The organism is Streptomyces sp. NPDC014882, assembly GCF_043081325.1.
Lineage (GTDB): Bacteria > Actinomycetota > Actinomycetes > Streptomycetales > Streptomycetaceae > Streptomyces.
Window position 1 is genome coordinate 1 of the sequence record NZ_JBIBWL010000006.1, and the last position, 57,671, is coordinate 57,671.

The 57,671-nt window shown below is 73.2% G+C and carries 41 protein-coding genes and 2 pseudogenes (1 of these 43 running past the window's edge); 13 read left to right on the forward strand and 30 right to left on the reverse strand.

What is annotated here, in order from left to right; all coding sequences use genetic code 11:
- The 4 genes from ACF09K_RS15995 to ACF09K_RS16010 all read right to left on the reverse strand — a co-directional run.
- A partial coding sequence (locus tag ACF09K_RS15995; RefSeq protein WP_392243959.1) for a condensation domain-containing protein occupies nucleotides 1-2,393 on the reverse strand: 2,393 nt, incomplete at its 3' end.
- A gap of 48 nt (nucleotides 2,394-2,441) precedes the next feature.
- The gene (locus tag ACF09K_RS16000) at nucleotides 2,442-9,218 is read right to left on the reverse strand and encodes an amino acid adenylation domain-containing protein (protein ID WP_392243961.1); all 6,777 of its coding nucleotides are present in this window, start codon (nucleotides 9,216-9,218) and stop codon (nucleotides 2,442-2,444) included.
- A 317-nt stretch (nucleotides 9,219-9,535) separates the two neighbouring features.
- Nucleotides 9,536-10,936 carry an MFS transporter gene (locus ACF09K_RS16005; RefSeq protein ID WP_392243963.1) on the reverse strand — a complete coding sequence of 467 codons (1,401 nt, stop codon included), beginning with the start codon at nucleotides 10,934-10,936 and terminating at the stop codon, nucleotides 9,536-9,538.
- A 5-nt stretch (nucleotides 10,937-10,941) separates the two neighbouring features.
- Entirely contained in the window at nucleotides 10,942-11,556 is a 615-nt protein-coding gene (locus ACF09K_RS16010) for a helix-turn-helix domain-containing protein (RefSeq protein ID WP_392243965.1), read from the reverse strand.
- Nucleotides 11,557-11,995: 439 nt separating this feature from the next.
- Between ACF09K_RS16010 and ACF09K_RS16015 the strand changes: the two genes are divergently transcribed.
- Nucleotides 11,996-13,801 (forward strand): B12-binding domain-containing radical SAM protein, encoded by a 1,806-nt coding sequence (locus tag ACF09K_RS16015; RefSeq protein ID WP_392243967.1) that lies wholly within the window; start codon nucleotides 11,996-11,998, stop codon nucleotides 13,799-13,801.
- Between the two features lie 28 nt (nucleotides 13,802-13,829).
- Here ACF09K_RS16015 and ACF09K_RS16020 read toward each other — a convergent pair whose 3' ends face one another.
- The 5 genes from ACF09K_RS16020 to ACF09K_RS16040 form a co-directional block, all read right to left on the reverse strand.
- Complete coding sequence (locus ACF09K_RS16020; protein ID WP_392243969.1) at nucleotides 13,830-14,774, reverse strand: DMT family transporter; 945 nt, start codon at nucleotides 14,772-14,774, stop codon at nucleotides 13,830-13,832.
- A 439-nt stretch (nucleotides 14,775-15,213) separates the two neighbouring features.
- Nucleotides 15,214-15,771 carry a telomere-protecting terminal protein Tpg gene (tpg, locus tag ACF09K_RS16025; protein WP_392243971.1) on the reverse strand — a complete coding sequence of 186 codons (558 nt, stop codon included), beginning with the start codon at nucleotides 15,769-15,771 and terminating at the stop codon, nucleotides 15,214-15,216.
- Between the two features lie 12 nt (nucleotides 15,772-15,783).
- Nucleotides 15,784-18,090, reverse strand: coding sequence for a telomere-associated protein Tap (gene tap / locus ACF09K_RS16030; protein ID WP_392243972.1), 2,307 nt, complete (start codon nucleotides 18,088-18,090; stop codon nucleotides 15,784-15,786).
- 296 nt (nucleotides 18,091-18,386) lie between these two features.
- Nucleotides 18,387-19,532, reverse strand: a complete 1,146-nt coding sequence (locus tag ACF09K_RS16035; RefSeq protein WP_392243974.1) for an RNA polymerase sigma factor — start codon at nucleotides 19,530-19,532, stop codon at nucleotides 18,387-18,389.
- A gap of 8 nt (nucleotides 19,533-19,540) precedes the next feature.
- A complete protein-coding gene (locus ACF09K_RS16040; RefSeq protein ID WP_392243976.1) occupies nucleotides 19,541-19,948 on the reverse strand; it encodes a YciI family protein in 408 nt (135 codons plus the stop codon).
- A gap of 254 nt (nucleotides 19,949-20,202) precedes the next feature.
- On the opposite strand from ACF09K_RS16040, the gene ACF09K_RS16045 reads away from it, so the two are divergent.
- The gene (locus ACF09K_RS16045; RefSeq protein WP_392243978.1) at nucleotides 20,203-20,880 is read left to right on the forward strand and encodes a hypothetical protein; all 678 of its coding nucleotides are present in this window, start codon (nucleotides 20,203-20,205) and stop codon (nucleotides 20,878-20,880) included.
- Nucleotides 20,881-20,926: 46 nt separating this feature from the next.
- Here ACF09K_RS16045 and ACF09K_RS16050 read toward each other — a convergent pair whose 3' ends face one another.
- Entirely contained in the window at nucleotides 20,927-22,654 is a 1,728-nt protein-coding gene (locus ACF09K_RS16050; protein ID WP_392243980.1) for a protein kinase, read from the reverse strand.
- Nucleotides 22,655-22,959: 305 nt separating this feature from the next.
- Between ACF09K_RS16050 and ACF09K_RS16055 the strand changes: the two are divergent.
- Nucleotides 22,960-23,061 (forward strand): annotated as a pseudogene (locus tag ACF09K_RS16055) (deaminase); the annotation flags it as partial.
- Here the strand turns inward: ACF09K_RS16055 and ACF09K_RS16060 are convergent.
- From ACF09K_RS16060 to ACF09K_RS16100, 9 genes and pseudogenes are all read right to left on the reverse strand, one after another.
- Nucleotides 23,019-23,138 (reverse strand): annotated as a pseudogene (locus ACF09K_RS16060) (IS481 family transposase); the annotation flags it as partial. The pseudogenes ACF09K_RS16055 and ACF09K_RS16060 sit on opposite strands and share 43 nt — an antisense overlap.
- 124 nt (nucleotides 23,139-23,262) lie before the next feature.
- Nucleotides 23,263-24,474 carry a globin domain-containing protein gene (locus ACF09K_RS16065; protein ID WP_392243982.1) on the reverse strand — a complete coding sequence of 404 codons (1,212 nt, stop codon included), beginning with the start codon at nucleotides 24,472-24,474 and terminating at the stop codon, nucleotides 23,263-23,265.
- A gap of 437 nt (nucleotides 24,475-24,911) precedes the next feature.
- Nucleotides 24,912-25,682 carry a phosphatase PAP2 family protein gene (locus ACF09K_RS16070; RefSeq protein ID WP_392243984.1) on the reverse strand — a complete coding sequence of 257 codons (771 nt, stop codon included), beginning with the start codon at nucleotides 25,680-25,682 and terminating at the stop codon, nucleotides 24,912-24,914.
- Nucleotides 25,683-25,684: 2 nt separating this feature from the next.
- Entirely contained in the window at nucleotides 25,685-26,638 is a 954-nt protein-coding gene (locus ACF09K_RS16075) for a YihY/virulence factor BrkB family protein (RefSeq protein WP_392243986.1), read from the reverse strand.
- Nucleotide 26,639: 1 nt separating this feature from the next.
- Nucleotides 26,640-28,394: a diacylglycerol kinase family protein gene (locus tag ACF09K_RS16080; protein WP_392244525.1), complete on the reverse strand. Its 1,755-nt coding sequence runs from the start codon at nucleotides 28,392-28,394 to the stop codon at nucleotides 26,640-26,642.
- Nucleotides 28,395-29,180: 786 nt separating this feature from the next.
- Entirely contained in the window at nucleotides 29,181-29,555 is a 375-nt protein-coding gene (locus ACF09K_RS16085) for an STAS domain-containing protein (RefSeq protein WP_392243987.1), read from the reverse strand.
- Nucleotides 29,556-29,971: 416 nt separating this feature from the next.
- Entirely contained in the window at nucleotides 29,972-30,910 is a 939-nt protein-coding gene (locus ACF09K_RS16090) for a MerR family transcriptional regulator (RefSeq protein WP_392243989.1), read from the reverse strand.
- Nucleotides 30,911-31,170: 260 nt separating this feature from the next.
- On the reverse strand, nucleotides 31,171-32,319 hold the full coding sequence (locus tag ACF09K_RS16095; protein WP_392243991.1) for a serine hydrolase domain-containing protein: 1,149 nt from the start codon (nucleotides 32,317-32,319) through the stop codon (nucleotides 31,171-31,173).
- Between the two features lie 81 nt (nucleotides 32,320-32,400).
- The gene (locus tag ACF09K_RS16100) at nucleotides 32,401-32,721 is read right to left on the reverse strand and encodes an SCO4225 family membrane protein (RefSeq protein WP_392243993.1); all 321 of its coding nucleotides are present in this window, start codon (nucleotides 32,719-32,721) and stop codon (nucleotides 32,401-32,403) included.
- Nucleotides 32,722-33,578: 857 nt separating this feature from the next.
- Here ACF09K_RS16100 and ACF09K_RS16105 point away from each other — a divergent pair.
- The gene (locus ACF09K_RS16105; protein WP_392243995.1) at nucleotides 33,579-36,878 is read left to right on the forward strand and encodes a BTAD domain-containing putative transcriptional regulator; all 3,300 of its coding nucleotides are present in this window, start codon (nucleotides 33,579-33,581) and stop codon (nucleotides 36,876-36,878) included.
- 196 nt (nucleotides 36,879-37,074) lie between these two features.
- Here the strand turns inward: ACF09K_RS16105 and ACF09K_RS16110 are convergent, their stop codons facing one another.
- The 3 genes from ACF09K_RS16110 to ACF09K_RS16120 all read right to left on the reverse strand — a co-directional run bounded on the left by ACF09K_RS16110 (nucleotide 37,075) and on the right by ACF09K_RS16120 (nucleotide 39,318).
- Nucleotides 37,075-37,908 (reverse strand): alpha/beta fold hydrolase, encoded by an 834-nt coding sequence (locus ACF09K_RS16110; RefSeq protein WP_392243997.1) that lies wholly within the window; start codon nucleotides 37,906-37,908, stop codon nucleotides 37,075-37,077.
- 66 nt (nucleotides 37,909-37,974) lie between these two features.
- Nucleotides 37,975-38,814: an alpha/beta fold hydrolase gene (locus ACF09K_RS16115; protein WP_392243999.1), complete on the reverse strand. Its 840-nt coding sequence runs from the start codon at nucleotides 38,812-38,814 to the stop codon at nucleotides 37,975-37,977.
- A 177-nt stretch (nucleotides 38,815-38,991) separates the two neighbouring features.
- Nucleotides 38,992-39,318, reverse strand: coding sequence for a beta/gamma crystallin domain-containing protein (locus ACF09K_RS16120; protein ID WP_392244001.1), 327 nt, complete (start codon nucleotides 39,316-39,318; stop codon nucleotides 38,992-38,994).
- Nucleotides 39,319-39,957: 639 nt separating this feature from the next.
- Here ACF09K_RS16120 and ACF09K_RS16125 point away from each other — a divergent pair.
- Nucleotides 39,958-40,539: a sigma-70 family RNA polymerase sigma factor gene (locus tag ACF09K_RS16125; RefSeq protein WP_392244002.1), complete on the forward strand. Its 582-nt coding sequence runs from the start codon at nucleotides 39,958-39,960 to the stop codon at nucleotides 40,537-40,539.
- Nucleotides 40,540-40,777: 238 nt separating this feature from the next.
- On the opposite strand, the gene ACF09K_RS16130 is transcribed toward ACF09K_RS16125, so the two are convergent.
- Nucleotides 40,778-41,230, reverse strand: coding sequence for a carboxymuconolactone decarboxylase family protein (locus tag ACF09K_RS16130; protein WP_392244004.1), 453 nt, complete (start codon nucleotides 41,228-41,230; stop codon nucleotides 40,778-40,780).
- Nucleotides 41,231-41,901: 671 nt separating this feature from the next.
- Here ACF09K_RS16130 and ACF09K_RS16135 point away from each other — a divergent pair.
- Nucleotides 41,902-42,771, forward strand: a complete 870-nt coding sequence (locus ACF09K_RS16135; RefSeq protein WP_392244006.1) for a sigma-70 family RNA polymerase sigma factor — start codon at nucleotides 41,902-41,904, stop codon at nucleotides 42,769-42,771.
- Between the two features lie 492 nt (nucleotides 42,772-43,263).
- Here the strand turns inward: ACF09K_RS16135 and ACF09K_RS16140 are convergent, their stop codons facing one another.
- Both ACF09K_RS16140 and ACF09K_RS16145 read right to left on the reverse strand, forming a co-directional pair.
- On the reverse strand, nucleotides 43,264-43,833 hold the full coding sequence (locus tag ACF09K_RS16140; RefSeq protein WP_392244008.1) for a hypothetical protein: 570 nt from the start codon (nucleotides 43,831-43,833) through the stop codon (nucleotides 43,264-43,266).
- Nucleotides 43,834-44,101: 268 nt separating this feature from the next.
- On the reverse strand, nucleotides 44,102-44,527 hold the full coding sequence (locus ACF09K_RS16145; RefSeq protein WP_392244010.1) for a MarR family winged helix-turn-helix transcriptional regulator: 426 nt from the start codon (nucleotides 44,525-44,527) through the stop codon (nucleotides 44,102-44,104).
- Nucleotides 44,528-44,747: 220 nt separating this feature from the next.
- On the opposite strand from ACF09K_RS16145, the gene ACF09K_RS16150 reads away from it, so the two are divergent.
- Both ACF09K_RS16150 and ACF09K_RS16155 read left to right on the forward strand, forming a co-directional pair.
- The gene (locus ACF09K_RS16150) at nucleotides 44,748-45,392 is read left to right on the forward strand and encodes an MBL fold metallo-hydrolase (protein ID WP_392244012.1); all 645 of its coding nucleotides are present in this window, start codon (nucleotides 44,748-44,750) and stop codon (nucleotides 45,390-45,392) included.
- 891 nt (nucleotides 45,393-46,283) lie between these two features.
- Entirely contained in the window at nucleotides 46,284-46,817 is a 534-nt protein-coding gene (locus tag ACF09K_RS16155) for a 2'-5' RNA ligase family protein (RefSeq protein ID WP_392244014.1), read from the forward strand.
- A gap of 405 nt (nucleotides 46,818-47,222) precedes the next feature.
- On the opposite strand, the gene ACF09K_RS16160 is transcribed toward ACF09K_RS16155, so the two are convergent.
- Nucleotides 47,223-48,194 (reverse strand): LysR family transcriptional regulator, encoded by a 972-nt coding sequence (locus ACF09K_RS16160; protein WP_392244016.1) that lies wholly within the window; start codon nucleotides 48,192-48,194, stop codon nucleotides 47,223-47,225.
- Between the two features lie 184 nt (nucleotides 48,195-48,378).
- On the opposite strand from ACF09K_RS16160, the gene snpA reads away from it, so the two are divergent.
- The gene (snpA, locus tag ACF09K_RS16165; protein ID WP_392244018.1) at nucleotides 48,379-49,086 is read left to right on the forward strand and encodes a snapalysin; all 708 of its coding nucleotides are present in this window, start codon (nucleotides 48,379-48,381) and stop codon (nucleotides 49,084-49,086) included.
- A gap of 153 nt (nucleotides 49,087-49,239) precedes the next feature.
- Here the strand turns inward: snpA and ACF09K_RS16170 are convergent, their stop codons facing one another.
- The gene (locus ACF09K_RS16170) at nucleotides 49,240-49,719 is read right to left on the reverse strand and encodes a hypothetical protein (RefSeq protein ID WP_392244019.1); all 480 of its coding nucleotides are present in this window, start codon (nucleotides 49,717-49,719) and stop codon (nucleotides 49,240-49,242) included.
- 197 nt (nucleotides 49,720-49,916) lie between these two features.
- Here ACF09K_RS16170 and ACF09K_RS16175 point away from each other — a divergent pair, with 197 nt between their 5' ends.
- Together ACF09K_RS16175 and ACF09K_RS16180 are read left to right on the forward strand one after the other, a co-directional pair.
- The gene (locus ACF09K_RS16175; protein ID WP_392244021.1) at nucleotides 49,917-50,195 is read left to right on the forward strand and encodes a GlsB/YeaQ/YmgE family stress response membrane protein; all 279 of its coding nucleotides are present in this window, start codon (nucleotides 49,917-49,919) and stop codon (nucleotides 50,193-50,195) included.
- Between the two features lie 373 nt (nucleotides 50,196-50,568).
- Nucleotides 50,569-51,750 carry an alpha/beta hydrolase family protein gene (locus ACF09K_RS16180; protein WP_392244022.1) on the forward strand — a complete coding sequence of 394 codons (1,182 nt, stop codon included), beginning with the start codon at nucleotides 50,569-50,571 and terminating at the stop codon, nucleotides 51,748-51,750.
- 718 nt (nucleotides 51,751-52,468) lie between these two features.
- On the opposite strand, the gene ACF09K_RS16185 is transcribed toward ACF09K_RS16180, so the two are convergent.
- On the reverse strand, nucleotides 52,469-53,068 hold the full coding sequence (locus ACF09K_RS16185) for a DUF6058 family natural product biosynthesis protein (RefSeq protein WP_392244024.1): 600 nt from the start codon (nucleotides 53,066-53,068) through the stop codon (nucleotides 52,469-52,471).
- Between the two features lie 418 nt (nucleotides 53,069-53,486).
- On the opposite strand from ACF09K_RS16185, the gene ACF09K_RS16190 reads away from it, so the two are divergent.
- A complete protein-coding gene (locus ACF09K_RS16190; protein WP_392244026.1) occupies nucleotides 53,487-54,722 on the forward strand; it encodes an MFS transporter in 1,236 nt (411 codons plus the stop codon).
- A gap of 242 nt (nucleotides 54,723-54,964) precedes the next feature.
- Here the strand turns inward: ACF09K_RS16190 and ACF09K_RS16195 are convergent, their stop codons facing one another.
- Entirely contained in the window at nucleotides 54,965-55,288 is a 324-nt protein-coding gene (locus tag ACF09K_RS16195) for a hypothetical protein (protein WP_392244028.1), read from the reverse strand.
- Nucleotides 55,289-55,570: 282 nt separating this feature from the next.
- Nucleotides 55,571-57,022 (reverse strand): WGR domain-containing protein, encoded by a 1,452-nt coding sequence (locus ACF09K_RS16200; RefSeq protein ID WP_392244029.1) that lies wholly within the window; start codon nucleotides 57,020-57,022, stop codon nucleotides 55,571-55,573.
- 192 nt (nucleotides 57,023-57,214) lie between these two features.
- On the opposite strand from ACF09K_RS16200, the gene ACF09K_RS16205 reads away from it, so the two are divergent.
- Nucleotides 57,215-57,671, forward strand: partial view of a cytochrome P450 gene (locus ACF09K_RS16205; protein ID WP_392244526.1) — the 5' portion only. It continues 740 nt past the right edge of the window; 457 of the gene's 1,197 nt are visible here — the first part of the coding sequence; its start codon is at nucleotides 57,215-57,217; its stop codon lies off the right edge, out of view.

The window sequence follows — 57,671 nt, forward strand, 5'->3', positions numbered from 1 at the left end:
AGGCTCATCACGTTGGCCACCGAGCCCTCGGTCGCCCCGTACTCGTTGCTGATCGTGGTCCGCGTGCTGCTCGCCTCCAGCAGCCGGGCGACGAGTTGCGGGGTGAGGTTCTCACCCCCGGCCACGATGGTGGTGATGTGGTGACGCGCCCCGCGCGCCTCCAGGTGCGCGGCCAGGACCTCCAGATGCGACGGGGTCGCCTTGAGGAAACTGATCGGGGTGGTGGTGCAGATCAGGTCGATCGCCGCGTCGAACGCCGTCTGCTCCGGCCCCACCACCGGGACCACCAGCTGCTGGCCCTGGATCAACGGCAGGAACAACGCCGTGATCGTCAGATCGAACGTCACCGACGAATACAGGACCGACCCGACCCCGCCGGGAATCCGGGCGGGATAGTTGCGGTCGCACCAGTGCAGGTAATTCACCACCCCCCGATGCTCCAGCGCCACCCCCTTCGGCCGGCCCGTCGAACCCGACGTGTAGATCACATACGCCAGATCGTCCGGCGACGCCACCGGCACCGGGTCGTCCTCCGGACCCGCCGGCCACTGCGTATCCACCAGCAGACGCGGAAGCCCCTGCGGAAGGCGCTCGTCGAGAGCGGTGCTGGTGACGACCAGCGGAGCGTTCGCGTCCTCGACCATGTAGGCGATCCGGTCGACGGGATACTCCGGATCCAGAGGAACGAACGCCGCCCCCGCCTTCAGGATGCCCAGCAGCGTCGCGATCAGCTCCGGCGACCGCTCCAGGCAGACCGCCACCAGCATGTCCGGCCCGATCCCGGTGTCACGAAGGTGATGCGCCAGCCGGTTCGCCCGCGCGTTGATCTCCCCGAAGGTCCACTGACGCCCGCCATGCGTGACGGCCACCGCGTCCGGATCGGCAGCCACCCGCTCCTCGATCAGCCGATGGATCGTCGCCGTGTCCGGATACGGACCCGACACCCCGTTCCACTCGACCAGGACCTCCCGCCGCTCCCCCACCGTCAGCATGTTCAGCTCGGACAGACGAGCCCCCGGCGCGGCCGCCACCGACGCGGCCAGCGTCGCGATGTGGCCCGCCAACCGCTCGACCGTCGCCCGCTCGAACAGGTCCGTCCGGAACTCCAGGGCCGCGCGCAGGCCGTCCGGCGCCTCGACCGCCGTGAGCGTCAGGTCGAACTTGGCGACACCCCGCTCGATCTCGACCGGCTCGGTCCGCGTGCCCGCCAGCTCCCATGTCCGGCCCTCCGCGCTGCCGGGCGCCTGGAGGACGAGCATCGTCTGGAAGAGCGGGTTGCGGGACGGGTCGCGGTCGGGGGCGAGTTCCTCCACGAGGCGTTCGAAGGGCAGGTCCTGGTGGTCGTAGGCACCCAGGGCGGTGTCCTTGACCCGGGCCAGCAGCTCGGTGAACGCCGGGTCGCCGGACAGGTCGGTGCGCAGGACGAGGGTGTTGACGAAGAAGCCGATCAGGTCCTCGGTCTCGGCCCGGTTGCGGCCCGCGATCGGGGTGCCGACCGCGATGTCGTCCTGCCGGCAGTAGCGGGCCAGGACGATCTGGAACACCGCCAGCAGCGCCATGAACAGACTCGCGCCCTGCCCGCTCGCCGCCGTCCGCAGCCCCTCCGTCACCTCCGACGGCACCGAGAAGGTGACCACGTCACCGCCGCCGCTCGGCAGCGCCGGACGCTGGTGGTCGGTGGGAAGCTCGAGCGGCGTGACCCCGGCGAGGCGCTCGCGCCAGTACGCCGACTGCCCCTCCAGGGACTCGCCGCTGAGCTGCTCCCGCTGCCAGACGGCGAAGTCCACGTACTGCAGGGGAAGTTCGGGCAGCGACGCCTCGCGTCCGGCGACGGCGGCCGCGTACAGCTCACGCAGCTCGCGCGCCAGGATCCCGGACGACCAGCCGTCCGACACGATGTGGTGCAACGTGATCAGCAGATACTGGTCGTCGTCGGCGACACGCACCACGTCCACCCGCAGGAGCCGGCCGCCGTCCAGCGCGAACGGCCGTGTGGCCTCGGCGCGCAGCACCTCGCCCGCGCGGGCCTCCGCGTCCGCTTCGGTCCGCAGGTCGTGGACGGTGACGTCCACCGGCCAGGGTGCGGTGATCACCTGCTGCGGTGTGCCGTTGTCGTCCGCCGGGAACGCCGTCCGCAGCACCTCGTGCCGGGCCACCAGACCCGACAGTGCCGTGCCCAGGGCGGCGACGTCCAACGCGCCGCGCACCCGCAGCGCCGTCGGCACCAGGTAGTCCGCGCTGTCCGGTGTCAACCGGTCCAGGAACCACAGCCGCTGCTGCGCGAACGACAGCGGCAGTGGTCCCGCCTTACGGTCGGCCCGTATGATGCGGGTCGCTTCCGCGCGCCGCCGCATGCGGGACAGCAGCCGTGCCTCGACCGAGTTCTCGCCCATGATGTTCCGTCCTCTTCCGTCTTGTCGCGTGGGCAGGGGGCCGCTGGTTCAGGAATCCTGTTCCTGCGCGTCGAACAGTTCGATGAGCTGTTGCTTGATACCGATGACGGTGGGTGACTGGAAAAGGCGTCGCAGGCCGATGCGCACCCCGGTCGCCGACTCCACCTGGTTGACGAGCTGGATGGCGAGCAGGGAGTGACCGCCGGCGTCGAAGAACCCCTCGTGGACTCCCACGCGTTCGACGCCGAGCACGGCGGCCATGATCGCGGCGATCTCCGCCTCGATCTCGTCCCTCGGCGCGACGTATCCGGCCGTGCTGTCGCCGTCGCTGCCGAGGGCCGGCAGGGCCGCGTGGTCGACCTTGCCGTTCCGGTTGAGGGGCAGGTGCGGGAGGACGGCGAACGCGGACGGCATCATGGCGCGCGGCAGACGTCCGGCGGCCCACTCGCGCAGTGCGCCGGCGTCCACCGTGCCGCCGGGCACGGGCACGCAGTAGGCGGCGAGCCGCTTGTCACCGGACGTGTCCTCCCGGACCACCACCGCGCAGACACCGACCGCGTCGTGGGTGAGCAGTGTCGCCTCGATCTCGCCGAGCTCGACCCGGACACCGCGCAGCTTCACCTGCCGGTCGATGCGTCCCAGCAGGTCCAGTTCGCCGTCCGCGGTGAACCGGCCGAGGTCGCCCGTGCGGTACATGCGGCCGCCGCGGAACGGGTCGGCGACGAAACGCTCGGCCGTCAGCTCGGGCCGCCGGTGGTAACCGCGTCCGACGCTGTCGCCACCGAGGTACACCTCGCCCAGCACGCCCGCGGGTACGGGACGGCGGTCCGGATCCAGGACGTACACGCTCTGATTGACCATGGGCCGGCCCGCGCGGACCGGTCCGGCCGGGTCCGTACGCGAGGCCCGCCAGTACGTCGTGTCCACCGAGACCTCGGTGGCGCCGTACAGGTTGACGAGGTCACCGGGGAAGCGTTCGGTGAACCGGCTCACCAGCGTCGGCTGGAGCGGCTCGCCGCTGGCGAAGGCGTACCGCAGGTGCGTGCAGTCCCCGGGCCGGACCTGGGAGACGAACAGGTCCAGCAGGCTCGGCACGAAGTGGAGGCCGACCACGCGGTGGGCGCGCATCAGGCGGGACACCTCGGCCATGTCGAGCCGGTCGGAACCGGGCACCAGGACGACCGTGGCGCCCTGCCACAGGGGCCAGAAGATCTCGTACGCCGAGACGTCGAAGGACAGCGGCGTGGCCTGGAGGAATCCCTCGCCCTCGGCGAGCGGGAACGCGTGCTGCATGCCGGCCAGGTAGTTGACCACTCCGCGGTGTTCGATGCGGACGCCCTTGGGGCGGCCCGTGGAGCCACTGGTGTAGATCAGGTAGCAGAGGTCTCCGGGTTCCGCGACGGGTTCCGGCGCCTTCGTGGGGAGGGTGTCCGGCAGATCGGCGGGCCGGTCCACGGCCAGCAGGTCCGAGTCCCCGGGCAGCAGGGCGGCATGCGCCGTGTCCGTGATGATCAGCGGTGCGCCGGAGTCCGCCACCAGGTACGCCAGCCGCTCCGCCGGGTGCTCCGGGTCGAGCGGCACGTACGCGGCGCCGGCCTTGAGGATGCCGAGCAGCGTCCACACCATGGCGAGCGAGCGTTCCAGGCAGACGCCCACGGGTACGTCCGGGCCGATGCCCGGCACGGCGCGCAGCCGGTGGGCGAGGCGGTTGGCCCGCTCGTCGAGCTGGCGGTACGTCAGGGATTCGGTGCCGCAGACGACGGCCACCGCGTCCGGGGTCTGGGCCGCCCGCTGCTCGAACAGTGCGTGCAGGGTGGTCGTCGGGACGGGCGCGGCGGTGTCGTTCCCCTCGGTGAGGATGCGGTGCCGCTCACTCGCGTCCAGCATCTCCACCTCGGACAGCGCGCTGTGCGGGCGGGCCGTGGCCGCGGCCAGCAGGTTGGTGAAGTGGCCGACCATGCGGCGCGCGGTGTCCTCGGTGAACAGGTCGTCGGCGTAGACGACGGCGCCGTCCAGCGTGCCGTCCGCCGCCTCCGCGAGGTACATCGACAGGTCGAACTTGGCGTCCCGTACCGGGGTCTCGACGGGTTCCGCCGACAGGTCCGGCAGGTTCCAGGCGTCCGCGCCCGGTGCGTTCTGCAACGCGAACATCGTCTGGAACAGGGGGTTGCGGGACAGGTCCCGCTCGGGGGCGAGTTCCTCCACGAGGCGTTCGAAGGGCAGGTCCTGGTGGTCGTAGGCACCCAGGGCGGTGTCCTTGACCCGGGCCAGCAGCTCGGTGAACGCCGGGTCGCCGGACAGGTCGGTGCGCAGGACGAGGGTGTTGACGAAGAAGCCGATCAGGTCCTCGGTCTCGGCCCGGTTGCGGCCCGCGATCGGGGTGCCGACCGCGATGTCCCGTTGCCCGCTGTAGCGGGCCAGCAGCAGCTGGAAGACCGCCAGCAGCGTCATGAACAGGCTCGTGCCGCTCTCGGCGGACACCGCGCGGGCACGGGCGGCGACCTCGGCGGGCACCGAGAACCGGACCGCTTCGCCGCGTCCGCCGCGCTCCGCCGGCCGAGCGTGGTCGGTCGGCAGCTCCAGCGGCTCCAGTCCGTCCAAGCGGTCGGTCCAGTAGGTGAGTTGGCGCTCCAGTGTCGCGTCGGACAACCAGGCGCGCTGCCAGACCGCGTAGTCGGCGTACTGCACCCGCAGCGGTCCGGGCCCGGACGCGCCGGACGTGTCGGACGCGCCGGACGCGCCGGACCGGTCCGAGACGGCTTCCGCGTACCGGGCGGACAGTTCGCGCACCAGCACGCCCACCGACCAGCCGTCGAAGGCGATGTGGTGCACGGTGACCGCCAGGACGCACTCGTCGTCGGCCAGCCGCACCAGCAGCGCGCGCAGCATCGGTCCGGTGCCGAGGTCGACCGGCCGCAGTCCGTCCTCGCGCAGCACCTCCGCCAGGGCGTCCTCGCGGGTGGTGGCGTCACCCGTCCCGCGCAGGTCCCGTACCAGCATCCGCACCGGCCCCGCCCGGTCGATCAGCTGCACCGGCGAGCCCGCCGCGTCCGTGCCGAACCGGGTGCGCAGGATCTCGTGGCGCGCCACCACCGCGGTGAACGCGGCGTTCATGGCGTCCACGTCCAGTGGGCCGCGGAGGCGGAAGGCGAAGGGCAGCAGGTACTCGGCCCGGCCCGGATCCAACTGGTCCAGGAACCACAGTCGTTGCTGCGCGAAGCTGAGCGGCGGCGGACCGCTGTCGCGTGGCGCCGACGGGATGGGCTCCGCGCCGGTGCCGTCCAGTTCCGTCACGGCCTCGGCCAGCAGCGCCGGGGTCGGCGCGCTGAACAGCGTGCGCACCGGGACGTCGGCACCGAGCCGCCGGCGCAGCCGCGACACGACCCGGGTGGCCAGCAGCGAATGCCCGCCCAGCGCGAAGAAGTCGTCGTGCACGCCGATCCGGTCGACGCCCAGCACCTCGGACCACACCTCGGCCACCGTGCGTTCGGCGTCCGTGCGCGGCGCGGTGTACACGGCGTCCAGTCCGGACCGGTCGGAGGCGGGGGCGGGGAGCGCCCGGCGGTCCGTCTTGCCGTTCGGGGTGAGGGGTATGCGCTCCAGCGGCACGAAGGCCGCGGGCACCATGTAGTCCGGCAGGTCGCGCCGGAGGTGGGCGCGCAGCGCACTCGCGTCGAGGGATCCCGCGCACACCACGTACGCCACCAGTCTCTGCAGTCCGGGAACGTCCTCGCGGAGCACGACGGTGGCGCCGGTGACCGCGGGGTGGGTGAGCAACGCCGTCTCGATCTCGCCCAGTTCGACGCGGTAGCCGCGCAGCTTGACCTGGTTGTCCGCACGGCCCACGAATTCCAGCCGCCCGTCCGGCAGCCATCGCGCGTGGTCCCCGGTGCGGTAGACGCGTCGCGGTGCGCCGTCCACGTCCACGACGGTGAACTTCTCGTCGGTCAGACCGGGCCGGTCGAGGTAGCCGCGGGCCAGTCCGGGGCAGCTGATCCACATCTCGCCCGGCACTCCCACCGGTACCGGCCGGCCGTGGCGGTCGACCACGAAGACCTTCGCGTTGGCGACCGGCCGGCCGATCGGCACCCGGTCGACGGGCCCGGTGATCCTGGCGGTCGTCGCCTCCTGCGCGGCCTCCGTGGGCCCGTAACCGTTGACCAGGGGCACCGCGCAGTGCCGGAACCACTCCCGGACCTGCTCCCGCTGGAGCGCCTCGCCGCCGAGCCGGACCAGTCGCAGGTCCGGGCCCAGCGCGTCCGGCCCGTCCAGGTCGGCGGCCAGTGCCCCGAACGCCGACGGGGTCAGCCACGCCACCGTGACCCGGTGCTCGCGCAGCGCCGCCGCCAGCCGGCCCGGGTCCCAGGCGTCGTCGCGCAGCACCAGAGCGGCTCCGGAGACGAGCGGGGCGAAGATCTGTCCCACCGACGAGTCGAACGCGATCGACGCGAACTGCAGGACCCGGTCCTCGGGCGTGAGTTCCAGCTCGCGGCACGTCTCGCGCATCCGTGCCCGCAGCGCGCCGTGGGTGATCTGCACGCCCTTGGGACGACCGGTGGAACCACTGGTGTAGATCACGTAGGCCACGTCGTCCGGACCGGTCCGCGCCACCGGACCGGCGGGGGCGGTGTGCGACCGCTCCGCCCAGGACCCGTCCAGCAGCAGCGTCGGCGTGGGGGCGGGCAGGCGGCCGGTGTGCGTGGACCGGGTGACGATCAGCGGGGCGCCGCTGTCCTCGACCATGTGGGCGAGCCGGTCCGTGGGGTACGCGGGATCCAGCGGCACGTACGCCGCGCCCGACTTGTGGATGCCGAGCAGCGCGCACACCATGTCCACGCCGCGGTCCAGGCAGACCGCCACCAGGGTCCCCGGCCCCGCACCGCGCTCGCGCAGCCGGCCGGCGATCCACTCCGCCCGCTCGTCGAGCTGCCGGTAGGTCAGCCGCTCGGTGCCGCACGTCACGGCCGGCGCGTCCGGGTGGCGAGCGGCCCGCTCCTCGATCAGCCGGGTCACGGTCAGCGTGTCCGGGGCGTCGGTGTCGGAGCCGTTCCAGTCGCGCAGGATCGTCCGGCGCTCGGCGGCGGTCAGCATCTCCAGCTCGGACAGCCGGGCCTGCGGGGTGGCGCAGGCGGCGGCCAGCAGCGTCTCGAAGTGCCCGGCGAGCCGTGCCATCGTGGCTTCGTCGAACAGGTCGGTGGAGTACACGACGGTGCCGTCCAGGGCGCCGTCGGCGGCCTCGGTGGCGTAGAAGGTGAAGTCGAACTTGGAGTCCTGGGCGGTGACGTCGAGCTGCCGCACGGTCAGGCCGGGCAGTTCCCACGACCGGCTGTCGGGGGTGTTCTGAAGGACGAACATGGTCTGGAACAGCGGATTGCGGGACAGGTCCCGCTGCGGCGCCAGCTCCTCCACCACCCGCTCGAAGGGCAGGTCCTGGTGGTCGTAGGCGCCCAGCGCGGTGTCCTTGACCCGGGCCAGCAGTTCGGTGAACGCCGGGTCGCCGGACAGGTCGGTGCGCAGGACCAGCGTGTTGACGAAGAAGCCGATCATGTTCTCGATCTCGGCCCGGTTGCGGCCCGCGATCGGGGTGCCGACCGCGATGTCCTCCTGGCCGCTGTAGCGCGACAGCACCACCTGGAAGACCGCCAGCAGGGTCATGAACAGGCTCGCGCCGGTCTCCTCGGAGAGCCTGCGGGCGCCGTCGGCCGTCTCCGCGGGCACGCGGAAGGTGAGCATGGCGCCCTTGCCGCTGTGCCGTGCCGGACGCCGGCGGTCGGTGGGCAGTTCCAGCGGTTCGACGCCGGTCAGCCGGCCGCGCCAGTAGTCCAGCTGATCCGCCAGCACGTCACCGGTGAACCACTGGCGCTGCCAGACCGCGAAGTCGGCGTACTGGAGCGGAGGTTCGGGCAGGTCGGCAGCCCTGCCCGCGACCCGCGCGCCGTACAGCTCGGTCAGCTCCCGCGACAGGACCCCCGCCGACCAGCCGTCGAAAGCGATGTGATGCACCGTCAGGGACAGGAGGTGCTCCTCGTCGGCCAGCCGGATCAGCAGCGCGCGCACCATCGGTCCGGTGCCGAGGTCCATCGGGCGGAAGCCCTCGGTGTCCACGAGCGCGGTGGCCGCCTCCTCGCGCGCGTGGTCCCCGGCGACGGATCGCAGGTCGTGGACGGCGAGGGGAAGCGGCCGGGGAGGGTCGACGACCTGGCCGGGGCTGCCGTCCGTGTCGCTGACGAAGCGGGTGCGCAGCACCTCGTGCCGGGCCACCAGGTCCGACAGCGACGCACGCAGCGCCGGGACGACCAGCGGGCCGCGGATGCGCAGTCCCATGGGAATCAGGTATTCGGCCCGGCCGGGCTCCAGCTGGTCCAGGAACCACAGTCGGCGCTGCGCGAACGACAGCGGCAGCGGGCGCCCGTCCCGGGGCGCGCGGGACATGACCGGAGTGTCGTCCGGAGCCCCGGCCGCCATCAGAGCGCCCATGACGTCCGCCGCCTCCTCGGCAGGGGAGTCGGAGTCGGGCGACTCGAACAGCCGGCGGGCCCTCAGCAGGGCCTCCTCCGCGAGGAAGGACGCCACCGCTCGCACCGTCAACGGCTCGGGCAACGGTTCCGCGCCGAATTCCGAACCGAATTCCTCCGCGATCCGGCGGGCCATTTCCGTCACCTGCGAGCGGGTTCCGCCCAGCTGGAAGAATTCGTCCTCGGCCGAAGTCACCTGGATGCCGGTCACCGCATTCCACACGGTGGCGATGCGGGCCTCGGCCGGGGAGAGAACGCCCTGCTCGGCCACCTGTCCGGGGGCCGCGGCCATCGTCGGATTCATCGTCATGTGTTCACCAGTTCCTCGTCGTCGACCGTTCGTGAAAGCCCCTCGGAAACTCAGCCGAATCCGATGCTCGCAGAGCGGTCTTGAGGAGATAACTGGTTACTTCTGCCCGCCGGACGTGGACACTTCTGCCCTTCGGCCGTGGGCACTTCTGCCCTTCGGCCGTGGGTGCTTCCGTCCTTCGGCCGTGGGTGCTTCCGTCGTTCGGCCGTGGGTGCTCGGGCGTTCATCAGCCGGGCGGAGTCCCGCGCGCCTCGTGGAAGCGGGCAGCCGGCCGGGGCGGTGGACCGCCCCGGCCGGCGCCGGTCGCGTTTCGCGGCTCAGGCGGCTGCCCTGGTGACCTCCGCCGCCCCGGGTTCGGAAGCCGTACCGGCCGTGCTCCGCTTCTCGTGCGCGGCGCTGACGGGGTTCACGTCGGACACCGTCCGCTTGCGCATGTCCGTCCACCCCGGGTTCAGGGCCGGCACGCCGATGGCGACGAGGTAGAGCCCGCCCACGATCCACAGGGCGCCCGAGGTGCCCGCCACCGTCACCAGTCCCGCGCCCAGCAGCCCACCGAACGGGATGCCCGCCCAGGTGACGGCCTGGGCCAGCGTCTTGACCCGGCCCAGCAGCGGGGTGGGAATCAACTCGTACGTCACGGCCCCGACGATCGGATTGACGAAGCCGGACCCCAGGCCGCCCAGCGCCAGCACCGCGAGCACCAGCCACAGGGGCGCGCCCGTGGCCATGGCCACGAAGCGCGGGACGCCGCCCAGGGTGAAGCCGATCAGGTAGACGGTGCGCCGCGGCAGCCGCTCGCCCACTCCCGCGGCCACGAGCGCGGCGACGATCGACGTCGCGGCGAAAACGCTGACCACCAGGCCCACGGCCCCCGCGCCGTTGCCCGTCTCCTTCGCCCAGACCGGCAGCAGCACGGACATGAAGGCCTGATCGAGCATGTTGGTGACGGCGAGCATGCACACGATGGACCGCAGCAGTTTGGCATCGCGCAGGAACACGGCGCCCTGGCGCAGCCGCGAGAGGTAGCCCTCGGCCTCCTCGACCGGCGTCTCGTGCGGCTCGGGCGCCGGGTCAGTGAGGGTGGTGGAGACCACCAGCGCCGACACGCCGAACAGGCAAGCGGTGATCCACAGGGCGTAGAGACTGCCGAAGGAGGCGACGACCACGCCGGCGATGGCCGGCCCGATGGTCGTCGCGGTCCGCTCGACCGCCGCTGACAGTCCGGTCCCCCGTTCCAGCGGCACTCGGGCCGCGCGGGTCGCCGCCGGCACGAAGAGCCCCTTGGCCCCGTTGGCCGGGCCGTCCGCCGCACCGACCACGGCCAGTAACCCCAGCAGCAGGCCGAAGGACAGGTTTCCCGTGAGGTAGAGCAACGGGGCGGCGGCCGTCGCGACGGTGGAGGCCACGTCGCCGGCGACGCTGATGCGTTTGGGGCCGATCCGGTCGATGATCGGTCCGGCCAGCGCCTGGGCCATCACGTACGGCACGATCTGGCAGAAGGCGACCAGACCGGTCTTGCCGACGCTGCCGGTCGTCGTCAGGACGAACCAGGGCAGGGCGATGGAGAGCACCCGGTTGGCCGACAGGGCCGCGGCGTTGGCCGACAGCATGCCGACCAGTCCGCGAAGGACCCGGGGCCCTTCGGTCGGAGCGTCCGGGGAGGGCGTGCGCGTACCGCTGTCCGCCGCCTGCTGGGCGGCTGTGTGCCGAGAGGTCATCTTTCTCACTCCGGGTCTGAGGGGTGGGAGATGGGCCGGTCCACACCGGTGGGGAACAACTGGAACTGGAAGGCGACCCTCGCCGCGCCCTCGGGAAGCGGCGAACCCGCCGGTTGCGGGGAGGAGTTGCGCCGGCGGAGCAGTCGGTGGAGGTCCGCCGACAGTTCCTTGGCCTCGGCGGGGGTCAGGGTGAGCACGTAGTCGCCGAAGTCCTGGGCTTCGCGCCATTCCGGTGACAGCGAGGCGGTCTCCTCGATGGCGGTGGTCATCGCGTCGGACCAGACCCTGCCGAGGGCCTGCAGGTAGGCCACGCCGAGGCCCTCTCCGCCCGCCAGCACCGAGTCGTCCGGTACGACCGTGTTGACGTGCGCGGCCTGCCACCAGCGCTCACGGCGGCCTCCCCGGGACGGCGCCTCGACGATGAAGCCGTACTCGGCGAGCTGGCGCAGGTGATAGCTGGTCGCGCCGGTGTTCTGGTCCAACCGCCGGGCAAGCGTGGTGGCCGTGGCCGGCCCCTCCGTGCGCAGGACCGTCAGTATCCGCACGCGTAGCGGATGGGCGACGCCCCGCAGGTTGCGGGCGTTCAGCTGGACCTGGGAGGGCTGCTCGGGATGTTCCATGCGCCCCAGGCTAGTTGACACACATTTCTTTGCATAGACTTCTGTGCACAGACTTCTGTGCGTTTGACGGACGGTCGGATTCCGTCGGTCCGCGGGTCCGTCGGCGCCAGGGCCGGCGCGTACGTGCGGGCACGGGTGAGCAGTTCGCCGGCCGGCGACCGGGTCGGGTCCGCCGCGTGCCGGGAGCCGGCGGGCCCTGTCGTCGGGCTCGCGCCCGGGTGAGGAACCGCGCTGCCGGGCGGCGGGCGAGGTCCGTGCCGTCGCCTCGGATCCGACAGGTCCCGGTGCCACCCCGGTCCGCGGGGGTGCCGTCCGGCCCGGGGGCCCGGTTCACGCCATTTCCGGGGAACGCCTCTCGCGGCGGTGTGAGGCACACCACGATGGTGAGCGAACTCCCGTTCGCATCGGTCAGTTGGTCAACCGGTCAGAAGGAGCGCTCGTGACTCACGCCGTACCCCCCTTGCCCGTGGTCGTGGAGAATCCGGTCGTCAAGTTCTCCAGCGCCCCCCAGCGCCCGCCCCTGCGGCATCTGGGCAGGCCCTCCCTGCGCACCTCGGTCTCCGGCACCCGGCGGCGCGCCCGCGGCGAGGCGCCCCGCGTCCTGCTCGTCGTGCCCTCGTACACGCGGGTGGTGGAGCCCTCCCCCGAACGCAGCAGCTTCCGGGCGCTCGGCCTGGACACCTTCGAGGTCATGAAGCGGGCCGGCACCCCGATCGGACTCCTGCGCATCGCGGCCAACGCCCGCCTCGCCGGCTTCGACGTCCGCATCGTCGACTCGCCCTTCGCCGGCTGGGAGCAGGAACACCGGCTCGTCGACCTCGGCGGCGGCAGCAGCCTGGTCCGCTACGGTCTCGACGACTCCCGACTGCGCTCGGTGATCGAGGAGTTCGAGCCGGACGTCGTGGGCGTCCAGTGCATCTACACGGTCCAGTGGGGCAACGCGCGCGCCCTGGCCGACCTGGTCAAGGACGTCGACCCGGCGATCGTGACGGTGACGGGCGGCGCCCATCCCAGCGGCGACTGGCAGTACGCCGTACCGGACTCCCCCTTCGACCACGTCGTCATCAACGAGGCCGACCAGACCTTCACCGCGCTGCTGCGGGCGCTGACCGAGGAGGGCGGCGACATCGACGCGGTGCCCGGCGTCGCCTACCGGCGGGCCGACCTCGCCGTGGTGCGGACCACCGCCAAGTCGCCGTACATGCGCATCCTGCCGAAGCGGCAAGGGCTGGACCAGCGGCTCGGCATGATGCCGCTGCCCGACTTCGGGATGCTGGACATGCGCCAGTACGAGCAGGCGTACCACTCGTCGGGGAAGCGGGTGCGCGACCACGGCTCGTGGGCGCAGATCTTCTCGACCATCGGCTGCAACGTGGGCTGCGACTTCTGCTACATCCCGATGGTGAACGGCCCTTGGCGGGCGCTCGGCATCGACTGGTTCGACCTGCACCTCGCAGAGATCACCCGGCAGGGTGTGACCGAGGTGCTCCTCGAGGACGACCATCTGCTGCACGACCCGCTGTACGCGATGCGCGTCTTCGAGCTGCTGCGCAAGCACGACCTGCCGTGGGTGGAGGAGGGCGGCCTGAGCCTGTTCAACCTCGTCCTGCTGCACCTGGGCGAGAAGTTCGCGGACGGCATGGACGACGCCGAGCGGCGCAACCCCAACTTCCGCAACATCCTGTCCGCGATGCGTTCCGGACTGACCTGCCGCGACCTGATCAGGGCGATGGCCGACGGCGGCTGCTACAGCGTCTACCTCGCGGTGGAGAGCGCCAACGAGGACAGCCTCGAACAGTCCGGCAAGCCCCGTCTCAACGCCTTCCAGAAGGCCACCGGCGAGATCGTGGAGATGTTCACGGAGTACGGCATCCAGGTCACCGGCGGTTTCATGCTCGGCTTCGTCAACCCGCCCGAGCGGCCCGGGGGCGAACCGTACGTCGAGTCGCTGGAGCAGATCGAGAAGACCATCGACTACGCGGTCACGCTCATGGGCCACGGGATGGCGTACGCCAACCCCTTCATCGTCACCCCGCTGCCGGGCACCAGGATGTGGGACTTCCAGAAGGACTACGTCGTACGCCACTACGACAACGGCTGGTCGCACGAGAAGGCGACCATGGCGACGGAGAAGTGGAGCGCCGAGGACATCGAACGCATGCGGCTGGAACTGCTGGTGCGCGCCAACGGCGCCGACAGGGTCACCGAAATGGTCCGCCGCGGGACCTGGCCCGTGGACGCCTGACGGGTCCGCGACGCGGGTGGCGGCCTGCTCAGCCCCGGCGGCGCGCCGCACGCAGCGCGTCCGCCGAGGCGAGCAGGGCGCCACCGGTGATCAGCGCGCAGGCGGCGGCGACGGGCCAGCTCGCGTCGGCCCGTCCCGTCGCGATCAGCAGGGCGGTGGACAGCAGCGGGGCGAAGTACGACAGGGTGCCCAGGAGGCGGATGTCGCCGTGCTTGGTGGCGTGGTCCCAGACGTAGAACGCGCCGCCGACCGGCCCGAGGCCCAGCGCGAACACCGCGAGCCACTGGCCGCCGTCGGGCCGGACCGTGTCCTCGAACAGCAGATGGCAGACGGCCGCGAGCACCGCGGTGCCCAGGCAGAAGAACGCCACCATGTCCGTCGGGACCTGCGGATACCGCCGGTTGGCCACCGAGTACGCCGACCACACCAGCGCGCAGACGGCGGCTGCCGCGTACCCGGGCAGGTACTCCCCGCGGAACTGGACCCCCTGCCCGCCCGTGACCAGCAGGAAAGTGCCGCCGAGGCCGAGCACCGCGCCCGCCGCGTGCCACCAGCGCAGCCGTTCACCCGGCAGCAGTGCGGAGAACACGACGATCAGCAGCGGCCACAGGTAGGCGATGAGGCCGGCGTCGACCGCGGGGGCCTCACGCAGGGCCACGAAGTAGAAGAAGTGGTAGCCGAACAGGCCGCCGACGCCGAGCGCCCAGGCCCCGCGGGGCACCGCGCGGACGAGCGTCCCGCCGCCGCGCAGCGCCCGGGGCAGTCCGAGGGCCCCGCTCACCGCGAACGCCATCGCGGTGAGCTGGAACGGCGGAATCCGCCCGGTCAGCGTGGTGAACAGGGCCAGCGACGCCCACAGCAGCACGGCCCCGGCGCCGATCGCGGTGGCCCTGAGCCGGTGCGCCGGACGCGCCGCGGCGTCGTGCTCCTGCCCCGGCGCCGCGGCGCCGGCTCGACTGTCCCGAGCGTCCACGTGCTCTCCCACCCGCCGTCGGCGTATGACGGCCCCTCGACGTACGACCACCCGGGGCATCGTAGGGAGGCGCCTCGCGTGGACCCGCGCTTTCCGGTCAGCGGACAGGACCAGCCGGGGAGGACCAGCCGGGCAGGACCGGCCAAGGGGGTACGGCGTCGCCCCGGACCTCGGTCTTCACCGAGGTCGGACGGGGGACTGCCGGAGCGGCCGTGGGCCACGCACGCGTGGGGTTCCCGGCCTCGGGGCGAGTGCCGTGGTTCCCGGCACGGGCGGCTGTCCGGCGGGGTGCCACCGCGTGGGCCCGCCCGCCGCGCCCGCGCCGATCGGGGGCCCGCGCGCTTCACCGTCGTCGGACGGGGCGGCGCGTTCGTGAGCGTCCGGCGTCCGGCGTCCGGCGGACACGATGCGGGCTCGCGGGCCGTTCGGGCGAGGGCCCCTACAGGTCGAACTCCAGGTGCTCGATGTCCGTGAACCGGACCTCCTCCAGTTGGCCGGCGCGGCGGCCGCCGTCCTGGAAGTAGACCTCCTTGAGCGCTTCGGCGGTGATCTGCCGGAGTTGCTGGTCGTCGGCGCCGGCTTCCTTGGCGTCGAAGAGGCGGGCGGCGTGGTGGGGCGGGAGGGCGACGGTCAGGTGGCGGATGCGGTCCTGGTCCGTCGATCCGATCGGTGCGGTGTAGCCGAGGCGGGCGCGGGTGTCGACGACGATGCCGCCGGTGGTGGCCGCCTTCTGCCGGACCCTGGCGCGGACCTGCGGCTGCCACCGGGCCTTCACCTCGCGCTCCAGGCGGGCGGCGAGGTGGGGGCGGGGCTTCTTGATCTGGCCCTTCACGTACCGCTCGACGGTGCGCTGGGAGACGCGCAGCATCTGGGCGACGGCCCTGGTGCTCTTGAGCTGCTTGACCAGGTACCGCATCTGCGCACCCGCGCTCTTGGGCGCCGGGCGGGTGAACGCCTTGTGCACCGCGGCGTCCAGGCCGTCCCCGAACAGGGTCATCGTCGCCTTCTCCTACTCTCCGTCGTCGACGTCGGTGACGGCGCCGTCCTTGATGTACCGGGCGAGGTTGAGCTCCGGGGCGTCGAACCTCTCGCGGACCTCCTCGCCCCACAGGACGCTCTGGGTGCCCTCGTGCTTGACCAGGCCCGGGTTGATGCCGAGCTTGAAGCCGCCGGGCAGCGGCTTGCCGTCCCGGTAGGGCAGGAAGTCGAGCGGACCGGGGCCTTCGGCCGCGTAGACGACGCAGTCGGACAGGATCGCGACCGGGTACCGGCCGGTGAACGCCGCGTGCTTGACGATCTTGCGGTGGAGGTTGACGCGGGTGCGGGAGATGACGGCCGCGCGGATGTCGGGCCGCCAGGTGGGGCGGGCCAGGGCGCGCCACGGCCGGCCGGGCCGCCAGCCCTCGCCCCGGGGGCGCTCGCGCAGCTTGCCCAGGCCGCCCTTCACGGTCGCCTTGACCGCGTCCACGACCATCGCCAGCTCCGGGTCACGCCCGCGCCAGCCGTCCATCGCGGCGAGGAATTCGGCCGGCGCCATGTCCGCGCGCACACCGAGGTCGGCCATCGTGGCGAGGAAGGCGTCCCGGAGCCGCTGGTACCAGGCGTCCAGGTAGCGGCCGTTCTCGTACCGGACGTACGCCTCGGTCGGCGCGACGTCGTAGCCGAGTTCCACCGCGTAGGCGACGGTGGGGGTGGCGTACCAGGCCGGGCCCTCGGGGCGGTCGCCCTTCGGTGTGAACGGGGAGGGCAGCAGCGTGCCGTCCAGCTCCACCCGCTCCTTGCCGACCCTCACGCGGGACAGGTCGACGTGGGAGAGGTCGACCAGCCAGGAGCCGGGCAGCTTCGGGTCGAAGACCGGATGCGTGACGTGCGTCGGTGCGCCGAGGCCGACGACCAGGCCGTTGGCCCCGGCGGCGAAGGCCATGTTCACGTCGATGCCGACCAGGTGGCGCAGGGTGCACTCGGCGTCGGTCATGGGCCGGGCCCAGTCGTACGCCTCCTCGAACAGCTTCTCCCCCGGGCCGCGCACGTGGAAGCGCGGCAGGTCCGCCAGGAGGGGGTGTCCGTCGGGGGCCTCGCACGGCGCGCAGTCGACCGGGTCCTTGCCCAATGAGCCGGGGTTGTGCTCGGAGTGCCGCTTCCCCACCGCGTCGGGCCCGGAGGCGCGGGTCGGCGGGTGCAGCGCGGTCATCAGCTCCAGGCCGGTCACGGCGGTCGAGCCGCGCGGTGTCATCACGCGGGACGCGTACACGCCCAGCACGCGGGCGAGTCCGTCCGGTGGGAGCTGCGCGGCCTCGCCCCAGTGCCGGGTGTCCAGGGCGTGCCAGGACGGGATGCACAGCTGCACGCAGGCCCGCTCCGAACCGGTCGCGGGGCGGTAGATCCGCGCCCACGGCCCGAACCCGCGCTTCGTCAGCTTCCAGTCGGCGCGCGCCAGCTGCTTGACGACCTTGTGGCCCTCCGGGATCCGCCCGGCCAGCCGCTCCTCGTCCGTGAGGGCGACGGGGAGGCCGTAGCGCCGCAGCGCGGCCTCGGTGAGCACGAGCAGCGGATCCGAGTCCTTGCCCGGGCCGGACAGCTTCGGCTGCCCGAGCTTCGCCTCCTTGAGCGTCCAGTCCACCAGGGACGGCAGGGACCTGGCGGGCACGTCCAGGACCAGGCCGCCGGTGCAGTACGCCAGCACCTGCCCGTCGGCGTCGATGTCCACGACCGCCAGCGGCCCGTTCTCGAACCGCGGGTCGGTGCCGCCGGCCGGGGTGCCCGCCGGAGTGCCCGGACGGCGCGACGTCGGCGTCTGCGTCGGCGTCTGCGTCTGCGTCTGCGTCTGCGTCTGCGTCTGCGTCTGCGTCGATCCGACGGTGTGCGCCGGACGCGGCGCGGCCGCCGGAGCTGCGGCAGGACCGGTCGGGGAGTTCTCGGGGACAGTCGTCGCTGCGGTCTCGGGTGCAGTCGTCGCTGCGGCCTCGGGTGCCTGTCCCGGGGACTCGGTACGTGCTTCAGCCGGGCCGGGCGCGGCGGTGAGGGGGGTGGTCGGTGCCGCCGGGGCGGTCGGGTCTTCCGTGACCGGGCGAGAGGGGTAGAGCTCTGCGAGCTTGTCCAGCAGTCGCGCGTACGCCTCGCGTTCCGGGCCGCGCGGCTCGGTCGGTTTCCTGGACGACTCCCAGCCGGACACCGTGGCGCGGCGCACCCTCAGCGCGGCGGCGACTTCGTCCAGCGTCAGGCCGTGCGCGACCCGCAGCCGCTTGCGCTCCTCCGCCGACGGCAGGGGGGAGCGGGACGCGACCAGCGCGTCGACCGCGTCGAACAACTCGGACATGGGCACCTCCTGACCGCACCCTATCCCGCCAAACGTACGCAGGGCGTAATTTCACCGTACGGATGGCGTACGGATCAGGTTCGCGGTCGGTCCGGCGTCGTTCCCGCTCCGGAGCGCAGCACGTCGAGGGCGGACGTCGGCATCTCGGTCCGCCGGTGCGGCAGCTTCGCTCCGAAGCGGACGCGGGTTCCTCCGACACGACCACGACCGTCACGAAAAGCTCGGTGCCCTGCCGCACCGCGCCGGAGGTCCGAGCCGCGGGCGCGCCCGGTGCCGCGGGAGCCGGGCGTGAGCCGTCAGCGGGGGCGGCGGGCGTTGAGGCGGGCGGCCTGGCGTATCAGGTGGTCGCGTTCGGCGAGGTGGGGTGCCTTGTGGGCGGCCTCGGCGTACAGCCGTGCCGCCGTCGCCAGGTCGCCGTCGCGCTCGTGGAGGTAGGCCGCCACCGCGGTGTGGCGGGGCAGCGAGGCGTCCAGTTCGGCGAGGGCCGCCAGGCCGGCGCGTGGCCCGTCGGCCTCGCCGACGGCGACCGCGCGGTTGAGCCGGACGACGGGGCTGTCGGTCAGGCGCGTGAGTTCGTCGTACCACTCGACGATCTGCACCCAGTCGGTCTCCTCGGCGGTGGGCGCGTCGGCGTGGAGGGCCGCGATGGCGGCCTGGGCCTGGAACTCGCCGAGCCGGTCGCGGGCGAGGGCCGCCTGCAGGATCGCGACGCCCTCCGCGATCGACGCGGTGTCCCACCGGCTGCGGTCCTGCTCGGCGAGCGGCACCAGGCTGCCGTCGGGCGCGGTCCGGGCGGCGCGCCGGGCGTGGTGGAGCAGCATGAGGGCGAGCAGCCCGGCCGCCTCGGGGTGGTCGACGCGGGCCGCGAGCTGCCGGGTGAGGCGGATGGCCTCGGCGGCGAGGTCGACGTCACCGGAGTAGCCCTCGTTGAAGACCAGGTAGAGGACGCGCAGGACGGTGGCGACGTCGCCGGGCCGGTCGAAGCGCACACCGGCCACGGTGCGCTTGGCCCGGCTGATGCGCTGGGCCATGGTCGCCTCGGGCACCAGGTAGGCCTGGGCGATCTGGCGGGTGGTGAGCCCGCCGACGGCGCGCAGGGTGAGCGCGACCGCCGAGGCCGGGGTCAGCGAGGGGTGGGCGCACAGGAAGTAGAGCTGGAGCGTGTCGTCCGCCGCGGGCGCCGGGCCGGGTGCCGGTTCCTCCTCGACGCGGTCCTCGCGCCGGCGGCGGGCGGTGTCGGCGCGCGCCTGGTCGAGGAATTTGCGCCAGGCCACGGTCACCAGCCAGCCCTTGGCGTCCCGGGGCGGGTCGGCGGGCCAGACGCGGAGGGCCTCGACGAGGGCGTCCTGCACGGCGTCCTCGGCCGCCGCGAAGTCGGCTCCGCGGCGGACGAGGACGGTGAGCACGCCCGGTGTGAGGCTGCGCAGCAGGGCTGTGTCCATGGACGGGGTCACTCCGTGATGGTGGGCGGCGCGGTCAGGAACGGGCGCACCTCGAGCCACTCGTGGATCGGCCTGCCGCCCGCGCCGGGAGCGGCCGACAGCTCCCCGGCCAGCTCGACGGCGCGTTCGTGGCTGTCGACGTCGATGACCATCCAGCCGGCGATGAGGTCCTTGGTCTCGGCGAAGGGCCCGTCGGTGACCGGCGGCCGCCCCTCACCGTCGTAGCGGACCCAGGTTCCCTCGGGGGCGAGCGCCTGGCCGTCGACGAACTCGCCGGTCTTCTCCAGCCGGGCCGCGAAGTCGTTCATGTACCGCATGTGCGCCGAGACCTCCTCCGGCGTCCACCGGTCCATCGGTACGTCGTTGACCGCCGCCGGGGCGCCGCGGTAGTGCTTCAGCAACAGGTACTTGGCCATCGTGGTTCTCCTCGGTACTCGTGCGACCCATGGTGGCCGCCTTCACCCCGGGGACGGAGCCGGACACGGGTTCTCGACATCGCCGGAGGACCGGCGGGGAAAAATCTCGGGACCATCGGGGTCGGTCACCGAGCGGTCACCGATTCGCAACAGACCGCCCGGAAAGGGAGCGGCGGAACCGGAGTGTGGCTGATTGTGGTCCCTCAGGTTGACACGGTCGCACGGGCGGCCGCCGCCACGACGGGGGACTTCTCATGACGACCACACGCCACTGCGGACCGGTCGCGTTGCGGACACTCGCCCTGGGCGCGTGTGTCGCCGGTGTCCTGGCGCTCACCGGCTGCTCCCCCGCCTCCCCGGACGCGGGCGGCGCGGCGGCACCGGCCGCCACCCCCTCGCGGACCGGGGACGGGCAGGGTGCCGGAGGGACCGCGTCCCCCGCCGCGGTGCCCGCCGGGAAGACCTCGCCGCCGGCGGCCGGCAAGGCCGTCCCTCCCCCGGCCTCCGCGGCCTCCGCGGGTTCGCCGGCGGCGTCGGCCGCCGGCGCGCCGGCTTCCGCGGGAGCCGGCGGCGAGGACGACGGCTGCGACCACAGGATGCCGATCTCGCCGGACGAGATCGCCGTCTACCGCTACACCCCCGAGGGCGGGTCCCTGAGCCTGATCGTCCGGTACGGCAACTGGGGCTGCGGCACTCCGGACTCCGACGGCGCGCCGTTCGAGACGGTCGGCAAGGAGACGTACCTGCCCATGAACCAGGCCGCGTACGTCACCGTCACCAACCCCGTCGTGGCGAGCACCGAGAACCAGCCGATCGGTGTCCAGGAATTCCTGGACTGGCTGGAAGCACACCCCGACAGCGGTCTGGTCTTCCGCTACCGGCTCGGCGCGGACGGAGCCGTCGACCGTCTCGAGCAGGTCTTCACCCCCTGAGGCGGAGAGCGGAGGGGGGGGCCGGGGAGCACGGGCGGGAACGGCCTCAGTGCTGCGTGCCCGAGGCCCAGAGCACGGTCTCCCCATCGAGGATGACGATGTTGCCGTCGGCCTGGAGCTTCAGCACCGCGGACTCGTGCCCATTCGTCCGGCTCGCCCACACGGCCTGGTTCTGCGTGTCGTACACGACGAGATTGCCGTCGGTCTGGAAGTCCGCGCGCGCGCCGGTGCCGAGAGTACTGGTCGCCCAACGCGCCTGGCCGGTCTCGTCGTAGGCGACGAGGTTGCCGTCGGGCTGCAGGACGAGCCGGATCCGTGCCGCGGCGACCTCCTCGCCCGGCCCCAGAGTCATCGGGGCGCCGATCACCTTCTCCGCGGGAACGCCCTGGGCCTCGCCTTCCCCCTCGCCGCCGCCCGCCGCCGCGCCGGGATCGGCGCTCTCCTGCGGCGACGCCGTCGCATCCGGCTTCACGTCCGCGTTGCCGTCCGCGGCCTGGTCCTTGTCGGTGGTCCTGTCCTTGTCCGTGGCCTCGCCCGTGGCCGTGGCGCTCGCCGCGGTGCCGGTCCGTGCGCGGGCCGGTTCCTTCTCGCCCTGCCAAGGCTGAAGCACCAGCAGGGCGGCGGCCAGGACGCCCGCGCCCGCGACCGCCGTGACGGTCAGGACGGTTGCGCGCCGGGGGCCACTCCGGTCCGCTCCGGAGGCGGCCGGCAGGCCGGATGCCGTGTCGGCCGGCCGCCGCGGACCGGGGTGCCCGCCCGAAGGGTCGGAGGCCGGGGAGACGTCGGTCGGCCACGCCTGGGTCGGGGCCGGGGGCAGCACGGCCAGGACGGTCGGGGCCTCGTGGGGCCGGGCGGCCGGAGCCGTCCCGGAGGCGTCCGGTTGCGTGGGCACGAGGGCGGGGGCCCCGGCCGCGGCGCCCGGCGTCGTGGCGGGGGCGGTGATGCGCTGGTAGGCGGGGTCGCCGGCCAGGGAGGTGTGCGACTGGCACAGCTCCACGATCCGCCCGGGCGCCGGCCGCCGGGCCGGGTCGCGGTCGGTGCAGGCGGTGATGATCGCGGCGAGTCCCGGCTCGACCCCTTCGACATCGATGTCGCCGTGGACGGTGCGGTAGGCGACGGCGGGGAAGGCGCCGTCGCCGAACGGTGGCCGGCCGGTCGCCGCGAAGGCCAGTGTGGCGCCCAGTGCGAACACGTCGGCGGCGAAGCCGACTTCCTCTCCGTCGAAGGCCTCGGGAGCGGTGAAGCCCGGTGTGCCCGCGGTGAGACCGGCCTGGGTCAGCGCGGTCTGCCCGCTCTCCCGGGCGATCCCGAAGTCGATGAGCTGGGGGCCGACCGGGGACAGGATGATGTTCTGCGGTTTGACGTCACGGTGCAGCACTCCGTGGACGTGGATGTCCGAGAGCCCTTCGGCCAGCGCCGCGAGCAGGCTGCGGCAGAGCGACGCCGGCAGAGCGCCCGACGCGGACACCGCGGAGTGCAGGGTCGGGCCGGGCACGTACTCGGTGGCGAACCAGTACGGCGGAGTGTCCAGACCGCAGTCGATGACCGAGGCGGTGTAGGCGCTCCGCACGGTGTGCAGGGTGTCCACCTCACGACGGAACCGTTCCAGGGCCCTTTCCTCGTGGGCGAGTTGACCGCCGATGACCTTGATCGCGACAGGGCGGCCGCCGGGGGTGCTGCCGAGGTAGACGGTGCCCATGCCGCCCGCCCCGAGGCGGCCGGTGAGACGGTAGCGGCCGATCCGGTCCGGATCGGCGTCGGTGAGCGGGTGCATGCGCGGGATTCCTCCTGGAACGATCTGTCCGGCCGCACGACCGCCGCGCGCTTGCCCACCGTGGACCGAGGGCTCGCGGTGGTACGCGCCGCCCGCGCTTCGCCGTAGGTGGCTGGTGCGCCGTCTCACCGCGGAAGATCCGGTGACCGGATCATACTCCAGCTCCCGTACGGCAGTTCGACGGTCGGACGGCCCGACAGCCCTGCGCACAGGGGTACCTGGACGGCACCTTCACGGCCGGGGACGCCGGCAGGCGCCGGCACGGCCGCACCGCAGACGGGGCCGTTTCCCGACCGCGCCGTGGAAACGAGCGTCCGTCGTCCACGCTGTCCGACACCACGTTCCCCTCCGTCGGCGGCGGCCCCGTCACGGTCCTCGAACGGGCGCGGGAGGCGGCCCGGGGCAAGGGCCGGCCGTCCTCGACGACGCAGCGGGCCAGGCGCAGACGGCCGGTCTCGGTCAGGGGTGCATCACGGTGGGGCAGGAGGGCCTTCCCGGTGCTCGGTGGAGATGTCGCCATCCACACCGAAGCCGGAAGGCCCTCGCCCGTTCGAGATCCCTCAGCCGAGACCTGGCTCACCCGTCCACGGCCTCCCGGGACAGAACACCTAGTCCAGGTCCGCCTGCCACAGGTCGGGGCCGAACACCTCGTACTGGATGTCCTTGGGTGCGACGCCCCGCTCGAGCAGTTTGCCGCGCACCGCCTGCATGAACGGCAGCGGACCGCACAGGTAGTACAGGGCGTTGTCGGGCAGGTCGACGGCCGTGGGGTCCATCAGCCCCTGGAAGACCCCGTTGAGCGGTTCCATGCTCTGCGTGCTTTTTTCGTACCAGGCGTAGACCGCCGCCCGGCGCAGTTCCAGGACGTCGCTGACGACCTGGCGGCGCAGGGGGAAGGAGGGCTCGTCGAGATCGGCGTGGAGGACCGTGATGTCCAGTGCGGACCCCGCCTTGGCGAGGTGCGAGAGCATCCCGGCCACCGGGGCGATCCCGATGCCGGCGGTGGCGAACACCACCGGCCGTCCCGAGTCGTCGAGGACGACGTCGCCGTAGGGCACGGACAGGGTCAGGACGTCGCCCACGCCCACCGAGTCGTGCAGGAGTGCCGACATCTCCCCGTCGGGGTCGTCGCCGTCGCCGTGGACCCGCTTGACCGAGAACTGGCGGTGTTCGCCGTCGTCGGCCCGGGTCAGGCTGTACTGGCGCGGCTGGAGCACCCCGTCCGGCATCGTCATCCGCACCGTCACGTACTGGCCGGGCAGTGAGGTCTTCACCAGGCGGTCGTCGGTCCGCTTGACCACGAAGGTCACCACGTCGCGGGTCTCGCGGATCTTCTTCTCGACCTTCCACTGCCGCCACACCGTCTCCGGCCTGACTCCGCGCGCGCTGTAGAGGCCGCGTTCCTGGTTGATCAGGGCGTTGGCCATCAGCCAGTAGACCTCGTCCCAGGCGGCGGCGACCTCGGGGGTGACCGCGTCGCCCAGGACGTCGGCGATCGCCCACATCAGGTTGTCGTGGACGATCTGGTACTGGTCGGGGCGGATACCGAGGGAGGCGTGCTTGTGGGCGATCCGCGACAGGAGGTGCTCGGGGACGTGCTCGGGTGACTCCACCAGTCCGCTCGCGAACGCCGCCACTGATCCGGCCAGTGCCTTCTGCTGGTCTCCGTGCGCCTGGTTGCCTCGGTTGAAGACGCCGTTCAGGAGTTCGGGGTGCGCGGCGAACATGTGCCCGTAGAAGCGTTGCGCGATGTCGCCGATGTGGTCGGCGACGACCGGCAGCGTGGCCGTGACGACGGGCCGGGCGGTGTCCGAGAGCATGGGAGGTCCTTCCGGGGGAGGACGGGGGGCGAGGCCGGGTACCCCGCGGCGCAGGGGGTACGCCCGGGCGTCGGGGGGCCCAGGACTGCGGGGCCGGGCGGGGGAAGGGGCCGTTGCGGGCGGGGTCTGGGATTGTCACCCCAGGCTATGTCGCGCTCCAGGGCCGGGCCAGTCGGCCCGGGGGCCCCGTTCGCCGGGCGAGGGGCGGGCCGTTCGCCGGGCGAGGGGCGGCCGGGGCGGGCCGTTCGATCAGCCCGGGCAGCGGGCCGTTCGGTCGGCCCGGGGGCAAAGCGTTCGCCGGGCGGCTGGGTGCCGTGCCCGGGCTGGCCGCCTCCCCTGCCCCCTGCCCTCCCCTACCCCCCTCTCCTCTGTCATGGTCCGTGCAGGGGTGGGGACGGGGTGTGCGGCGAAGGGACCGGCGGGTTGCCCGGCGCCGGTCAGGGCTCGGGGTGGGCGTCGACGAGTTCGGGCTCCAGTCCGTCGCTCACCTCGGCGCGGGCCCGGCCGGCCTCGGCGCGCCAGGCCTCGAAGGCCCAGGCGGTGAGGGTGACGACGGCCAGGCCGAGCAGCCAGCCGCCCACCACGTCGCTGAACCAGTGCACGCCGAGCGCGACCCGGGTGAAACCGACCCCGATCACCGAGACCACCGCGACGCACCAGCACAGGGGGCGCCAGGCGCGCGGTACCAGGGGCAGCAGCACCAGCAGCAGGACGGCGAACGACGTGGTGGCCGTCATCGCGTGGCCCGACGGGAAGGAGAAGCCCGGCGCGTGCGCCACCGGATCCTCCAGGGAGGGCCTGGCCCGCTCGACGACCGTCTTGACCAGCAGCCCGATCAGCCCGCCGGCCACGGCCGTCACCGCGGACCAGGCGGCCAGCCGCCAGGCCCTGCGGTACAGCAGCCAGATGGTCAGCAGCGCGACGGCCGTGCGCAGGACGGCCGGGTCCCAGACCCAGTCGGACAGGAAGCGCAGGACGTCGGTCCACGCCGGATGTGTCACGGCCGTGTGGTGCAGTCGCTCGGCGGCGCCCGCGTCCAGGCGGCGCAGCGGCTGCCAGTGGCCCTCGACGAGGACCAGCAGCAGGGCGAAGGGCACCGCGGCGACGGCGGCGACGAGGGCCGCTCCCAGCAGGCGGGCGCCGAATCTGCGGTCGGCCGCCCGACGGCGACGGTCTCGAAGGTGCAGGACCGTGGCTCGCACCACCATGTTCAGACTCCAGGGTCGGGTTCGATCGGATCGGGGCGCAGGGCCCGCGCGGCCTCCAGCTGCGCGGCGAACGCCAGCCCGAGGAAGAGGGCGATGGAGGTCAGGTAGGCCCACAGCAGCAGGGACATGAAGGCGCTGAGCGGGCCGTAGACCGTGTCGAAGGAGCCGCTGATCCGCAGGTACAGGCTCAGCAGCCAGGTCAGTGCCGTCCACAGCACCAGGTACACGGCGGCGCCGAAGGCCAGCCAGGTGTACCCGGGTTGTTTGCGGCGGGGTGACCTGCGGAAGATCACGCTGGCCGAGATGAGTGCGAGGAGCAGCCCGAAGGGCCAGCGCAGTATCTCCCAGGCGGTCCGGGCGTCTTCGTCGAGCCGGTAGACGGTCACCACCGCGGAGGCGAGGTCGCCGCCGGCCACCATGACGATGAAGCCGACTCCGAGGGGCAGTCCGGCGCTGAGGGACATCACCAGGCCGCGCAGGTACTTGTGCGCGAAGGGGCGGTCGCGTTCGTTGCCGTAGATGCGGTTGGCGCCGCGCTCCACCTGGCACATCGCGGTGGTGGTGTTGGCCAGGGAGAAGATCAGGCCGAACCAGAGCGCGATCTTCGCGCCGTCGCCGGCCGTGCGGCGGCTGCGGTCCAGCGCGTCGTCGACCACGTCGGCGCTGGGACCCTCGGCGAGCCGGTGGATCGTCAGTTCGACGACGCGGCCGATGTTCTCGGTGTGCAGCGTGGTGGAGAGTCCGACGAAGGCGATGGCCAGCGGGACCACCGACAGGACGGTCTGCAGGGCGAGGGCGCGGGAGTGGGTGAAGCCGTCGGCGTAGCGGAAGCGCATGAAGGCGTCCCGCAGCAGGGGCCAGCGGCCGTAGCGGCGCAGTGAGGCGAGCGCCTCGTCGGCGGACAGTTCGTCGCCGGTCATGTCACGGGTCTCGGGGACCTTGGTCGCGGTGCCCATGTCACCGGCCTCCGGCGGGCAGCAGCACGGTCAGTGCGCCGGGCCTGACCTCGGCGGTGAGCCGGCGGCCCGGTGCCACCGGGTCACCGTCGAGTTCCCGGGACTGCGGGGTGTCGAAGGCCAGTTCGGCCCGCCGGAACGTGAGGAACTCCACCGGTGCGCCGCTCCGGTCGCCGTCCCGTGCCGTGGTGGTGTCCGCGGCGGACGGCCGGGGCCGCTTCGCACCGCCGCGCACCAGCGTCGCCAGCGCGCGCGTCCAGCCGGCGACGCCGCGCGGGTCGAGGATCAGCAGATCGAGCCGGGCGTCGTCGGGGCGGGCGGCGGGCAGGAGCGTGGTCCCGCCCTGCACGGTCCCGACGTTGCCCATGAGGACCATGCGGGCCGTGCGGCGCACGGCGGGTGCGTCGTCGAGCCGGAGGGTCAGGTGCATCCGCGGGGCGCGCAGGGTGCCGATGCCGGCCAGTACATAGGCGGGCCAGCCCAGGAGGGACTTGGTGCGGTCGTCGGTGTTCTCCATGATCGCGGCGTCGAGGCCGGCGCCGGACATGGCGGCGAAGTGGGTGGCGGGGAGGTCGTCGCCCTCGATGCGGCCGAGGTCGAGGCGGTGGGGGGTGCCGCGCAGCGCGGCGTCGAGCGCGTCGGTGGGGGCCAGGGGCAGTCCGAGGTTGCGGGCCAGCAGGTTGCCCGTGCCGCAGGGCACGACGGCCAGCGGTACGCCGCTGCCGGCCAGGGCGTCCGCGGCCGCCCGCAGGGTGCCGTCACCGCCGCAGACCACGACCAGTTGCGCGCCGTCCTCGAGGGCGCCGGCCGTCTGGCCGGTGCCCGGATCGTCGGCCGTGGTCTCGACGAACACCGGTGCGTGGTGGGCGTGGTCCTCCAGGACCTGCCGCAGCGCTTCGCGGTCGGCCTCCGTGGTCACCGTGGGGTTGAAGACCACTACGGTGCGGCCCGGTTCCGGTGTGCCCGGGCGCTTTCCCGCGCTCGCCGGGGACGGTTCCGGGCCCGCCGCGGCCGGCGCGGTCACGGTGGCGTCGCTGAGCAGGGCTCGGCCGACGATCAGCAGGGACAGGCTGCCGTTGGCCAGCCCGCCGACGACGTCGGTGGGGTGGTGCATGCCCCGGTAGAGGCGGGCGACGGCGACCAGTACCGGCACGACGAGCAGCACGGCGCCGACGATCCGCCGCCACGGCCCGCGGAGCCGGGACAGCGCGAGGACCGCGAGTCCGCCGTAGAGCGCGGTGGCGGCCCCGGTGTGGCCCGAGGTGTAGCTGGAGGTGGGCGGGGAGGCGTCGAGGCGGTGCACCTCGGGCCGGTGGCGGTCCACCGCCTCGGTGATGACCAGGAAGACCAGCGACTGGAGCGACACGGCGACGGCGAGGAAGGAGGCCTGGCGCCACATCGGCAGACGGGGTATCAGGAGCAGTGCCGCGCACGTCAGGACGGTGACGGCGATCACCGTGAGGGTGTTGCCGGCCTCCGACGCGAAGAGGGACAGGGTGGTCAGGGTGCCGGTCCTGGCGTGTTCCAGGCCCTCGTTGACGTCGTCCTCGGCCGTCATCGGCCACAGCCCGCGGGCGGGTCCGGTGATGAGCAGCCCGAATCCCACCATGAACGCGCCCTGGCAGACCGTGAGCGCGGCGATGCGGGCGGCGGTCCGACCGGTGCCCCGGGGCAGCGTGAACGAGCGGCCGGCCGGGTCGGTTCCCGGTCTCTCGCCGGGAAGTTCGGCTGGTCTTTCCGGTGCGGCGGTCGGCATCAGGTCTCCCACGGGTAGGCACGGTACGGCGTGTCGGCCCGGGGTTGTCGGGCCGATGCATCGCCGCCTGCCCCCGATACGGGCGTGCAGACGTGCTCTTGGTGACCTCCTGACGGTGTCGTGGACGTCCGGCGTCCTGCCGCGGCGGTCGGTGTGACGTGCGCGGCGCCGCGTCCGCCCCGGTCCCGGCCGGTTCCCCCGTCCCCGCCGAGGACCGCGATCAGGCCGGTGCCGCCGCCGTTGACACGGTGTCACCCGCCGGCGGGTGCGTCACGGTGGGCGCCGGCGGGATCCGTCCGGGAGACGGCGGGATTCGTCCGGGAGACGGTGGGGCCGCCGGGGAGGTGAGGGGGCGGACGGCGGGCGAGGGCGGCCGGGAAGGAAGGGGCCGCCGGCGCGGCGAGGAGGTGGGTGTGGCCGCCGGAGGAGGTGCGGCGCGGGTGTGCGGCGCGGGGCCGCGGCCGGGTGTCCGCTCCGCTCGCGGCCCCGCGGGCAGGGGTGCCGAGGGCTGGTCACGATCCGCGGCAGCCGCCCGCGGGCGCCTCGCCGCCGGCCGCCGCGGTGACGGACAGGGCGGCGGGGGCGGTGAGTCGGACCGGTTGCGGTGCGGGGGTGCGGCAGCGGCCGGTCTCCTCGGTCCCGGGGGCGTCGGACAGCCCGGTGCCGCCGCGGACCCCGGTCTCGGGCAGGGTGAGTTCGACCTCGTCGGCGGCCTCCAGGGCGCCGGCGCCGTCGGCCCGCGACAGGTCCGCGAGCCCCGTTCACGACCGGTGTGCTCGGGTGTGCTCACACAGGGGTCTCGGGCACAGCCGAAAGACTCGGGTGCCCCTCCCCAGCCGCTCCGTCCGGAGCGTGGAGAGCGGCGTGCACCGTCGGGAAAACGGGGAACAGCGAATCGAGACCGAGAATGTGCCACACCTTCCGGTAGTGGGCACGGAAAGCGGCGACGCGCAGGGTCCCGGCATGGGCGCCGACCACACGCGACAGCATGATGATCATGCTGACGCCCGAGGAGTCGAGGTACTCCACCCGGGAGGCGTCCAGCACCAGAGTGGCCCGGTCCCGGCCGATCAGGCCCTCGCACTGAGCACCGATGAGCGAGGCGTTGTCGTGGTCGACCTGCTCCGGCAGCTCGACGACCACCGTGTCCTGATGCCGCATCCGCACAGTAAGCATGAAAAAACACACCCCCGTCTTGTCCCGATTCCCTCCACCGTGCCCTTTCCCCCGGGCACTGCCACGCGCCTACCCGCAGCTTCGCCCCGCACCCGCTGTTCCGGGAAAACCACTCGAATGCACGAGGGGAGAACAAGGGCGGCCGGCGAGATCCGGACACACGTCCAGGGCGAACGGCGTGGGCGCTCGGCCGGACCCCGGCCGTCGGCCAGGAGCAGATCGGTCAGGAGCAGATACGGGGCGTGCTCGTGAAGGACGTCCAGCCGGGCCGCGGGCCGGTACCCGCGGCGGAAGCGGGCAGCCCGGCCAAGGCCGGTGCCGCCCCGCCGCCCGATCCCGACCGGCCGGCCGGCATGGGGTGACCGCAGGCCGCGCCGTTCGGACGATGCCGTCGTCAGCGACTACGCGTCGCGGCCGTCCCGCAGGGCCTGGACGAGCCAGGGGTGTACCGGGACCAGACCCGGTACCACCTGCCAGCCGTTGACGATCCACACCAGCCGCCAGTACCGGTCCACCTCGGGGTCGTACGCCTCTTCGAACCGCTGGGCCATCCACTCCCGGAACTCCGTGTCGGGGGTGCGCGCGAACACCTCGGCGAAGCGGTGCACGAGGTCGTCGACGAGCGGGGCGGCCCTGTCGCTGAGCGGATCGATGCCCGAGTCCACGGCCTCGGCCACCTTGCGGCGAATGAGGCCCATCAGTTCCTCGCCGGCCTCGCTCTCGATGCCGGGCGTGCGCCCTGCCGCCTGCGCCATGGCCGTCCGGCGCATCCGGGTCCGGAATCCCTCGTCGCCGACCAGCTCGACCAACTCCACCCACGCGGCGACCTGCTCGTCGGACGGATCATCGGGAAGGTCGGGAGTGGCGGCGCGGACCATGGCCACCGCGGCCGGGTCGGCGTCCACCGCGCCGAAGGTGCCGAGGACGAAATCGTCGATCAGACGCCGGCGTTCCTCGCCGGACAGTCGCGTGAGCCTGTGCATGAGCTTGGTCTCCTCGGGATCGGACCCGCGTCCGGCCACGACTCGCAGAACGCTCCGCCGCAGTTGCAGCACCCGGATCTGGACGTCCAGGGCGTCGGCCTGCGCCGCGGCGACTTCCGCCACCGAGAGCTCGCGGTCCAGGACCCGTCGGATCGTGGCCAGGTCCACGCCCAGTTCCCGCAGGGTGCGCAGGAATTCCAGCCGAAGCAGTGCGTCGAGGTCGTAGAGCCGGTAACCGGCGGGACTTCGGGTGGTGGGCGCCACCAACCCCGAGTCGGAGTAGAACCGGATGGTTTTCACGGACAGGCCGGTTCGCCGGGAGAGCTCACCGATCGGGTAAAAGGTCGTGGCGTCCATGTCCCCCACTCTGCGGTCTCCCGCCACTGGAGACTCAAGACCGTCCCCCTCCGGTCCCCGACCGGGAAGGGACCGGCCCTGACGGCCTGCCGCGCGCCGCGCCCGGACATCGGGTGCGGCGCACGGCAGGCACGTGCGCGCCGCACAGGGTCGGTTCGTCCACAGGGTCGGTTCGTCCCCTTGCCTTGCGGCACCGTCCGCACGGGTTCTGCCTGCCCGCCCGCCGCCCCGGCATGAACGGGGCGGCGGGCAGGCGGGTTTCAGGCGGCGGCGTCGAGAGCTTCGTAGACGCGCCGGAGGTAGTCGTGCGTGCGCTGCGAGCCGAGGATCCCCTCGCCGAGGCGGTTCATCGTGTACGCGAACGTGATGCGCCGGTCGAGGTCCATCAGGACGATCGAACCGCCCCGGCCCACCCAGAAGCAGATCGTTCCGGTGGGCATGTGGGGCATCGTCCGGGGGTCGGCGAGCGCGTAGCCGATGCCCCAGCGCACGGGAACGCCCAGGAACAGGTCGACGCCGTCGGCCTGGACGTCGAAGATCTTGTCCACCGTGTCCGGGGACAGCAGCCGCACGCCGTTCGCCTCGCCGCGCCGGGAGATCACGGAGAGGGCGCGGGCCAGGCCCCGTGCGTTGCCGTGCCCGTTGACGGCTCCGAGTTCGGCGCGGCGCCACCGCGGGGTGTCGACGTGCTCGTCGCGGGCGGGGCTGCCCAGCAGCGTCCTGGTGAAGACCGCCTCGGCATCGAGGCCGGCCGGCAGTGCGGGCGGCTGCGGGGGCGGCACCAGCGCGGCGATGCGCGGCCAGTCGGCTTCCCGGGCGCCGATCTGGACGTCGGCGTCCAGAGGCCGCGCGATCTCGGTGTCGACGAACTCCGTCAGGGTGCGGCCGCTGACCCTCCGGACGAGTTCGCCCACGAGCTGTCCCTGGGTCTGCATGTGGTAGCCCGAGGCGCTCCCCGGCTCCCACCAGGGCTCCTGTCGGGCCAGCCGGGCGCTCGCCGTCGGCCAGTCGTACAGGTCGTCCATGGTGAAGGGCCGCTGCCAGCCGGAGAGCCCCGAGGTGTGGGCCAGGACGTGCCGCACCTCGATGTCCTGCTTGCCCCGGGCGGCGAACTCGGGCCAGTAGTGGGCGACCGGGTGGTGGAGGTCCAGCGCTCCGCGGTCGACGAGGACGAGGGCCGCCAGGCTGCTGAGGGTCTTGGTGGTCGACCACAGGCCGACCGCGGTGTCCCGGTGCCACGCAACGGCGCGTGCCTCGTCGGCGTGCCCGCCCCAGAGGTCCACCTCCATGACGCCGTCGACGTCGACGGCGATCGACGCCCCCAGTTCCTCACCGGACGCGAGGTTCGCTTCCAGTGCCGCTCGGACCGGTTCGAACCGGGCCGTACTCGTTCCTTCGACGGTGACCATGGCATTCCCTACTGTGGACGGCGTTCGCTCGCTCACTCAACGGGGTGAGGGGCGGCTTGGTTCATGCCGGTCCGCCGGGACTCAGGACGCCGGGTCCGAAGGGACGCCGCGCCGCAGTACGCGGGCGCACCAGCCGATGACCGCGGCGTTGACCAGCGCCCCGAGGACGACGACGGCCACGACCGTCGCCAGGCCCCCCGGCAGGAGGAACAGCACGAAGCTGGTCGGAGCGGTGGCGAGCAGCGGGAAGACGATCGCCATGGACTCCCCCGAGTCGTCCGTGACGCTCACCAGGACCGCCCACACGAACAGCGCGGCGCAGAGCGCGAGGTAGACCAGGGCGAAGGCGTTGCCGAAGGTGCGGCGCAGCAGACGGGTCAGGGATCGGCGGGAATCGGTCACGGCGGGGAGGTCTCCTGGATCGCGGCGAGTGCGGTGGGTGCAGTGGGTGCAGTGATCGTGGCGGGCGTGGTGGGTGCAGTAATCGTGGTGGGGACGCGGGGAGGGCGGGTGCCGGATGGTTTCGGGCCGCCGGGGCCCTCGTCTCGGCTGCGCGAGAGGGCCGTTGCCGTTCCCCCTCACACGAGGGTGCGCTTGCGCAGGTCAGCAGAACGGAGCCGGGACCGGGACCGGGACCGGCCGGCCGCCGGTTCGCCTCGCTGCCGGGACAAGGCTACGGGCGCAGGTGGGTGGCCCGGCTCCGGCTGGAGGCGGATTCCGTTCTCTTACCCGGGGTGCACAGGCGGCGGGGCCCGGCCGGTGGACACCCGCAGGCGTTCTCCATCTGTGGTGGGACGCGGCAATCATCCGGCCGCCCGAGGAACACGCCGTGCCCCGGCCGTAGTCTCGACCACATCGGGAAGGCGGCCGGCCACCGGCTCCACCGGCGGTTCCGGCGCTCGGTTCCGTGCTTCGCCTCCCGTTCGTTCCTCCCGCGCGCCGCCACGTTCGACGTCGGGCGCTGACCCGGCGCCGACGTGCGGCGCGGCGGCCGCCTCGCCGGCGGGTGCTCGGCCGGGGCCATGCCGCGGGCCGGGGGTGGGCCGGGGGTGGGCCGGGCCGTGCGGGCTCGTCCCGGCCGGCCCGGGGGCGCGCGGATCTGCGGGCGGTGCGGTGCCCGGCGTTCACCGCCCCGCCCGTGGGCGGGACGCCCGGGCAGCCCGGTGGACCGCGGCCGGAGCCGGGTGTGCGCGTGCGGGCGGGCCGCGTGGTTGCGGATGCGGGTGGTCAGGACAATTGTGCGGGACGCGGGGAGAACGGTGACGGTTGTGAGAGACGAGTTCGACTTCGAGTTGTTGGGTCCGCTGGTGGTGCGGCGGGCGGGCGCGGTGCTGGATCCGGGGCGGCGCAGGCAGCGGCTGCTGGTGATCCGGCTGCTGCTCGCCGACGGTCGTACGGTCGCCGCCGAGACGCTGTGCGAGGAGCTGTGGCCGCAGCAGCCGGGGCGCGCACCGGGCGGGGCGACGGCCTCCCTGCACGCCCACGTCAGCAAGGTCCGCGCGGTCCTGGAGCCCCAGCACCTGCGCGGGCGGGGGACGTTCGAGGTGTTGGTCACCAGGCCCGGCGGCTACGCCCTGCGCGTCCCGTCCGAGTGCCGGGACACCGTGCGCTTCGAGCGGGCCGTGGCCCTGACGCACCGGCTGCTGGGCCAGGGGCGGCCCGCGGAGGGGGCGCGGGAGGCGGGCCGGGCGCTGGAGATGTGGCGCGGTGCCGCGCTCGCCGACGCCGCGCATCACCTGTTCGCCGCTCCCGAAGCCGCACGCCTGGAGGAACTGCGGCAGACCACCCGGGAGGTCCGCGCCACCGCCCTGCTCCTGAGCGGACGGGTACCGCAAGCCCTGGCGGCGGCACAGGAACTGACGGTGCGCCACCCGCTGCGGGAGACCGGCTGGGCCCTGCTGCTGCGCGCCCTGTACCTGGCCGGCCGGCACCCCGAGGCGCTGCGGCGCTACGCGGATCTGCGCCGGCACCTCGCCGACGAACTCGGCCTCGATCCCAGCCCGGCGCTGCGCGCCCTGCACGACGGCATCCTGCGCCACGACCTGCCGCCGCTGTCCCCGCCGGGCACGGCGGGAGCGGCGGGCCCGACGGCCGGCACGGCCGCCGTGATCGGTACGGCGGACACGGCAGGCGCGACCGGTACGGCAAGAGCGGCAGACGCGACAGGTGCGGCAGACACGACCGGTACGGCGGGCAGCCGTGGTCCGAGCCGATCGGCAGGATGCGGGGCGCGGGAAGGGCAGGACGAGACCGCGGCCCCCGGCGCGCGGTCCGGCGCCGCGGCCCACGGTGGCGTGTCGCGCGCGCCGGTCTCCGACGCGACGCCGTCCGGTGCGAGCGCCGGGGCGTCCGCCGGTTCGGCGGACGGGTCCGGGGCGAGCGGTGACCCGGTCGGGGGCGCCGGTGGAAGCGAGGCGCCACGGGTGGCGCGCCCGAGGCAACTGCCGGGTGATCTGCCGGTGTTCGCCGGGCGGACGACCGAGAGCGCGTGGCTGTCCGCCGTGAGCGGTGCGCCCGGGCGGCCGGGGCCGGCCGGTGCCCCCGTCGTCGTCATCGGCGGCGCCCCCGGTGTGGGCAAGACCACCTTCGCCGTCCACCACGCCCACCGGATCGCCTCCTCCTTTCCCGACGGACAGCTCTTCGTGAATCTGTGCGGGTTCCATCCGCACGCGCCCGCCGTGGAACCCGGCGACGCCCTGCACGGCTTCCTCACCGCTCTCGGCGTCCCCGCCCAGCGCATCCCCGAGGGCACCACCGACCGCGGCACGCTGTTCCGCAGTCTCCTGGCCGGCCGACGCGTCCTGCTCGTCCTGGACAACGCCCGCGACGAGCAGCAGGTACGCCCCCTGCTGCCCGCGGGAACCGACTGCCTCACCCTGATCACCAGCCGCAACCGGCTCGCCGGTCTGATCGCGACCGACGGGGCCAAGCCCCTCACCCTCCCCCTGCCCTCCCCCGCCGAGGCCCACCAGGCACTGGAGCGACGACTGGGAGCGCGGCGCCTGGCCGCCGAACCCGCCGCCGCGGCGGACATCGTCCGCCTGTGCGGGCGGCTGCCCCTGGCCCTCGCCGTGGTCGCCGCCCGCGCCGAACTCGACCCCGCCTTCCCGCTCCACGCCATCGCCGACGACCTGCGCGAGGCCCACGGCGGCCTGGACGCGTTCACCGGCTTCGACACCGCCACCGACGTGCGGGCGGTGTTCTCCTGGTCCTACCGTTCCCTGGACGAGCCCACCGCCCGCCTCTTCCGCCTCCTCGCCCTCCACCCCGGACCCCACGTCACCGCCGCGGCCGCCGCCGGCCTCGCCGGGCTCCCCCTGCCCCGGACACGCCTGCTGCTGGACCGGCTGACCCGTTCCTGCCTCGTCGAACAGCCCCGGCCCGGCCGGTTCGCCCTGCACGACCTGCTGCGCGTCTACGCCGGTGAACTCACCCACACCCACGACGACGCCGGTGAGCGCCGGGCGGCCACCCTCCGGCTCATGGACCACTGCATGTTCACGGCCCACGGGGCCAACCTGCTGCTCAAGCAGGCCTCCTCGCCCGAGCTCGACCTCGGCTCCCCCCGTGCGGGCGTCGTCCCGGAAACACTCACCGGCGTGGAGGAGGCGAACCGGTGGTTCAGCGCCGAACACCGGGTCCTGGCCGCCCTGCTGCACACCGCCGTCAGCCAGGGCCTGGACCGTCACGTCACCGGGCTGGCCTGGTCGCTGCAGGAGTACCTGAACCGCCAGGAATACTGGCCGGAGGCCGTCACCGCGCTGACTCCCGCCCTGGACGTGGCCCGGCGCCGGGGCGACCGCCTCGAGGAAGGCCGCTGCCTGCGCCACCTCGGCAGCATCCACGGCTACCTCGGCCACCAGGAACAGGCCCTGCGCCACCTGCGGGACGCCACCGCGATCTTCGAGGAACTCGACGTGGCCGCCGAGCAGGCCCGTGCCCACTACGGCACGGCGTGTGCGCTGTACCTCTTCGGCCGGATCCCGGAGGCCGTGGCGTTCTCCGAGCGGGGGCTCGCGCTGTCCCGGGTGGCGGGCGACGAACTGTGGACGGCCGAATGCCTCAACGAGCTCGCCTGGTTCCACTCCAACCTGGGGCAGCTCGAGAAGAGCCTCGTGTACAGCGAGGAGGCCCTCGCCATGTTCGAGGTTCTGGACGCCCCGTGGCAGCGGGCCCAGAGCTGGGACTGCCTGGGCTACGCCCTCCGCCGGCTCGGCCGGTACGAGGAGTCGGTGGCCACCTACCGGCGGGCGCTGGAGGCGTTCGGGGAGCTGGGGGACCACCGGAACGCCGTCGGCGTGCTGACGCGGCTGGGCGACACCCTCCTGGCCATGGGTGACCGGGAGGCCGCCCGCGTGCACTGGGTCCGCGCGCTCGCCGACGCCGAACAGCGGGCGTTGTCGCCCAGCGCCCAGCAGGTCCGGGACCGGCTCGCCGCCCTGGACGCCGAGGCGGACCCCGTCCCCGTCGTGCCGGAGCGGGTCGTCGGCAGCCATCGGGTCCCGGTCCCGACGAGTGGTGATCCCGCTCAGGGGCTCCGTCCCTCGGCGCGGGGTTAGGGCGTGTCCGACAATTGCCGCCGGGCGGGTCCGCCGGCGGCCGTCCCCGTCCTCTCCTCGTCCCCGGCGTGCGTGCCGGGCGGCACCGGCGGGCCCGTCCGGCGGCCGGCCGCGTCCTCCCCGGAGGGGCCCGGGCGAGGGCCGCCGCCGGGCCCGCCGCATCCGTCCCCGGCGGCGGGCGGCCGGCCGCCGCCGGTCACTTGGCCAGGAAGGCGAGCAGGGCGTCGGTGACCTCCTGGGCGTGGGTCCACAGCAGGCCGTGCGGGGCGCCTTCGACGACGACGTACTCGGCGTGCGGGAGTGCCCGGCGGAACGGCTCGGCGGTGGCCTCGATCGGCAGGATGCGGTCGGCGGTGCCGTGCAGGATCAGCGCGGGTACGTCGATCCTGGGAAGGTCGGCGCGGAAGTCGGTGGTCCAGGTCGCCACGCAGGCCAGGGAGGCGTACCAGGAGGCGCCGGCGGCGACGTTGAAGCTGTTGCGGACGGCCTCCTCGCCGATGCGGGTGCCGAGGTTCTCGTCCAGGTTGTAGAAGTCCTGGTAGAACGCGGTGAAGTAGGCGTAGCGGTCGGCGGTGACGGCCTGCTCGATGCCCTCGAAGACGCTGCCGTCGACGCCGTCGGGGTTGTCGTCGGTCTTGAGGAGGAAGGGTTCCAGGGAGGCGAGGAAGGCGGCTTTGGCGATGCGGGCGGAGCCGTGGGTGCCCAGGTAGCGGCCGACTTCGCCGGTGCCCATGGAGAACCCGACCAGGACCGCGTCGCGCAGGTCCAGGGTCTCCAGGAGGGTGTGCAGATCGGCGGTGAAGGTGTCGTAGTCGTAGCCGGTGGTGGGCCGGCCGGAGCGGCCGAAACCGCGCCGGTCGTAGGTGATGACGCGGTAGCCGGCCCTCAGCAGGGCGGCGGCCTGCTTCTCCCAGGAGTGACCGTCCAGCGGGTAGCCGTGGATGAGCACGACCGGCTGCCCGCTGCCGTGGTCCTCGTAGTACAGCTCGATCGGGGTGGAGTTCTCCTGGCCGACGGTGATGAACGCCATGGTGGTTGCTGCCTTTCGTGAAGGGGGACGATGCGGGAGGTGTGCGCGGATGGGGCGTGGTGCCGGTCAGCGGACCGTGCGGGCCGCCTGCTCGACGATGCGGGTGACGGCCTCGGGCCGGGAGACGGACACCGCGTGGGAGGCGTCGACCGTGGTGGTGCGGGCGTGGGCCCGCTGTGACATGAAGCGCTGGGCGGCCACGGGGATGTTGAGGTCCTCGGTGGTGACCAGCGACCAGGAGGGGATCGTCTTCCAGGCGGCCCGGGTGGAGGGCTCCTCCAGCGCGGCGGCGGCGATGGGACGCTGTCCGGCGGCCATCAGCCGCGCCTTGTCCGCGGGGACGTCCGCGGCGAACTGCCGGCGGAAGGCGTCCGCCTTGATGTGGACGTCGGCGCCCCGGCTGCCGTCGGGCAGGGTGTAGTTCACCGACTCGACCGCCCGGCCGAGGGTGCTGCCGGGGAACTTGTTCGTCAGGCCCAGCGCACTCTCCCCCGCGTCGGGGAGGAACGCCGCGATGTAGACCAGCGCCTTGACCTTGTCCTCCAGGCCTGCGGCGGCCTGGCTGATGACGGTGCCGCCGTAGGAGTGGCCCACCAGGACCACCGGCCCGTCGACGTTCTCCACGACGCTGCGCAGGTAGGCGGCATCGGTGGCCGGACCGCGCAGCGGGTTGGCCGCGGCCACCACCGGGTAGCCGGCGCGCTGCAGGCGCTCCACGACCCCGTCCCAGCTTGAGGAGTCGGCGAACGCGCCGTGCTCCAGCACGATCGTCGGCCACTGCTGGTGGCGGGGGGTGGCACCGGCCGCACCGGGAAGGGTGACGGCCGTGACGGACAGGCCGACGGCCGCGGTGACGCCGAGCAGGGCGAGCCTGCGGCTCGGGCGGGGCAGGCGGGTGAAGCGCATGATGGACGTCCTTCGGATGGTGGTGCTGTTCGGGTGGGGGCGGCGCAACGGACGGGGCGTCACCGGACAGGGCGGCGTGTGCCGTCGTCGCGGACGGTCCGGGGGACCCGGCCGTCGTGCCGTCTCGCGGGGAGGGCCGGGCCGCGTGGTGCGGCCGGCGTCAGGGGACGTGGCGGGTCAGCGGATCTGGAGGATGTACAGCGTCCGGCCCTCGACCTCGCGGATGCTCGACCACTTGGGCATGGTCTTCACCTGGTCGCCCAGGATCATCTCGATGTCGTTGTTGCCGGACGTGACCCTGTAGACGTCGGGGAGCTGGGGGGCGATGACACCCGCGTTGGCGTAGCACGCGGTCCGCCGGCCGCCGTCGTACCAGACCTTGACGAAGTCGGTCCGGTCGCCGCAGCCGGTCTGATTGGTCGCGGCGGCCGGGAGGGCGGGCAGCAGAGCCGTCGTGGCTCCCGCCGTCAGGACGAGCGCGACGCGTGCGAGGGGGCGCTTCATGGTGGGGCTTTCCTTCCGTGGTGGTGCGGTACTGCGGAGCAGCACCGTTGACGCCCGGCCGTCCCCCTTCGCTGTGCGTGCGACAGGGACGGCCGGTGGCGCAGGAGGTGAAACGGGTGGGCGGCCCGGCCCGGGGCCGGCCGCCGCGCGCCGAGGCGCGGAGACGACGGGACGAGGGGTGCCGTCCGGCTCCGTCGACCTGACGCGTGCGCGTCCGGTCGGTTCGACGGGGCCCGGTGGTCGCCACCCGAAAGGCCCGGGTCGCCGCCCGAAGGGGGCGGCGACCCGGGTTCCGCGTCCGGTCGTCAGGGGGTCGGACCGGCCGCGTGGACGTGCCCCGTGTACGAGGCGGAGCACTCACCGCGAGGAACGGTGCCGGACGGCGATCGGTTCACGGATCGCGGAAGTTTTCCGGAGTGATCCGCGGTGAACCGTGCGGGCCCTCGGCGCGTTCGCAGCCCGTGTGCCACCTCCGGGGAGGTGGAGGAGGCGCCCCGGTCGCCACGCCGGTGTGAGGTGTCCGGGCGGCGCGACAAGAAGACGACAAGGTTCGGCCAAGGCGATCCGGAGAGTGTTGGCCCGCTCCCGCCCGTGCGGGAGGCAGGTCACGGAACACTTGAACAGGATCGAGCACCACCCATGAACGGGACCTTGGTGGCGGGGGCCGTCGCCCTCGCTCCAGCCGGGACGCATGCCCGGCACGCCGCGTCGGACGCCGACTGCGACGCCTTCCTCCGGAACGTCTACGAGCGGTACGGGCCCTTGCTCGTCCGGTACGCGGCGCGGCTGCTGGACGGTGACTGGCACAAGGCGGAGGACATCCTCCAGGAGACGGCCACCCGTGCCTGGAAGCACGCCGAGTTCCTGGGCACCCGCGGCGAACACCTGCGGCCGTGGTTGTTCACCGTGGCGAGGAACCTGGTCGTCGACCACCACCGGGCCCGGCGGACCAGGCCGTTGGAGCTGATGCCGGTGGAGGACCTGGACGCCTCCTGCGACGGCACGGACTCCGCCCTGACCTCCCATGTGGTGCTGGAAGCACTGCGGGAGCTGAACGAGCAGCAGCGGACCGTCATCCGGCTCATGTACTACCTGGAGTGCAGCGTGGCCCAGGCGGCCGGGCACCTCGGTATCCCGCCCGGCACCGTCAAGAGCCGCGCCTTCTATGCCGTGCGGGCCCTGCGCAAAGCGCTGGAGGAGCGGGGGGTGGCGGGCGGGTAGCCGGGCCCTTTCGGCGAGGGCGCCGGTGCCGGCCGGCGTCGAAGGCGGTGAGCCGGGCGGCGGTGAGCCGGGCGGCCAGGTGGGTGGCGGGGGCCAGGTGGGTGGCGGGGGCCAGGTGGGTGGCGGGGGCCAGGAGGCGGGAGGCCTGGTGGACGGTGAGCAGGTCCACCACGGGCCCACCACGCGTCAGGCCCGGCCCACCGCGTGGTGGGCCGGGCCTGACGGCGGTGCGGGCCGGTCAGCCCCAGGCTCCGGCGATCTGCCTGGTGGTGACGTTGAGCCGGTTGAAGAGGTTGGTCAGGGCGACCATCAGGGTCAGCGCGGCCAGGCCCTTGTCGTCGTAGTGGGCGGCGGCGCGCTCCCAGACGTCGTCCGGCACCGGGTCGCTGCGGTCCGACAGCCGGGTGGCGGCCTCGGCGAGCTCCAGCGCGGCGCGCTCGGCGTCGGTGAAGCAGGACGTCTCGCGCCAGGCGGCGACGGCGAACAGGCGCTCCTCGCTCTCGCCGGCCTTGCGGGCGTCGCGGGCACCGGAGTCCACGCAGGAGCTGCAGCCGTTGATCTGGCTCGCGCGCAGGTGGACCAGGTCGAGGGTCGTCTTGGAGACGCCGCCGGAATAGACGGCCTTGTACATCTCCTGAATGGGCTGTGTGGCCTCAAGGATCATCGCCGGGTTCTGCAGGCGCGCTTCCATAGTCGTTCCTCTCGTTGATTCATCGATTCATCGATTCGTCGATCGGTGTCCGACGCCGCCGGCCGACGGCGTCACTGCTATGACGAACGGGGGCGGGCGAGTGTGACAGCGGCTGGCCGGCGGGGGCGCCGATCGGGCCGGCACGGGGTGGAGGGGCTCCGCGCCGCGGGGGATCCGGCGCGGCGGCCTGTCCGTCCGGCACGGCGGCCGGACACCGGCGTCGACGCGGGTGTTCTGTGGGGAACGGTCTGCGGGGGATGTGCTCGGTCGGCGACGGCACCTCGTCGTCGGGGTGGCCGGGGCGCCGGATGCGCGCGCCGGCGGCGCAGGACGGCCCACCCCGGGCGGCGGCCGCTGACCGGCGTGGCGCAGCGGGTCGGGAACCCGGCCTGTGCGTTCGGGTCGTCGCTGCGGGGGGCTTCCCTCGGCCGTAAGGTCGCCATGGGTGCTCGCGAAGGGGCCGGGAAGCCTGCTCCCGGGGGCCCCGGGGCTCCGAACGGAATCCGGGAGAGCGCGCGGCAGGGCGCGGCGCCCTGTCACGGCCTGCGACCGCGACCGCGTCCCGTCACATGCGGATGCTCCCGTTCGTCACTGCTGTGACGGCCGGCGGCACGAAGAGGTGACAGGCGCGGGCCACGCACCGACCGAGATCGAAGGGGACGACGGTGGTCATGCAGGAGAACGAACGCCTGGCACGCGCGTTCGAGGAGAAGCGTCCGCGGCTGCACGCCGTGGCGCACCGCATGCTCGGTTCGACCGACGAGGCCGAGGACGCGGTGCAGGAGGCGTGGATCCGGCTGCACCGCAGTGACACCGACGCCGTGGAGAACCTCGACGGCTGGCTCACCACGGTGGTGGGCCGGGTCTGTCTGGACATCCTGCGGGCCCGCAGCCGGCGGGAGAAGTTCTTCGAGGAGCACGCCGACTCCTCGGCCGGGCCGCGTTCGCAGGACGCGGCGGACCCGGAGCAGGCGGCCATGCTGGCGGACTCGGTCGGTCTGGCGCTGATGGTGGTGCTGGACACGCTCGATCCGGACGAGCGGCTCGCGTTCGTCCTGCACGACACGTTCGCCGTACCGTTCACCGACATCGCCCCGATCATCGGGCGCAGTCCGGCGGCCACCCGTCAGCTGGCCAGCCGGGCGCGGCGGCGGGTGCACGGCGCCTCTCCGCTGCCGGACCTGCGGCGCCAGCACAAGATCGTGGACGCGTTCCTGACCGCCGCCCGCAACGGCGAGTTCGAGCGGCTGCTGACGCTGCTGGCCCCCGATGCCGCCATGCGGGCCGACGACACGGCGGTGCGCATCGGTGCGGCTCCGCTCACCCAGGGCGCCCGGGACGTGGCGAGTGTGTTCTCCGGCGGTGCCGAAGCGGCCCGGATCGCGCTGGTCGACGGGTCGGTGGGAGCGGTGTGGCAGTCGAAGGTGCGGCCGATCGTGGTGTTCCGCTTCACCCTCGAGGACGAGCGGATCACCGCGATCGACCTGGTGGCCGAGCCCGGACGGCTGCGGGAGCTGGACGTGGTGGTCCTCGACGGCTGAAGTCACCTGGCGCGGTCGACTGCCGGAGCCCGGGGGCGGGCACGCCCGGGGCGACGGTCGCCGGCCGCTTCCACGGTCGGCCTCCGGGACCGGGGGCAGGCAGTCCTCCAGGAAGGCCAGGAAGGCCAGGAAGACCAGGAAGGCCCGAGCCCGCAGGTGGCGGGCACGGGCCGCCCCGCACGTTCAAGAACGACGTCCCGACCGGTACGAGGAGAGGTACGAGCGGCAGCGCAAAGTCCGCTCGTCACGGCGCGTCCGCGGCGAGCACGGCATCGCCGCCCGGAAGAACCGGCGAGCACGTGAGCGACACCGTCCAGGCCATCACCGGCCTGCTGCCTCCTCAGCAGGCCCCGGCCTGACGTCGGCACGACAGACGTGAACGCCGAGCCCCACCGACGTCCCCGACACCCCCCGACGTCCCCGACGCCTCGCTGCCCACCGTGCAGGAGTTCGTCAGGTCCACAGGGCCGGCCGACGGGGTTTCGCGAGTCCTTACGACATGAGGTGGGTCGCGGAACGCGCCCGCTCCCACATGCCGGGGATCTGCTCGGTCGGGCGCTGCTGTTCGCCGTGCAGGGCGTTGAGCACCACCAGGCAGCCGGTGAGAGCCGGAACCGCCCACTGCGCGCCGGCCAGTTGCCGCCGTGCCCTGTTCAGGTCGATGGGGTGCTTCTCCGCCTTCTCGATGTCCTCGGGGGCGGAGGACGAGGCAAGTTCGATCTTCTTGCCGAGGACGCGGGCGTAGGCGGTGGCGGCCAGGGCCGCGCCGGTGACGACCGTCTTGGCCATGGTGGAGGCGGCCACGCCCTGCTGAGTGGCGACACGATGGGCGTTCACGGCGAGCAGCCCGCCACCGCCGAACAGGTGCGCGCCGATCGCGGCGGCGTTGACCGGCACCCACTTCGCCCACCCCGACGAGGAGATCCGGTCCCTGGCCGCCTCCGTTCCGCCTTCGTCCCTGGCCGCGCCGTTGAGTCCGACCGCGCCCATCAGCGAGCCGCCGAACCAGGCTGCCAGACCGAGATCGTGCAGGCTGCGGATGGCGGTATTGCGTTCCGACATGACGGCGCTCCTTCAGGAGGGAGAACGGGACGGGCCGACAGGGACGTCGAGCACATCCCACCCTCACCGAACCCGAACCGCTCTGCCATCACGGCTGGGCCGGACGGGTGTCCCGCGCTTCCGATGCGTCGGAACGGGTCGCGCCGGAAGATGACGTTGTCGCTGGTGAGGCGGGCCAGGCGGCCGGTCACGGCAAGGTGGGTCATGGCTTCGGAGCGGACGGGCAGGGTCTCGTGGCCGCGGGCCGGGCGGCGGTGGGGTGCGCCCGTCAACGGGTCCGCAGGTGCGCGGTCAGGCGGGACAGGAGGGGCAGGGCCGTTGCCAGTGCCTGGCGCTCCTCCGCGCCGAGGACATCGGCGATGGCCGTGCCGAGCAGTGCCGCACGCCTTCGGCGTTCCTCGTTCAAGCGGTCGCTTCCCGCCGGCGTGAGGTGCAGGAGATTCTTGCGTCCGTCGCTGGGGTGCGCCTCGGCGCGGACAAGACCTTGCCGAAGGAGTTCCTTCACCGCCTTGGAAGCCGACTGATGGCTGACCCCCCGCTCGTGCGCGACGTCCGCCGTGGTCATCGGGCCGCCGCGATCGAGGTAGCCCAGGACGGCGGATTCGCCGGGAGTCATCTCGTCGATGGCGCGCACGGCTCGAACGAGCTGTCCCACGGTCGCGCGGAGCTCTTCGGCCAGCTGCGTCTCGTCCATGGAGCAAACCTACCCCTCAACCAAGCTGTACACCTCGGTTGCATGGTTACGGCCGGTCGCGACCGCTCCTGCCGAGCATCAGCAGCCCCGACAGCACACCCGCGCCGGGAACCCCAGGATCCCCGGGGCGTCGAGGGGGTCGTACGGAAGTCGGGCAGGAAAATATATACAACCAAGGTGTACAGTCTGGGTGGAGAAATTGCGATCTGGAGGAACCGCCGTGAAGCTCACCAAGCACGCCCATGCCTGCGTCACCGTCGAGAAGGACGGCACACGCGTGGTCATCGACCCCGGCACCTTCACCCCGGACGCGGCGGAAGCCGTCAGCCGGGCCCAGGCCGTCCTGATCACTCACGAGCACTTCGACCACTTCGACGAGGCCCTGGTCGCCGGGGCTCTGGCGGCCCGGCACGAGCTGCAGGTCTACGGCACGGCAGCCGTCACCGCCGCCCTGGGCAGCCAGGACGCCCGTGTCCACACCGTCGCCGCGGGCGACGCCTTCGCTGTCGGCTCCCTCGCCGTCACCGTCCACGGCCGGCGCCACGCGCTGGTCCACGCCGATATCCCCTGTCCCGACAACGTCGGCTACCTCCTCGACGACGGAGCCCTCTACCACCCCGGCGACGCCTACTTCGCCCCCGATGCCCCCGTGCACACCCTGCTGCTCCCGACCAGCGGCCCGTGGACCAAGCTCGGCGAAGCCGCCGACTACGTGCGGGCCGTCAAGCCCGAGCGCATCATCCAGATCCACGAACTCATGCTCAGCGATTTCGGCCAGCGGTCCACCGCCGACCTCCTCGGCGAGAACGGCCTGACCGGCACCGCCGTCACCCGGCTCAAGCCCGGCACCACCCTTCAGCTGTAGGCCTGTCCCTCGGCCTCCGAGGCTGTCGCGCTCGATGACGGTCTCGGGTCGCCCGGTCGTCCTCCCGGCGCCGCAGCAGGCCGCGGGGGCGGCGGTTCTTGGAGTCAAACGCTCTTCCGGGCAGGGGTGTCGAGGTTCTCGGTGCACGGTCCGCACAGGCGAAGCGCGGGCCGACGTTCCGGAACCCCCGGCGGACGCGGACCGGGGTGAGCCGTGCGGGCCCGGCCGGCTTCTCCCCGGGCACGGCGGAGATCCGCCACGGCTTCCCGGGCGAGCCGGAGCCGGGTGCGGGCGGCGGCCGCGAGCCACGTCCAGCGGTCTCCGGCCTCGGGGCGTGGACTTCGGCCGGGTCCACCTCAGGGCCCGTTCCATCAGGCGGAAGGTGTGTTCCGGCCCGAAGCACCGCGGGAACGCCTGCCGACGCACGTCGACGTCCTCGCCGCTCAGGCTGGTGGCCGACGACCACGGCCAGCGCGGCGGCGGGCCGTGGCCACCGGGCGGACGGCCACCCCGAGGACGGATCAACGTACCGTCGATGGACGGGAGTTCGCCCGTATGGTGGCCGGGACGGCGCCTTCGGCCGTCTGATCGCCGTCGAGGAGCACGGCGACCAGGCGTGTGTGGTTGTCGGGAGCCGGCCCGGCTCGTCGGTGACCGCCAGGTCCTCGGTGACCGCCAGGTCCTCGGGCAGGGTCCCCGGTCAGGACACCGCCGGTCAGGCCGGGAAGCAGCGAAGCAGCCGCGCGGTGCGCAGTCGTCGCCGAGCGCCTCCTCCGTCCGGTGACCGTGCGGTGACACCACCGTCGAGGGGGCCGACCGCGGGCTCCGGAACCCCGGCCCGGCGGCCCGGCCGGCTGCGCGACCACGGGCGGTCACCGGTAGGCTGCGGCGATGCGCACGGTCGAGCTCCTGTTGGACGAGGCTGCGGAACTGGCGGTCCGGGAGGCCTGGCGGCGGCTGGCGGACGCGGGGCTGCCCAGTCAGGCGCGCCATCGCTCACCGACCAACAGTCCGCACCTCACCCTGGCCGCCTGCCCGGAACTGACCGCCCCGATCCGCTGGGAGCTCGCCGAGGTGGCCGCCGCCCTGCCGCTGCCGGTGCGCTTCACCGGCGTGGTCCGTTTCGAACGGCCCACCTCGGTGCTGGCCTGGGCGCTGGACCTCGACTCCGCGCTGGCCGGCCTGCACCGCCGGGTGTGGGAGGCGGTGGCCTCGGACAGCCCGCCCGAGACCCTCAACCCCTTTCACGCACCCGCTCGCTGGAGCCCGCACATCACCCTCGGCCGGACCCGGCGCGCCGGTGCCTTCACCGACCGGCGGCTCCCCGAACTGCTGCCGGCGCCGCCTCTGCCGGCCCGCCTCACCACCCTGCGCAGCTACGACACCGAGACCGGCGCCCTCGAGGTGCTGGGGCCCCGTTCCTGACCCGTTGTTCGCTGACCGGTTGTTCGCTGTCCGCTCGTGGAGTCGAACGGGGCCGAACGGGGCGCCGGTTCGGGCGAGTCGAAGTCCGCGGGTGCATGAAGGAAGGGCCTCCCGGCAGCTCGCGGCCCTCGAATCCGGCGAGGGTCGAGCAGCCTTGGCGCAGCACGAACACGATCCCGCACCACGCCTGCCGGTCCAGCACCGGAAGACGGCCCTCACCCCCCTCCACTCCCCTCCCCGGCTCCGGCGGCAACGGCTCCCTCGGCGAACACGGTTCGTGCGACACGCTCCACGGCCTCGGCTGCCGCTCTCCCCGACCGGACCGACGACCGTCGGCACCGGAAGTCACGTGACCGGCAATTTCCGTCCGGCTTCCTGCCGCGTCACCGGTGACGTCCTCGCTCCTCAGGCGCTCACCGCACGGAGTGTGTGCGCGGGCCGCCCGGCAGCACCGCGCGTCAGCCAGTCCTGGTAGGCCGGCGCCTGACGGGCCACTTCCTCGTAGGCCTTCTCCAACTCGTCGAACACCGTGTCGAGTTCGTCCGCCGTTCGGGCCGCGAGCAGCAGCCGCACTCCTATCGGGTCGCCGTGGAGGGGCCGGACGACCAGGTCGGAGCGGGGCGGGAGCGCGGTCGGCTGGCTGACCGTGACGACCTCACCGACGGCTGCCAGGAAGTAGGCGGTGAGGTAGTCGCCGTGCAGAAGATCGGGCTCGATCCCTTCCGCGCGCAGTACTCGGCACACCCCGTCCCACTCACCGTCGACCGTGGCGTCCACCATCCAGCGGTCGTGCGCGAGGTCCGCGAGACGCACCTCGCGCCGCGCCGCCGCGGGGTGGCCGGCGGCCATGGTGACGAACTGGGGTTCGCGCTCCACCAGGACCCGCAGACACAGCCCGTTCGGGACGCGCAGCGGACTGCCCTCGACCTCGTGCACGAATGCCAGGTCGAGCCCGCCTTCGGCCACCTGCCGCAGCAGGGCGTTCGCGGACACGTCCATCTGCAGGGTGGGCTTGACCGCGGGCATGCGGGCGCGCAGCCGGCTGAGCCAGCCCGGGAGCGCCCGGCTGGCCGTGGCGCCGATGCGCAGCCGGGGACCGCCTGCCGCGCGGGCGGCCGCGGCCCGGGTCTCGGTCACGATCGCGGAGAGTTCGGCGACCAGCGGTCGTGCGCGGCTCACCACGACGTGCCCCAGGGGGGTGAGGTGGCTGCCCGTACAGTCGCGGGTGAAGAGCCTGCCGCCCAGCAGTTGCTCGATGCGGCGCAGCTGGGTGCTCAACGAGGGCTGGGCCATGCCCAGTTCACGAGCCGCCCGGTGAAGACTGCCGGCGTCGGCGATGGTGCACAGCACGCGTAAGTGCCTCACCTCGAGCTCCATGCGCGGAGCGTAAGGGCTGGGCCCGGTGAGGCGCCAGATGTTCAAACGCCAACGTAACGGCACGAGTCGGCCCGATAGCCGGAAGCTATCGCCAGTTGCCATCATCCGTTCGGGCACCCTCCGGCCCCACACTCGGGTCGACCGATCGTTCACCACCCCACATGAACGAGTAGGAGCCCCCCACATGACGTCCCCCCGTACGTCTCGCACGTCCGCGAAGACCTCCAGGAGACTGCTGGCACTCGGCTTGGGCGTGACGCTCGCGGCCCTGGGCAGCGCGATCCCCGCGAGCGCCCAGCCCGCCGGGTCCACCGCTCCCCTCCACGCCGGCTCCACCGCCCCCCTCCACGCCGGCTACACCGGTTCGGCCCAGGAGGCGGCGAACAACAAGGCGTTCTTCGAGGCCGTACTCGCCTCCGTCGCCAAGAAGCAGGCGGCCGATCCCGGCCTGCGGTCGGTGACCGTCTACTACAACGCCTCCCAGGCGCCGACCTTCCGCTCCCAGATATCGAGCTCCGCCTCGATCTGGAACAGCTCCGTGAGCAACGTCAAGCTCCAGTCCACCTCCGGGAGCGCCGACTTCTCGTACTACGAGGGCAACGACTCCCGCGGCTCGTACGCCTCCACCAACGGCCACGGCAGCGGCTACATCTTCCTCGACTACGCCCAGAACCGGCAGTACGACTCCACCCGTGTCACCGCGCACGAGACCGGTCACGTGCTGGGGCTGCCGGACCACTACAGCGGCCCGTGCAGCGAGCTCATGTCGGGCGGCGGACCCGGCACGTCCTGCACCAACCGCTACCCCAACGCGACCGAGCGGGCACGCGTCAACCAGCTGTGGGCCAACGGTCTCGCCAAGGCCCTCGACAAGCTGGACAAGGCACGCTGACGGACCGAGGACTTCTCCGCCCCGTGCGGGAGGCGGGCCGTGCCGTCAAGCGCACGGCCCGCCTCGCAGTCGTACGGGAGGGAGTCCGGCGGCGTCGCTCCCCGCCGGTGGTGAGGGGCCCGGGCGGTGCGGCAGGGAGGTCTCGGACGCCTGTCAGGCCCGGGCGGCGAGAGCAGTCCGGACATGGGGGCAGGGGCCCGCGGCAGTTGTTCGGGGGATGCGCATCCGGCGCAGCAGATCGCGGGTGAGACGCTTGTCGAGCGTGGTGCACCAGGTGATGTCCGGGTACTGGGATTTCAGATGCGACAGTGCCCTGGTGCCCAGTCCGCTGTCGCGGAAGGGTTCGTCGAGAACCACGTGGGTGATCACGCCCTGGGCGCACTCGTCGCAGGCCCGGTAGGTCACCCGCCCGACCACCCTGCGGATGTGCACCAGGAGCAGGCACTCTTCGTCCGCCCGCTCCGGTGCGGGGGACGCCAGCAGTTCGATGCCGCGGTAGGCGAGCAGCCTGCGGCGCCAGTGGCCCCACTGCCGCTCGGAGCGCCGGTGCCTTCCCCCGGTCCGTCCCCGTGGGGCTGCGGCCGCCGGTCCGGTCCGGCCGCGGGTCGTGGCATACGCCTGTTCTGCCTGCATGCCGTCGCGCCTTCCCCCACGCCGCACATCCATGTCCGCACGACGCCACGCGGACCGCGCGCTGCCCGAGCACGGCGACGGCCGCCCGAACGAACCGCTCCTGATCCACGGCGATTTCGAAGGAGGTGTTTGCCCGGCCGAGATCGGTGCACACGATGAGCTAACACAACCTTTACACGACGAAGCGGAGACGCATCATGGGCATCATCGCGTGGATCATCATCGGCCTGCTCGCCGGCGCCATCGCCAAGGCTCTGATGCCGGGCAAGGACCCCGGCGGCATCATCGTGACCATGCTCATCGGCATCGCCGGTGGTCTGCTCGGTGGCTGGCTCGGCAAGGTGGTCTTCGGCGTCGACTCCATCGACGGGTTCTTCGACCTCTCCACCTGGATCGCCGCGATCATCGGCTCCGCGCTCCTGCTCGCCCTCTACCGTCTCGTCACCGGTAACCGGCACTCCCACCGACACGCGTGACCCGCTGAAGACACACCCCACAACGCCGACGGCTCCCTCCTGTTCGCAGGACGGGAGCCGTCGGCGTGTACGGGCAGCGCACGGGCCGGGCACGCGTCACGTGTACGGCCCTGCACGCGCGCACCGGGAGTCGCCCGCGGTTTCCGCAGGCGGCACACCGGGGTTCCCCTCCCGGCCGCTCGCCGAGGACGGGAGGAAGCTCACCGTCCCGGCGCGGGAGACCGCCGTAGCGAACCGGCCGCCCGGTACGCGCACGCACCGCATCCGGCCGCCCGGTGGTAGACCGGCATCCGTCTCGGGACGTACGGCCCCGACGGCGGTTGCGACCGTGGAAGGACGCGGGGTCCTGGGCCGGGACCGTAGCGTGCCCGGCATGAACAAGCTGACCCGGGCGGCCGCCGCCGCCCTTCTCGCCTGCGCGGTTGCGTTACCGGCCACCACCGCCACCGCCTCGCCGGCCTCGCCCCGCGCCGCGACGACCACCCCGGACCGGCCTGCCGAGCGCATGCGGCTGCCGGCCCCCACCGGGCCGTACGGGGTGGGGAGTTCCGTCCTCCACCTCGTGGACCGCTCCCGCGTCGACCCCTGGGTGCCCGAGGCCGACGGCCGGGAACTCATGGTCACCCTGCACTACCCCGCGGCCCGGCACACGCCGGGCCGCCCCGCCCCGTACGCCACCCGGGAGGAGGCCCGGCTGTTGCTGGAGGGCGTGCCGGTCGAGGACCCGGTGTCGGTGCGGCAGGTGGCGCGGGCCCTTACGCACAGCGCGGTGGACGTGCGCCCCGCTGCGGGACGGCACCCGCTGGTGGTGCTCTCGCCCGGCTTCGGCATGCCGCGGTTCACCCTCACCGGCCTCGCCGTGGACCTCGCCTCCCGCGGCTACGTCGTCGCCTCGCTCGACCACGCCTACGAGTCGTCCGGTACGTCGGTGCCGGGTGGGCGCACCCTGACCTGTGTCGCCTGCGCCTTCATGGAGGAGAACGACTGGGCCGAGGGCCACCTGGTGACCGGGGTCCGCGCCGCCGACACCCGCTTCGTCCTGGACCGGCTCACCGGCCCCCGGCCCGCCTGGCGGTACGCGTCGTCCATCGACCGGGCACGGATCGGCATGGCCGGCCACTCGATCGGCGGCGCGAGCGCCGTCAGCGCCATGGCCGCCGACCGGCGTATCGACGCCGGAGTGAACATGGACGGTACGTTCTGGGACACGCTGCCCGCCGACGGGCTCGGCGGACGCCCGTTCCTGCTGCTGGGTACCGACGAGTTCCACCGGCCGGGCGGCGGGGACACCTCCTGGGACACCACCTGGGCGGCCCTGAGCGGCGAGAGGCACTGGCTGACCGTCGACGGCGCCGACCACCTCGGTTTCTCCGACGCGCCTGTGGTCCTCGGCCACTTGGGCCTTCCCGGCGGTGACCTCCCGGCCGGCCGCGCGGTGACCGTCACCCGCGCGTACGTCGCCGCCTTCTTCGACGAGCACCTGCGGGGCAGGGACCAACCGCTCCTCGACGGCCCGGACCCGGCCCACCCGGAGGTCCGGTTCCACCGTCCCTGAGCCCGGAGCGGGCGACCGGAGGCGGGGCGCGTCCCCCCTCCCGGTCGCCCGAAGCGAGCCGACGAGCTGATCGGACCCCGTGAGGCTGCCGCCCGTCCCGTACTCGACACCGCTCCCGCGGACGGCCCGCGTGCTCCTCGCCACCGTCGGCTCGGCGGTCGCGTCCGGGAACGCCGTCCTCCCCGCACCCGGATCACCGGCGAACGACAAGGCGGCTTTGTCGGTCCCGGCCGTGTCCGGGACCGCCGCGAGTTCGATGGGCCCGCGCTCCCGGCCGACCGGGCCGGTCGGGCCGGCGTCCGAGCCCGCCCCTGGTCCCGCCCGTGTCCGCCGCGTTCCTCGTCCTGCCCCGCGAGGCGGTCGGACGATCGGCCACGTGCCCGGCCGGGAAGTCCGGCCGGGCAGCGTGAGTGTCCCGTGGCGGATGGGTGCGCATCCGTGCCGGCCACTCGTTCCGGCACTCCGGCCCGGCACTCCGGCGCAGCGGCCCGGCCGCGTGGAGGAACTCGGGCCGCTCGGTCACGAAGGGGCAGGGGAGCATCGGCCGAGGTGTTCCCCGGCACCCGCGCGGGGCACCGGGTCCACGAAAACCGCAGACGCGGAAACCGCAGACGTGCTCGACGCCCTGCCGGGGTCCGCGCGGCGCGGCGGACGAACCGTCCGATCCGCGGAAAGCCGCCCACGGCCGCGGGTCACGGACGCGGGAAGCGGCTGCGGGTCACGGACGCGGGAAGCGGGCGCGCACGGCGTCGACGCAGGTGTCCCGGGACGTGGGTCCGCCGAACCGGAGACGGTCGTAGGCGGTGAACGCCGTTTGCAGGGCGTCGAGTTCGTCGACCAGGTCGTGCAACCGGTCGGACCGGGGTGCTGAACCGGCATCCGGCTCGTTCACCGCGGCACCGATCGCGGTCGTCAGGTGTTCCTTGCGCTGGATGGTGGCCGGGGTCACCGAGCGCAGGCACACGTACTGTCCGCTGAGGTACGCACGCCACTCCGCCCTCCCGGTGGCCGGATCGGCCCAGTGGGCGGTGAACCACGCTGCCAGCGGGTCCACGCCGCCGGCCTCGTCGGCGAGGGCGAACAGGTCGGCCGGCACCATCTCGGCACCGTCGGAGCGCAGGTATCCCGGGAGCGGCAGACGCTGCCCCAGCATCAGCCGGCGGACCTCGTCGGCATCGCGGCCCCGGACCGCGCACAGTTCCTCCAGGGCGACGAACTGCGCGCTCACGTACGCGTCGTCGGCGTCGGTCATCGGATGGACGCCGTTGACCTCGCGGAACCGCTCGGCGAGCTGTCGCTTCAGGTCTGTCTCCGGCATCGGGTCGCCTCCGGCGTTCGTCAGCGCGGGCGTCTCCCGCGCGGGACTCGGCACGCTAGCCGCCCGACGCTTCGGTGCTCACCGAACCGTCGGCGGAATCCCGACGGCACGAGGGCGACCCGCCCCGCTCCCCCACCGGTCGACAGCCCCCTGCTCATCAGACACAACGCCGCCGTGGACGCGCCGGAGCCACGGTCGCTCCTCGCTCGACCTGCCGGGTGTGACGCAGCACACGGAACCCGGGGCGCGGTCTTGGAATGCGTGGGTCTCCGCCGTTGCTGCACTCCCTTTGGGCCTTCCCCGTTCCGGGGGCGCACCGGGCGACGGCGGCCGGTGCGACCGGCCACGGGAGCGGGACGACCACGATCCCCGTCCGCTCCACCGCGTCAGGATCGTCCGCGAAAGGTACCCCCGCTCCATGCCCTTGGCTCTGCTGTCCCTCGCTGCCGTCGCGTTCGGCATCGGCACGACCGAGTTCGCCACCATGGGGCTGCTCCCCCAGATCGCCGACGGGATCGGCGTGTCCGTGCCCCAGGCCGGCAACGTCGTCTCCGCCTACGCGCTCGGCGTCGTCGTCGGCGCCCCCGTACTGACCGGCATCGGCGCGCGCATCCCCCACAAGCGGCTCCTGCTCTGGCTGTCCGGGCTGTTCGTGGCCGGCAACCTCGCCTCCGCCCTCGCACCCGACTTCGGCCTGCTGTTCGCCGCACGCTTCCTGGCGGGCCTGCCGCACGGCGCGCTCTTCGGCGTGGGAGCCGTCGTGGCCTCCCGGCTCGTCGCCCCGGACCGGGCCGCGCGCGCCGTCTCGAAGATGTTCCTGGGGCTCACCATCGCCAACATCGTCGGCGTACCGGCCGGCACGGCCCTCGGACAGCAGCTGGGATGGCGGTACGCCTACTGCGCGGTGGCCGTCATCGGCCTCGTCGCCCTCGCCGCGCTGGCCGCCTTCGTCCCCCACCAGCCGCGCAGCGATCAGTCGGGCGTCCGCCACGAACTGCGGGCGATGGGGAACCGGCAGGTGGCCATCGGACTGGCCACCGCCGTCGTGGGCTTCGGCGGCTTCTTCGCCGTCTACAGCTACCTCGTCCCGATGCTGACGCACCTGACGGGCCTGGCCGAGTCCTCGACCACCTGGGTCCTCGCCCTCTACGGCGCCGGGATGACACTGGGCACGCTGATCGCGGGCCCGCTGACGGACCGCGCCCTGCGCCCCACCCTGTACGGCGGGCTCGCCGTGCTCGGCGTGTCGCTCGTGGTGTTCTACTTCACGGTCCACAGCACCGTGCTCGCCCTGGTGACGCTCGTTTTCATGGGCGCGATGGGCGCCCTCGTCACCACGCCGGTGCAGATGCTGCTCATGCTCAAGGCCAAGGACGCCCCGACGATGGCGGCGGCCTCCAACCACTCCGCCTTCAACCTGGCCAACGCGGGCGGCGCCTGGCTCGGCGGCCTGGCCATCTCGGCCGGCTGGGGCTGGGCCTCGCCCGCCCTGGTCGGTGCGGCCCTCGCCGCCGCGGGTCTCGGCCTCGCCTTCGCCGGCGGCCTCGTGGACCGCGGCAGCGGCGCCTCCGAGGTGATCACGTCCTCGGGCTCGGGAGTGCCGGCGGAGACGGCCAAGGAGGTGACGACGGCCGGCGAAACAGGCCGTGCCTAGCGGCTGCCGCGAAAGCCCTGCCGCGGTACCCGCCGGATCAGAGGACCGGTCACCACGGTGAGGGCCGCATCGGCATGCCCCCACCGCGGCAAGCCGCCGGCATCGGGGCTCCTTCCGGGTGAGCGCACCGGACCCGGCATCCGCACAGCGTTCCTCGGACCCGCCGCTGCCCTGTCGCCCGCCGCCGGCTCGGCTCGTCGTCGCCCCTTGCCTTTCCACGGCTTCAGCTCCGCGGCACGGCTTCAGTTCCGCGCCTCCGCGTCGAGGCTCGCGAGCCCCTCTTCCCAGCGTCGACGGCGTACGTCCGCGGGCTGGTCCCACCAGGGGGTGCCCCGTTCGCCCAGCGCGATCTTCGCCCGGTTCACCCGTGCGCGGGCTGCCCGCTCGGCCTCCGCGTCGCCCGCGGTCGTCGCGGAGCGCACCGCGCGACGGGCCGACATGAGGTGGCGTCGAAGCCGAGCGGCGGTCTCCTCGGGGATCGAGGGATCGGTCGCCCGCCACTTCCGTCCCCTGATGACGACGAAGTGCCCGTCGGGGGTTCTCTCCGGTGCCCGGTCTGCCTCCACGTGAACGATTCTGCCCACCCGGGCCCGCCCCGTCGCCGAGGCAGGCCGGAACGGGAACGGCCGGTCGAACCGCGCACCCGCACCTTCTCCAGGACGGCACGGGAGGACGGAAGGACAGGGGGACGAGAGGCCAGGGGGACGAGAGGCCGGGAACGGGCTGAAGGCTGCCGACGGCCTGCCCGGCGATCAGGCGACCGCCGACGGCCGACGGCCGACGGCATCAGTCTGCGGCATCGGTCCCTGTCGAGGGGCAACGCGTCGGCCGCCCTGGCGCGGAGGTGGTCACAGCAGCCGTCGGATGTCGCCGCGGACCCGGTAGAAGCCGCCTGCCGCCGTGTGCAGGGCGTCCACGACGTAGCGTGCTCCGGGCTCCCGTATCGCGCGCGGGAACTGGACGTTCAGTGCCGGATCGTAGCCCTCGGACACCACGTGCACCCGGATGCGTCCCGCCTCGCTGACGCACTCCACGACGACCGCCCCCGCCGGCGCCTGGGCGACGGTGGTCACCGCGGCCGCGGCCGTGGCCGGCTCGTAGGTCGGCAGGGCCGCGGCGAGCTTGACGTCCCGCGCCACCGGCACCGTACCCTGCTGGGCCGCGGAGACGGCCGCCCCGCTCGCGTCGACGCACACCAGCGAACCGTCCGTGGTCACCAGGTACAGCCGCTCGTCGTGGTACTGCATCGACAGGGCGGAACCACCGCCGGTGCCGAGCTTCCACAGGCGCGTGCCGTCCTGGTCGAAGCAGTAGACGGACGACGCCGCGTCGCCCGCGAAGACGAACTGCCCGCCGGGCGAGGTGGCGCACGAGTACACCGCGCTGTCGCACGCGTACGTGGCCTCGATCGTGCCGGTCCGCTTCGACAGCCGCTGGACCACCTTGTGGGCGGTGCCCGCGTACACGACGTCGTCCTCCTGCCAGCCGAACAGGACACCGCCCCGGGTGGGCGTGTGCCACAGTTCCCCGCCGCCGTCCGGCGCGTAGGCCGTGACGCCCCGGTGGTGGCCGTGGTAGACGGCCCGGTCGTCGGCGCGGACCATCCAGGCGTGCTCGCCCTGGCTGCGTCGGGACCACTGGTGCTCGTCCTCGTGGTCGATGACGGTGAGCCGGCCGTCGCGGTCGGAGACGTCCAGGACGCCCTCGTGGATGTCGAGCCAGAAGATGTCGACGTCCGCCGCGATGTCGTAGGCGGCGAAGGGCAGCTTGGAGGACAGGTCGTACACCTTGCCGTCGTCACAGCCGGCGTAGATCCAGAAGTCGTCGGCGACCAGGCACTTCACGCCGTCCGGCAGGCTGAAGCGGGCCAGCGTGTTGCCGTCGTGGTCCAGGGTGTAGACGTCGCCCGCCTGGTTGCCGACCCAGCAGTGCTCACCGTCGACGTGGATGCCGAACGCCGAGGAGCCGGTGGCGAACCGCCACAGCACGGGGGCGACGGCGCGCGCGGTGGACGGGGCCGAGGCGACCTGACGCCGGGTCACCGAGCGCGGGGCGCGCTGCCCCGGAACGGCCGGGGCGTATCCCCTGCGGACCTTCTCGCCGACCTTCTTCGCGGCCGCGGCGCGCGCTTTCTCCGCCGTGGGGAACGTCGTCATCTGGGTCTGCCCGCCGGCACCGATCCGCCCGTAGCGCACCGTCACCACCTGCCCGTCGACGGCCACTTCGTAGAACTTGTGCGCACCGCCATCCTCCTGCGACAACTCCAGATACGTCGTCGACCCCGCGGACCCGGCAGACATGGCACACCCCTCCCCACAGCGGACCCGTGGCCTTTCCAGCGGGTCTCACTGCTCACACCGTAGGGGGAGCCACTGACAACCACCCCGCGCCGAGGACCCCGGCAGGCCCCGCACACGTGCTTGACGCGCGCCGTCGCGCCGTGGGTCACTCTCCACGCCGTGAGTACCACCGCAGCGACGAAAGGCAGTGCCATGGACGTCGTCGACCTCGCCGCGCTGGGTGAGTCCTTCACCCGCGACCCCTATCCGGTCTACGCCGGCTTACGGGCCCGGGGCGCGGTGCACCGCGTCCGGATGCCGGAAGGCGGTGCGGAGGCCTGGCTCGTCGTCGGGTACGAGGCCGGGCGTGCCGCGCTCGCCGACCCCCGGCTCTCGAAGGACTGGGGCAAGGCGTCCCCCTCCCTCCCCCTGGGCGCCATCTCCTCCGGGCCCCACATGCTCAGGGCCGACCCGCCGGACCACACGCGGCTGCGCAGGCTGGTCGCGCGGGAGTTCACCGCGCGCCGGGTGGAGGAACTCGCTCCGGGCATCCAGCGGACCACCGACGCGCTGCTGGACCGGATGCTCGCCGCTCCCGACGGACGCGCCGACCTCGTCGAGGCGCTGTCCTTCCCGTTGCCGATGTCCGTGATCTGCGAACTGCTCGGCG

Excerpts from the sequence above, each read along its gene's own strand:
- ACF09K_RS16090 (WP_392243989.1), bottom strand. The coding sequence starts at position 30,910 with ATGGACGCCACGACCTTTTACCCGATCGGTGAGCTCTCCCGGCGAACC.
- ACF09K_RS16170 (WP_392244019.1), bottom strand. The coding sequence starts at position 49,719 with ATGCAGGCAGAACAGGCGTATGCCACGACCCGCGGCCGGACCGGACCG.
- ACF09K_RS16190 (WP_392244026.1), top strand. The coding sequence starts at position 53,487 with ATGCCCTTGGCTCTGCTGTCCCTCGCTGCCGTCGCGTTCGGCATCGGC.
- tpg (WP_392243971.1), bottom strand. The coding sequence starts at position 15,771 with ATGACCCTGTTCGGGGACGGCCTGGACGCCGCGGTGCACAAGGCGTTC.
- ACF09K_RS16185 (WP_392244024.1), bottom strand. The coding sequence starts at position 53,068 with ATGCCGGAGACAGACCTGAAGCGACAGCTCGCCGAGCGGTTCCGCGAG.
- ACF09K_RS16050 (WP_392243980.1), bottom strand. The coding sequence starts at position 22,654 with ATGCACCCGCTCACCGACGCCGATCCGGACCGGATCGGCCGCTACCGT.
- ACF09K_RS16075 (WP_392243986.1), bottom strand. The coding sequence starts at position 26,638 with ATGGGCACCGCGACCAAGGTCCCCGAGACCCGTGACATGACCGGCGAC.
- tap (WP_392243972.1), bottom strand. The coding sequence starts at position 18,090 with ATGTCCGAGTTGTTCGACGCGGTCGACGCGCTGGTCGCGTCCCGCTCC.
- ACF09K_RS16200 (WP_392244029.1), bottom strand. The coding sequence starts at position 57,022 with ATGTCTGCCGGGTCCGCGGGGTCGACGACGTATCTGGAGTTGTCGCAG.
- ACF09K_RS16065 (WP_392243982.1), bottom strand. The coding sequence starts at position 24,474 with ATGCTCTCGGACACCGCCCGGCCCGTCGTCACGGCCACGCTGCCGGTC.
- ACF09K_RS16005 (WP_392243963.1), bottom strand. The coding sequence starts at position 10,936 with ATGACCTCTCGGCACACAGCCGCCCAGCAGGCGGCGGACAGCGGTACG.
- ACF09K_RS16130 (WP_392244004.1), bottom strand. The coding sequence starts at position 41,230 with ATGGAAGCGCGCCTGCAGAACCCGGCGATGATCCTTGAGGCCACACAG.
- snpA (WP_392244018.1), top strand. The coding sequence starts at position 48,379 with ATGACGTCCCCCCGTACGTCTCGCACGTCCGCGAAGACCTCCAGGAGA.
- ACF09K_RS16120 (WP_392244001.1), bottom strand. The coding sequence starts at position 39,318 with ATGAAGCGCCCCCTCGCACGCGTCGCGCTCGTCCTGACGGCGGGAGCC.
- ACF09K_RS16180 (WP_392244022.1), top strand. The coding sequence starts at position 50,569 with ATGAACAAGCTGACCCGGGCGGCCGCCGCCGCCCTTCTCGCCTGCGCG.
- ACF09K_RS16035 (WP_392243974.1), bottom strand. The coding sequence starts at position 19,532 with ATGGACACAGCCCTGCTGCGCAGCCTCACACCGGGCGTGCTCACCGTC.
- ACF09K_RS16110 (WP_392243997.1), bottom strand. The coding sequence starts at position 37,908 with ATGGCGTTCATCACCGTCGGCCAGGAGAACTCCACCCCGATCGAGCTG.
- ACF09K_RS16080 (WP_392244525.1), bottom strand. The coding sequence starts at position 28,394 with ATGCCGACCGCCGCACCGGAAAGACCAGCCGAACTTCCCGGCGAGAGA.
- ACF09K_RS16000 (WP_392243961.1), bottom strand. The coding sequence starts at position 9,218 with ATGACGATGAATCCGACGATGGCCGCGGCCCCCGGACAGGTGGCCGAG.
- ACF09K_RS16095 (WP_392243991.1), bottom strand. The coding sequence starts at position 32,319 with ATGGTCACCGTCGAAGGAACGAGTACGGCCCGGTTCGAACCGGTCCGA.
- ACF09K_RS16085 (WP_392243987.1), bottom strand. The coding sequence starts at position 29,555 with ATGCGGCATCAGGACACGGTGGTCGTCGAGCTGCCGGAGCAGGTCGAC.
- ACF09K_RS16160 (WP_392244016.1), bottom strand. The coding sequence starts at position 48,194 with ATGGAGCTCGAGGTGAGGCACTTACGCGTGCTGTGCACCATCGCCGAC.
- ACF09K_RS16125 (WP_392244002.1), top strand. The coding sequence starts at position 39,958 with ATGAACGGGACCTTGGTGGCGGGGGCCGTCGCCCTCGCTCCAGCCGGG.
- ACF09K_RS16145 (WP_392244010.1), bottom strand. The coding sequence starts at position 44,527 with ATGGACGAGACGCAGCTGGCCGAAGAGCTCCGCGCGACCGTGGGACAG.
- ACF09K_RS16070 (WP_392243984.1), bottom strand. The coding sequence starts at position 25,682 with ATGGTGGTGCGAGCCACGGTCCTGCACCTTCGAGACCGTCGCCGTCGG.
- ACF09K_RS16175 (WP_392244021.1), top strand. The coding sequence starts at position 49,917 with ATGGGCATCATCGCGTGGATCATCATCGGCCTGCTCGCCGGCGCCATC.
- ACF09K_RS16115 (WP_392243999.1), bottom strand. The coding sequence starts at position 38,814 with ATGCGCTTCACCCGCCTGCCCCGCCCGAGCCGCAGGCTCGCCCTGCTC.
- ACF09K_RS16135 (WP_392244006.1), top strand. The coding sequence starts at position 41,902 with ATGCAGGAGAACGAACGCCTGGCACGCGCGTTCGAGGAGAAGCGTCCG.
- ACF09K_RS16010 (WP_392243965.1), bottom strand. The coding sequence starts at position 11,556 with ATGGAACATCCCGAGCAGCCCTCCCAGGTCCAGCTGAACGCCCGCAAC.
- ACF09K_RS16155 (WP_392244014.1), top strand. The coding sequence starts at position 46,284 with ATGCGCACGGTCGAGCTCCTGTTGGACGAGGCTGCGGAACTGGCGGTC.
- ACF09K_RS16040 (WP_392243976.1), bottom strand. The coding sequence starts at position 19,948 with ATGGCCAAGTACCTGTTGCTGAAGCACTACCGCGGCGCCCCGGCGGCG.
- ACF09K_RS16045 (WP_392243978.1), top strand. The coding sequence starts at position 20,203 with ATGACGACCACACGCCACTGCGGACCGGTCGCGTTGCGGACACTCGCC.
- ACF09K_RS16140 (WP_392244008.1), bottom strand. The coding sequence starts at position 43,833 with ATGTCGGAACGCAATACCGCCATCCGCAGCCTGCACGATCTCGGTCTG.